52 protein-coding genes, 1 tRNA gene and 2 riboswitches (2 of these 55 only partly in view) are annotated in these 56,301 nt (G+C 61.1%); of the genes, 33 read left to right on the top strand and 20 right to left on the bottom strand.

Going from position 1 to position 56,301, the window contains the following annotated elements:
* From AC0JZ4_RS06715 to AC0JZ4_RS06740, 6 genes are all read left to right on the top strand, one after another.
* Positions 1–625 carry the 3' portion of a helix-turn-helix transcriptional regulator gene (locus AC0JZ4_RS06715; protein WP_471885628.1) on the top strand. 116 nt of this gene lie to the left of the window's left edge, so the window shows 625 of its 741 coding nt (coding positions 117–741); the start codon falls outside the window, past its left edge; its stop codon occupies positions 623–625.
* A 112-nt stretch (positions 626–737) separates the two neighbouring features.
* On the top strand, positions 738–4,196 hold the full coding sequence (gene pyc, locus AC0JZ4_RS06720; RefSeq protein WP_471885629.1) for a pyruvate carboxylase: 3,459 nt from the start codon (positions 738–740) through the stop codon (positions 4,194–4,196).
* 143 nt (positions 4,197–4,339) lie between these two features.
* Positions 4,340–5,152 carry a DeoR/GlpR family DNA-binding transcription regulator gene (locus AC0JZ4_RS06725; RefSeq protein WP_471887819.1) on the top strand — a complete coding sequence of 271 codons (813 nt, stop codon included), beginning with the start codon at positions 4,340–4,342 and terminating at the stop codon, positions 5,150–5,152.
* Positions 5,149–6,342 (top strand): MFS transporter, encoded by a 1,194-nt coding sequence (locus AC0JZ4_RS06730; protein WP_471885630.1) that lies wholly within the window; start codon positions 5,149–5,151, stop codon positions 6,340–6,342. Before AC0JZ4_RS06725 ends, AC0JZ4_RS06730 begins: the two co-directional genes overlap by 4 nt.
* A gap of 99 nt (positions 6,343–6,441) precedes the next feature.
* Complete coding sequence (gene ispG / locus AC0JZ4_RS06735) at positions 6,442–7,695, top strand: flavodoxin-dependent (E)-4-hydroxy-3-methylbut-2-enyl-diphosphate synthase (protein WP_471885631.1); 1,254 nt, start codon at positions 6,442–6,444, stop codon at positions 7,693–7,695.
* 75 nt (positions 7,696–7,770) lie between these two features.
* Positions 7,771–8,430 (top strand): YiaD family glycine zipper/OmpA-like lipoprotein, encoded by a 660-nt coding sequence (locus AC0JZ4_RS06740; protein ID WP_471885632.1) that lies wholly within the window; start codon positions 7,771–7,773, stop codon positions 8,428–8,430.
* A 74-nt stretch (positions 8,431–8,504) separates the two neighbouring features.
* On the opposite strand, the gene AC0JZ4_RS06745 is transcribed toward AC0JZ4_RS06740, so the two are convergent.
* Positions 8,505–9,146: a LysE family translocator gene (locus AC0JZ4_RS06745; RefSeq protein WP_471885633.1), complete on the bottom strand. Its 642-nt coding sequence runs from the start codon at positions 9,144–9,146 to the stop codon at positions 8,505–8,507.
* An 83-nt stretch (positions 9,147–9,229) separates the two neighbouring features.
* Positions 9,230–10,147, bottom strand: coding sequence for a polyprenyl synthetase family protein (locus AC0JZ4_RS06750; RefSeq protein WP_471885634.1), 918 nt, complete (start codon positions 10,145–10,147; stop codon positions 9,230–9,232).
* A 157-nt stretch (positions 10,148–10,304) separates the two neighbouring features.
* Between AC0JZ4_RS06750 and mtgA the strand changes: the two genes are divergently transcribed.
* From mtgA to rpmF, 3 genes are all read left to right on the top strand, one after another.
* Positions 10,305–11,051, top strand: coding sequence for a monofunctional biosynthetic peptidoglycan transglycosylase (gene mtgA / locus AC0JZ4_RS06755; RefSeq protein WP_471885635.1), 747 nt, complete (start codon positions 10,305–10,307; stop codon positions 11,049–11,051).
* A gap of 67 nt (positions 11,052–11,118) precedes the next feature.
* Positions 11,119–11,778, top strand: a complete 660-nt coding sequence (locus tag AC0JZ4_RS06760) for a glutathione S-transferase family protein (protein ID WP_471885636.1) — start codon at positions 11,119–11,121, stop codon at positions 11,776–11,778.
* Between the two features lie 189 nt (positions 11,779–11,967).
* Positions 11,968–12,153: a 50S ribosomal protein L32 gene (gene rpmF / locus AC0JZ4_RS06765; protein WP_092999643.1), complete on the top strand. Its 186-nt coding sequence runs from the start codon at positions 11,968–11,970 to the stop codon at positions 12,151–12,153.
* Between the two features lie 84 nt (positions 12,154–12,237).
* Here rpmF and phaR read toward each other — a convergent pair whose 3' ends face one another.
* Positions 12,238–12,822 (bottom strand): polyhydroxyalkanoate synthesis repressor PhaR, encoded by a 585-nt coding sequence (phaR, locus tag AC0JZ4_RS06770; protein WP_471885637.1) that lies wholly within the window; start codon positions 12,820–12,822, stop codon positions 12,238–12,240.
* Positions 12,823–13,036: 214 nt separating this feature from the next.
* Between phaR and AC0JZ4_RS06775 the strand changes: the two genes are divergently transcribed.
* Complete coding sequence (locus AC0JZ4_RS06775; protein WP_471885638.1) at positions 13,037–14,230, top strand: acetyl-CoA C-acetyltransferase; 1,194 nt, start codon at positions 13,037–13,039, stop codon at positions 14,228–14,230.
* A 34-nt stretch (positions 14,231–14,264) separates the two neighbouring features.
* On the top strand, positions 14,265–14,990 hold the full coding sequence (gene phbB / locus AC0JZ4_RS06780; protein ID WP_471885639.1) for an acetoacetyl-CoA reductase: 726 nt from the start codon (positions 14,265–14,267) through the stop codon (positions 14,988–14,990).
* 88 nt (positions 14,991–15,078) lie between these two features.
* Here the strand turns inward: phbB and AC0JZ4_RS06785 are convergent, their stop codons facing one another.
* Positions 15,079–15,333 (bottom strand): YMGG-like glycine zipper-containing protein, encoded by a 255-nt coding sequence (locus AC0JZ4_RS06785; RefSeq protein WP_471885640.1) that lies wholly within the window; start codon positions 15,331–15,333, stop codon positions 15,079–15,081.
* Between the two features lie 30 nt (positions 15,334–15,363).
* A complete protein-coding gene (locus AC0JZ4_RS06790) occupies positions 15,364–15,519 on the bottom strand; it encodes a DUF3309 family protein (protein WP_471887820.1) in 156 nt (51 codons plus the stop codon).
* A 477-nt stretch (positions 15,520–15,996) separates the two neighbouring features.
* Here AC0JZ4_RS06790 and AC0JZ4_RS06795 point away from each other — a divergent pair, with 477 nt between their 5' ends.
* The 5 genes from AC0JZ4_RS06795 to AC0JZ4_RS06815 all read left to right on the top strand — a co-directional run bounded on the left by AC0JZ4_RS06795 (position 15,997) and on the right by AC0JZ4_RS06815 (position 22,179).
* Positions 15,997–19,086 carry a helicase-related protein gene (locus AC0JZ4_RS06795; protein ID WP_471887821.1) on the top strand — a complete coding sequence of 1,030 codons (3,090 nt, stop codon included), beginning with the start codon at positions 15,997–15,999 and terminating at the stop codon, positions 19,084–19,086.
* A 4-nt stretch (positions 19,087–19,090) separates the two neighbouring features.
* The gene (locus AC0JZ4_RS06800) at positions 19,091–19,516 is read left to right on the top strand and encodes an RNA-binding S4 domain-containing protein (RefSeq protein WP_471885641.1); all 426 of its coding nucleotides are present in this window, start codon (positions 19,091–19,093) and stop codon (positions 19,514–19,516) included.
* Positions 19,517–19,705: 189 nt separating this feature from the next.
* Complete coding sequence (fdxA, locus tag AC0JZ4_RS06805) at positions 19,706–20,044, top strand: ferredoxin FdxA (protein ID WP_471885642.1); 339 nt, start codon at positions 19,706–19,708, stop codon at positions 20,042–20,044.
* Between the two features lie 398 nt (positions 20,045–20,442).
* A complete protein-coding gene (locus AC0JZ4_RS06810) occupies positions 20,443–21,021 on the top strand; it encodes a CarD family transcriptional regulator (RefSeq protein ID WP_471885643.1) in 579 nt (192 codons plus the stop codon).
* Between the two features lie 291 nt (positions 21,022–21,312).
* Entirely contained in the window at positions 21,313–22,179 is an 867-nt protein-coding gene (locus tag AC0JZ4_RS06815; protein WP_471885644.1) for an RNA polymerase factor sigma-32, read from the top strand.
* Between the two features lie 36 nt (positions 22,180–22,215).
* On the opposite strand, the gene AC0JZ4_RS06820 is transcribed toward AC0JZ4_RS06815, so the two are convergent.
* Positions 22,216–23,637, bottom strand: coding sequence for a M48 family metalloprotease (locus AC0JZ4_RS06820; protein WP_471887822.1), 1,422 nt, complete (start codon positions 23,635–23,637; stop codon positions 22,216–22,218).
* A gap of 438 nt (positions 23,638–24,075) precedes the next feature.
* Between AC0JZ4_RS06820 and AC0JZ4_RS06825 the strand changes: the two genes are divergently transcribed.
* Positions 24,076–24,759 (top strand): YrbL family protein, encoded by a 684-nt coding sequence (locus AC0JZ4_RS06825; RefSeq protein ID WP_471885645.1) that lies wholly within the window; start codon positions 24,076–24,078, stop codon positions 24,757–24,759.
* Here the strand turns inward: AC0JZ4_RS06825 and AC0JZ4_RS06830 are convergent.
* From AC0JZ4_RS06830 to AC0JZ4_RS06860, 7 genes are all read right to left on the bottom strand, one after another.
* Positions 24,752–25,396 (bottom strand): thiamine ABC transporter ATP-binding protein, encoded by a 645-nt coding sequence (locus AC0JZ4_RS06830; RefSeq protein WP_471885646.1) that lies wholly within the window; start codon positions 25,394–25,396, stop codon positions 24,752–24,754. The two genes, AC0JZ4_RS06825 and AC0JZ4_RS06830, sit on opposite strands and share 8 nt — an antisense overlap.
* Positions 25,389–27,020, bottom strand: a complete 1,632-nt coding sequence (thiP, locus tag AC0JZ4_RS06835) for a thiamine/thiamine pyrophosphate ABC transporter permease (protein ID WP_471885647.1) — start codon at positions 27,018–27,020, stop codon at positions 25,389–25,391. Before thiP ends, AC0JZ4_RS06830 begins: the two co-directional genes overlap by 8 nt.
* A 41-nt stretch (positions 27,021–27,061) precedes the next feature.
* Entirely contained in the window at positions 27,062–28,072 is a 1,011-nt protein-coding gene (gene thiB, locus AC0JZ4_RS06840) for a thiamine ABC transporter substrate binding subunit (protein ID WP_471885648.1), read from the bottom strand.
* Between the two features lie 40 nt (positions 28,073–28,112).
* A riboswitch (TPP riboswitch) is annotated at positions 28,113–28,217 on the bottom strand.
* Between the two features lie 89 nt (positions 28,218–28,306).
* Positions 28,307–28,702 (bottom strand): VOC family protein, encoded by a 396-nt coding sequence (locus AC0JZ4_RS06845; protein ID WP_471887823.1) that lies wholly within the window; start codon positions 28,700–28,702, stop codon positions 28,307–28,309.
* Positions 28,703–28,810: 108 nt separating this feature from the next.
* Positions 28,811–29,263 carry a response regulator gene (locus tag AC0JZ4_RS06850; protein ID WP_471885649.1) on the bottom strand — a complete coding sequence of 151 codons (453 nt, stop codon included), beginning with the start codon at positions 29,261–29,263 and terminating at the stop codon, positions 28,811–28,813.
* Between the two features lie 167 nt (positions 29,264–29,430).
* Positions 29,431–31,248, bottom strand: coding sequence for an ABC-F family ATP-binding cassette domain-containing protein (locus AC0JZ4_RS06855; RefSeq protein ID WP_471885650.1), 1,818 nt, complete (start codon positions 31,246–31,248; stop codon positions 29,431–29,433).
* Positions 31,249–31,251: 3 nt separating this feature from the next.
* On the bottom strand, positions 31,252–31,902 hold the full coding sequence (locus AC0JZ4_RS06860) for a thiamine diphosphokinase (RefSeq protein ID WP_471885651.1): 651 nt from the start codon (positions 31,900–31,902) through the stop codon (positions 31,252–31,254).
* A gap of 129 nt (positions 31,903–32,031) precedes the next feature.
* Positions 32,032–32,109: riboswitch (SAM riboswitch) on the top strand.
* 63 nt (positions 32,110–32,172) lie between these two features.
* Here AC0JZ4_RS06860 and metA point away from each other — a divergent pair.
* Together metA and AC0JZ4_RS06870 are read left to right on the top strand one after the other, a co-directional pair.
* Positions 32,173–33,093 (top strand): homoserine O-acetyltransferase MetA, encoded by a 921-nt coding sequence (metA, locus tag AC0JZ4_RS06865; protein WP_471885652.1) that lies wholly within the window; start codon positions 32,173–32,175, stop codon positions 33,091–33,093.
* An 80-nt stretch (positions 33,094–33,173) separates the two neighbouring features.
* Positions 33,174–34,196, top strand: coding sequence for an aldose epimerase family protein (locus tag AC0JZ4_RS06870; protein ID WP_471885653.1), 1,023 nt, complete (start codon positions 33,174–33,176; stop codon positions 34,194–34,196).
* A 148-nt stretch (positions 34,197–34,344) separates the two neighbouring features.
* Here the strand turns inward: AC0JZ4_RS06870 and AC0JZ4_RS06875 are convergent, their stop codons facing one another.
* Positions 34,345–34,650 (bottom strand): hypothetical protein, encoded by a 306-nt coding sequence (locus tag AC0JZ4_RS06875; protein WP_471885654.1) that lies wholly within the window; start codon positions 34,648–34,650, stop codon positions 34,345–34,347.
* 384 nt (positions 34,651–35,034) lie between these two features.
* Here AC0JZ4_RS06875 and AC0JZ4_RS06880 point away from each other — a divergent pair, with 384 nt between their 5' ends.
* Complete coding sequence (locus AC0JZ4_RS06880) at positions 35,035–36,225, top strand: IS481 family transposase (RefSeq protein ID WP_471885655.1); 1,191 nt, start codon at positions 35,035–35,037, stop codon at positions 36,223–36,225.
* Between the two features lie 43 nt (positions 36,226–36,268).
* Here AC0JZ4_RS06880 and AC0JZ4_RS06885 read toward each other — a convergent pair.
* A tRNA-Gly gene (locus AC0JZ4_RS06885) sits at positions 36,269–36,343 on the bottom strand.
* 254 nt (positions 36,344–36,597) lie between these two features.
* Between AC0JZ4_RS06885 and AC0JZ4_RS06890 the strand changes: the two genes are divergently transcribed.
* From AC0JZ4_RS06890 to AC0JZ4_RS06905, 4 genes are all read left to right on the top strand, one after another.
* The gene (locus AC0JZ4_RS06890) at positions 36,598–37,107 is read left to right on the top strand and encodes a prolyl-tRNA synthetase associated domain-containing protein (RefSeq protein WP_471885656.1); all 510 of its coding nucleotides are present in this window, start codon (positions 36,598–36,600) and stop codon (positions 37,105–37,107) included.
* A gap of 49 nt (positions 37,108–37,156) precedes the next feature.
* Entirely contained in the window at positions 37,157–38,167 is a 1,011-nt protein-coding gene (trxA, locus tag AC0JZ4_RS06895; RefSeq protein WP_471885657.1) for a thioredoxin, read from the top strand.
* A gap of 106 nt (positions 38,168–38,273) precedes the next feature.
* Positions 38,274–38,951, top strand: coding sequence for an LON peptidase substrate-binding domain-containing protein (locus AC0JZ4_RS06900; protein WP_471885658.1), 678 nt, complete (start codon positions 38,274–38,276; stop codon positions 38,949–38,951).
* An 8-nt stretch (positions 38,952–38,959) separates the two neighbouring features.
* Positions 38,960–39,148 carry a Trm112 family protein gene (locus tag AC0JZ4_RS06905; RefSeq protein WP_471885659.1) on the top strand — a complete coding sequence of 63 codons (189 nt, stop codon included), beginning with the start codon at positions 38,960–38,962 and terminating at the stop codon, positions 39,146–39,148.
* Positions 39,149–39,213: 65 nt separating this feature from the next.
* On the opposite strand, the gene AC0JZ4_RS06910 is transcribed toward AC0JZ4_RS06905, so the two are convergent.
* From AC0JZ4_RS06910 to AC0JZ4_RS06925, 4 genes are all read right to left on the bottom strand, one after another.
* Positions 39,214–40,587 (bottom strand): glutamate--cysteine ligase, encoded by a 1,374-nt coding sequence (locus AC0JZ4_RS06910; RefSeq protein ID WP_471885660.1) that lies wholly within the window; start codon positions 40,585–40,587, stop codon positions 39,214–39,216.
* A 168-nt stretch (positions 40,588–40,755) separates the two neighbouring features.
* Complete coding sequence (locus tag AC0JZ4_RS06915; protein WP_471885661.1) at positions 40,756–41,493, bottom strand: 16S rRNA (uracil(1498)-N(3))-methyltransferase; 738 nt, start codon at positions 41,491–41,493, stop codon at positions 40,756–40,758.
* A 12-nt stretch (positions 41,494–41,505) separates the two neighbouring features.
* Positions 41,506–43,011 (bottom strand): inorganic phosphate transporter, encoded by a 1,506-nt coding sequence (locus AC0JZ4_RS06920; protein ID WP_471885662.1) that lies wholly within the window; start codon positions 43,009–43,011, stop codon positions 41,506–41,508.
* A gap of 106 nt (positions 43,012–43,117) precedes the next feature.
* Positions 43,118–43,597 carry an NUDIX hydrolase gene (locus tag AC0JZ4_RS06925; RefSeq protein ID WP_471887824.1) on the bottom strand — a complete coding sequence of 160 codons (480 nt, stop codon included), beginning with the start codon at positions 43,595–43,597 and terminating at the stop codon, positions 43,118–43,120.
* Positions 43,598–43,930: 333 nt separating this feature from the next.
* Here AC0JZ4_RS06925 and AC0JZ4_RS06930 point away from each other — a divergent pair, with 333 nt between their 5' ends.
* From AC0JZ4_RS06930 to glcF, 3 genes are all read left to right on the top strand, one after another.
* The gene (locus tag AC0JZ4_RS06930; protein WP_471885663.1) at positions 43,931–45,364 is read left to right on the top strand and encodes an FAD-linked oxidase C-terminal domain-containing protein; all 1,434 of its coding nucleotides are present in this window, start codon (positions 43,931–43,933) and stop codon (positions 45,362–45,364) included.
* A gap of 73 nt (positions 45,365–45,437) precedes the next feature.
* Positions 45,438–46,652, top strand: a complete 1,215-nt coding sequence (locus AC0JZ4_RS06935) for an FAD-binding protein (RefSeq protein WP_471885664.1) — start codon at positions 45,438–45,440, stop codon at positions 46,650–46,652.
* On the top strand, positions 46,652–47,953 hold the full coding sequence (glcF, locus tag AC0JZ4_RS06940; protein WP_471885665.1) for a glycolate oxidase subunit GlcF: 1,302 nt from the start codon (positions 46,652–46,654) through the stop codon (positions 47,951–47,953). The genes AC0JZ4_RS06935 and glcF overlap by 1 nt, the downstream gene beginning before the upstream one ends.
* Positions 47,954–47,975: 22 nt before the next feature.
* Here the strand turns inward: glcF and AC0JZ4_RS06945 are convergent, their stop codons facing one another.
* The gene (locus tag AC0JZ4_RS06945) at positions 47,976–49,190 is read right to left on the bottom strand and encodes a ubiquinone biosynthesis hydroxylase (protein ID WP_471885666.1); all 1,215 of its coding nucleotides are present in this window, start codon (positions 49,188–49,190) and stop codon (positions 47,976–47,978) included.
* Between the two features lie 87 nt (positions 49,191–49,277).
* On the opposite strand from AC0JZ4_RS06945, the gene tesB reads away from it, so the two are divergent.
* The 6 genes from tesB to AC0JZ4_RS06975 form a co-directional block, all read left to right on the top strand.
* On the top strand, positions 49,278–50,180 hold the full coding sequence (gene tesB / locus AC0JZ4_RS06950) for an acyl-CoA thioesterase II (protein WP_471885667.1): 903 nt from the start codon (positions 49,278–49,280) through the stop codon (positions 50,178–50,180).
* Positions 50,181–50,386: 206 nt separating this feature from the next.
* Positions 50,387–50,737 (top strand): P-II family nitrogen regulator, encoded by a 351-nt coding sequence (locus tag AC0JZ4_RS06955; RefSeq protein WP_471887825.1) that lies wholly within the window; start codon positions 50,387–50,389, stop codon positions 50,735–50,737.
* Positions 50,738–50,764: 27 nt separating this feature from the next.
* Positions 50,765–52,123 carry an ammonium transporter gene (locus AC0JZ4_RS06960; RefSeq protein ID WP_471885668.1) on the top strand — a complete coding sequence of 453 codons (1,359 nt, stop codon included), beginning with the start codon at positions 50,765–50,767 and terminating at the stop codon, positions 52,121–52,123.
* A gap of 204 nt (positions 52,124–52,327) precedes the next feature.
* Positions 52,328–55,021, top strand: coding sequence for a DNA translocase FtsK (locus AC0JZ4_RS06965; RefSeq protein ID WP_471885669.1), 2,694 nt, complete (start codon positions 52,328–52,330; stop codon positions 55,019–55,021).
* Between the two features lie 103 nt (positions 55,022–55,124).
* Positions 55,125–55,772 (top strand): outer membrane lipoprotein carrier protein LolA, encoded by a 648-nt coding sequence (locus AC0JZ4_RS06970; RefSeq protein ID WP_471885670.1) that lies wholly within the window; start codon positions 55,125–55,127, stop codon positions 55,770–55,772.
* 118 nt (positions 55,773–55,890) lie between these two features.
* A protein-coding gene (locus AC0JZ4_RS06975) for an exodeoxyribonuclease III (RefSeq protein ID WP_471885671.1) crosses the window boundary here: on the top strand, positions 55,891–56,301 show its 5' portion. The gene runs 390 nt beyond the window's last position; only the first 411 of its 801 coding nucleotides appear in the window; the start codon lies at positions 55,891–55,893; its stop codon lies beyond the right edge, outside the window.

Raw genomic sequence — 56,301 nt, forward strand, 5'->3', positions numbered from 1 at the left:
TGTCCTGATACAACCCTTGCCGCAGCTGAAGCTTCCACGATCCGTGCTTGCCGCCCGCTGGCCCAAAGGATGGCCGGAACTTTACGTCAAACGAAAATATTCGTTGATAGATCCAACCGTGCGCTGGTTGCGCTCCGCGCAGCGACCGTTTCGTTGGCGGGAAGCGCTTCTGACCCTGAAGGCCGACCCGCACCGGCAAAGAATGAAGCGGCTGACGCAAGAAGCGGCGCGGCATGGGCTGCATGACGGGTATATCTTTCCGATTCACGGGCGAAACGGGCTCGTTGGCAGTCTCGGGCTTGCCGGTGTGCCGATCGACCTTTCGCCAGCTGAGCTCAGCCTGTTTGACGCTGCTGCCAAGGCTGCGTTCTGGAGGCTGCTTGAGCTTCGTCACAAGACCGGCGTCTTCGAGAATGAGGTGGTGGCCGAAGTGCAGCTCACCCGCCGTGAAATGGAGGTCATCTTGCAGCTCGCCAACGGGCTGACATCCAACGAGATCGCCAAGGAGCTCGACATTTCCAGCCATACGGTCGACTGGTACATCAATGGTCTGCACGAAAAGCTCGGCGCAAATAATCGCCAGCACCTCATTGCGCTTGCCTTTCGCATGGCGCTGATCGCCTGAAACCATCCCTACTGCGACGTCGTAACGCTTTTTAAGCAGATTGCACTTGCCTAACGCACGTGATGTTGATCTCTTTGCGGTGCAACATTCGAGGCACCTGGGGAGGTCTGTCTTGCCGATATCGAAAATTCTCGTTGCCAACCGTTCCGAAATTGCGATCCGCGTGTTTCGCGCTGCCAACGAGCTTGGCATCAAGACGGTGGCGATCTGGGCAGAAGAAGACAAGCTTTCGCTGCACAGGTTCAAAGCGGACGAGAGCTATCAGGTCGGGCGCGGCCCGCATCTCGCCAAGGATCTCGGGCCTATCGAGAGCTATCTGTCGATTTCGGAAGTTATCCGTGTCGCCAGGCTTTCCGGTGCCGATGCCATCCATCCCGGCTACGGGCTTCTTTCCGAAAGCCCGGAATTCGTTGACGCCTGCGACGAGGCCGGCATCATATTCATCGGTCCTCGGCCCGATACGATGCGACAGCTTGGCAACAAGGTCGCGGCGCGCAATCTGGCGATTTCAGTCGGCGTTCCCGTGGTGCCGGCCACCGATCCGTTGCCTGACGACATGGCCGAGGTCGCGAAGATGGCGGCCGAGATCGGCTATCCGGTCATGCTGAAAGCGTCCTGGGGCGGCGGCGGTCGCGGCATGCGCGCCATCCGCGCGGAATCGGACCTCGCCAAGGAAGTGGTCGAAGCCAAGCGTGAGGCGAAGGCCGCTTTCGGCAAGGACGAGGTCTATCTCGAAAAGCTCGTCGAGCGCGCTCGCCATGTGGAGAGCCAGGTGCTCGGCGATACGCATGGCAATGTCGTGCATCTGTTCGAACGCGATTGTTCGATCCAGCGGCGTAACCAGAAGGTTGTAGAACGCGCACCGGCGCCATACCTTTCGGAAGCACAGCGGGCCGAGCTTGCGGGCTATTCGCTGAAGATCGCCAAGGCGACGAATTATGTCGGCGCCGGTACGGTCGAGTATCTGATGGATGCCGATACAGGCAAATTCTACTTCATCGAGGTCAACCCGCGCATCCAGGTCGAGCATACGGTGACGGAAGTCGTTACCGGTATCGATATCGTCAAGGCGCAGATCCATATCCTGGAAGGTGCCGCCATCGGCACGCCGGAATCGGGTGTGCCGGCGCAAGGCGATATCCGTCTCAACGGTCATGCGCTGCAGTGCCGTATCACGACGGAAGACCCGGAACAGAATTTCATCCCGGACTACGGCCGTATCACCGCCTACCGCTCTGCCGCCGGCTTCGGCATCCGTCTCGACGGCGGCACCGCCTATACGGGCGCGATCATCACCCGCTACTACGATCCGCTGCTGGTCAAGGTAACGGCCTCGGGCTCCACGCCGCGGGAAGCGATCAGCCGTATGGACCGCGCATTGCGCGAATTCCGTATCCGCGGTGTCGCCACCAATCTGACCTTTCTCGAAGCGATCATCGGCCATCCGAAGTTCCTCAACAACTCCTATACGACGCGGTTCATCGACACGACGCCGGAGCTGTTCGAGCAGGTAAAGCGTGCCGACCGCGCAACAAAGCTCTTGACCTATCTCGCCGATGTGACCGTCAACGGCCATCCGGAAACGAAGGGGCGGCCGGTGCCGTCCGGCAAGGTGGCCAAGCCGGTCCTGCCGTTCATCGAGGGCAAGATTCCGGACGGCACCAAGCAGAAGCTGGACCAGCTGGGGCCGAAGAAGTTCGGTGAGTGGATGCGGGGCGAAAAGCGTGCCCTCATCACCGACACGACGATGCGCGACGGTCATCAGTCGCTGCTCGCCACACGCATGCGTACGCACGATATTGCCCGCATTGCCGGCGTCTATTCGCGGGCGCTGCCGGATCTCTTCTCGCTGGAATGCTGGGGTGGCGCGACTTTCGACGTGTCGATGCGTTTCCTGACCGAAGATCCGTGGGAGCGTCTGGCGCTGATCCGCGAGGCGGCGCCGAACATCCTGCTGCAGATGCTGCTGCGCGGGGCCAACGGCGTCGGCTACAAGAATTACCCCGACAATGTGGTGAAATACTTCGTCCGGCAGGCAGCCAAGGGCGGGATCGATGTGTTCCGCGTGTTCGACTGCCTCAACTGGGTCGACAACATGCGCGTTTCCATGGACGCGGTGAACGAGGAGAACCGGCTCTGCGAGGCGGCGATCTGCTATACGGGTGATCTCGGCAATTCGGCGCGGCCGAAATACGATCTCAAATATTATGTCGGGCTGGCGCAGGAGCTGGAAAAGGCCGGGGCGCATATCATCGCGGTCAAGGATATGGCGGGCCTCCTGAAGCCTGCAGCAGCACGCACGCTGTTCAAGGCGTTGCGCGAGGCGACCGATCTGCCGATCCATTTCCATACGCATGATACGTCGGGCATTTCCGCCGCGACCGTGCTTGCCGCGATAGATGCCGGCGTCGATGTCGTCGATGCGGCGATGGATGCGCTTTCGGGCAATACCTCGCAGCCCTGCCTCGGCTCGATCGTCGAGGCGTTGTCCGGGTCGGAGCGAGACAGTGGCCTCGATCCGGAATGGATCCGGAAGATTTCCTTCTACTGGGAAGCCGTGCGCAACCAGTACGCCGCCTTCGAAAGCGATCTCAAGGGGCCGGCATCGGAAGTCTATCTGCACGAAATGCCGGGCGGCCAGTTCACCAATCTCAAGGAACAGGCCCGTTCGCTCGGGCTCGATACGAAGTGGCACAAGGTCGCCCAGACCTATGCCGACGTGAACCGGATGTTCGGTGATATCGTCAAGGTAACGCCGTCCTCCAAGGTGGTCGGCGACATGGCGCTGATGATGGTCAGTCAGGATCTGACGGTTGCCGATGTCGAGAACCCGGACAAGGATATTGCGTTTCCCGAATCGGTCGTCTCAATGTTGAAGGGTGACCTCGGCCAGCCGCCGGGCGGATGGCCGGAAGCAATCCAGAAGAAGGCGCTGAAGGGCGAAAAACCCTATACCGATGTGCCGGGTTCGCTGCTGCCACCAGCCGATCTCGATGCCGAGCGCAAGGCGATCGAGGAGAAGTTGGAGCGCAAGGTCGACGATTTCGAGTTCGCCTCCTACCTGATGTATCCGAAGGTGTTCACCGATTTCGCCTTGGCTTCGGAAACGTATGGTCCTGTTTCCGTGTTGCCGACGCCTGCCTATTTCTACGGCCTGGCAGATGGCGAGGAGCTGTTTGCCGATATCGAACGGGGCAAGACGCTGGTCATCGTCAACCAGGCGACGAGCGCGCCGGATGCGCAGGGCATGGTGACGGCCTTCTTCGAGCTGAACGGCCAGCCGCGCCGCATCAAGGTGCCGGATCGCAACCGGGCTGCCTCAAGTGCCGTCCGGCAGAAGGCGGAAGCCGGTAATGCCGCGCAGCTCGGCGCGCCGATGCCGGGCGTCATCTCGACTGTGGCCGTTGCTGCCGGACAGAAGGTTCAGGCCGGCGACGTGCTGCTTTCCATCGAGGCGATGAAGATGGAGACGGCGCTGCATGCGGAAAAGGACGGTACGATTGCCGAAGTGCTGGTCAAGGCCGGCGACCAGATCGACGCCAAGGACCTGCTCATCGTCTATGGCGGGTAGCGCAGGCCGACATCCGGGAATGACTGGCCGTTCGAACCGGCGACATCGATTTTGAGGAAAAACGAAAAGGCGGTCCATGTGGCCGCTAGTTTCTTTTATGCTGGTTCTTGCGTGTTTGTGCCGAGTTGTGCTTATTGCTGCCTATGGATCATTTCGTCATTGAACGGCAGGCGCAGATTTTGGCGCAACTTCATGCCAAGGGGCGCGTTTCGGCGCAGGAACTGGCGCTGGTCTTCGACGTATCCGAAGACACGGTGCGGCGCGACCTGCGGGAAATGGCGTCGCGCGGCGAGTGCGAGCGTGTCTATGGCGGGGCGCTCCTGCCGACGGGCCAGACCGTGCCGCTCAGGACACGTATTGCCGACCAACCTGATCGCAAGGCGCTGTTGGGCGGCAAGGTTGCCGAGCTGATTTCAGAGGGTAGCGTTGTGTTCTTCGACGCGGGTTCCACAAATCTTGCCGTCGCGCGCGGTCTGCCAGCCGGCTTGCGGCTGACTGCCATTACCAACACACCGGTGATCGCAGCCGAACTTGCAGGAAAGCCGGGGATCGAGCTGGTGGTCATCGGCGGGCGGATCGACCCGGCGGTCGGGGCTGCGATCGACGCTACGGCAATTCGGCAACTGGAAACAATCCGGCCCGATCTCTGCATTCTCGGTGCCTGCGGGTTGACGCTGGATGACGGTCTGGCCGCCGATATCTTCGAGGATGCGGCATTCAAGCGGCTGGCGGCAAGGGCCGCGAGGCGTAGCCTTGCGGCTGTCGCCACCGACAAGCTTGGCCATCGCGCATCTTTTCACGTCCACGATCTTGTCGCACCGTTATCGCTGGTGCTGGAAGCCGACGCGGATCTGGCCCTGATCGAGCAGTTGGCCCGGCAGGGCGTCGACTTACACCAGTGCAGCGCCGTCAATGACATCAACGACAAGAAATCGAAACAAGGAAACACCCCATGAGCCATTCGGATGTCGAGAAGATGGGGCGCCCGACTGGCTCCTATCTGACGAGGGAGCGTGCAGGCGTGGCCCTGCTGTTTCTGATGAACGGCTTCATGATCGGATCCTGGGCGCCAAAAATCCCGGAATTCGCCTCGCGGCTGGAGCTCAGCGAAAGATCGCTCGGCCTGATGATCCTCGCCTTTGGCCTGGGCTCGATCATCATGATGCCGATTGCCGGTAGCCAGATCGCGCGTTTCGGCTCCAGTTCGGTTTCGAAAGTCGCTGCCGTTCTGCTTACCCCCATGCTGTTCCTGCTTTCGCTGACCGGTGATATCTGGACCGCGGTGGTGGCGATCTCGCTGTTCGGCGGACTTATCGGGGCTATGGACGTGGCCATGAATGCCAATGCGGTGGCGACGGAAAAGCATATGCGCCGCGCCATCATGTCGTCCTGCCATGCCTTCTGGAGCCTTGGCGGCCTTTTGGGCGCTTCGACCGGTGGTTTCCTGATCAGTCTGCTCGGCGTACTTGCCCACTCGATCATCGTCACGCTGGTGGCCGCCTTGATGATCGCCGCCTGCTGGAAGATCGTTCTTCATGATGCGCCGCATCCGGATGAGCAGAAGGATGAAAGCCACAGCCGCCTGCCGCGCTCACCGCTGCCCTGGCTGATCGGTGTCATCGCCCTGTTCTGCATGGTTCCCGAAGGCGCGATCCTCGACTGGGGTGCGCTCTACATGCGCAACGAGCTGGGGGCGTCGGTTGCGCTGTCCGGTTTCGCCTTTGCCGGTTTTTCCTTCACCATGGCGGTGATGCGCTTTGCCGGCGATCTCATCCGCGACAGGCTGGGGGCGGTGATGACGCTACGTATTTGCGGTGTCATTGCCATCTGCGGGCTGGCCATCATCGGACTGGCTCCGAATTCGGCAGTCGCCATCGCAGGCTTTGCGCTTGCCGGTATCGGAATTTCCAACATGGTGCCGATCGTCTTTTCGGCGGCCGGAAACCTGCCGGGCATGGCGGCCGGCGTCGGACTGTCGGTCGTGACCACCATGGGCTATTCCGGCATCCTGCTTGCGCCCTCGCTGATCGGCTTCGTCGCGGAACATACGGGCCTTGCCTCGATCTTCCTTGCGCTCTCCGGCTTCCTCGTCGTCGTGCTGGCCGTCTCGCGACTGGCGCGACATGCGGATGGCGCCCATCACTGAATGAAGCATGTCGCAAAAGTGCCTTAGCTGAGTGGTTGACAAGCGGCGATGCATACGCCACCTGAAATGCAACTCTGCCAAGGCACCGAGACGCGAACCATGACCTCACCCATCGATTTTGATCCGAAACCGCGCCGTCAGACCGTAGCGGTCGATGTGGGCGGCGTGATCGTCGGTGGTGGCGCGCCCGTCGTCGTGCAGTCGATGACCAATACCGACACGGCCGATATCGATTCGACCGTGGCGCAGGTGGCGGCGCTCTACAAGGCCGGTTCGGAAATCGTCCGCATCACGGTCGACCGCGACGAGAGCGCTGCAGCCGTGCCAAAAATCCGTGAGCGTCTTCTGCGCCTCGGCATGGATGTGCCGCTTGTCGGCGACTTTCACTATATCGGCCACAAGCTGCTGTCCGATCATCCTGCATGTGCCGAGGCGCTGGCCAAATACCGCATCAATCCGGGCAATGTCGGCTTCAAGGACAAGAAGGACAAGCAGTTCGGCGACATCATCGAAATGGCGATCCGCTACGACAAGCCCGTGCGTATCGGCGTCAACTGGGGTTCGCTCGACCAGGACCTGCTGACCACTCTGATGGACCGCAATGCGGAAGCCGGTTCGCCGCTTTCCGCCCGTCAGGTCATGCATGAGGCGATCGTGCAGTCGGCGTTGATTTCTGCCGAGCTTGCCGAATCGATCGGGCTGCCGCGAAACCGCATCATCTTGTCCGCCAAGGTCAGCCAGGTGCAGGACCTGATCGCCTGCTATTCGATGCTGGCCGAACGCTCCAACCACGCGCTGCATCTGGGCTTGACCGAAGCCGGCATGGGCTCGAAGGGCATTGTCGCGTCGTCGGCCGCCATGGGCTATGTGCTGCAGCACGGGATCGGTGACACGATCCGCGTGTCGCTGACGCCGGAGCCGAATGGCGACCGGACGAAGGAAGTGCAGGTGGCCCAGGAAATCCTGCAGGTCATGGGCTTCCGCCAGTTCATTCCGGTGGTTGCCGCATGTCCCGGCTGCGGTCGTACCACCTCGACGGTGTTCCAGGAACTGGCGCAGAATATTCAGGAAGACATCCGCAAGAACATGCCCATCTGGCGTGAGAAATATCCGGGTGTCGAAGCGCTTAACGTCGCGGTCATGGGCTGCATCGTCAACGGTCCGGGTGAAAGCAAGCATGCCGATATCGGCATCTCGCTGCCGGGTACGGGCGAAACACCGTCGGCCCCCGTCTTCATCGACGGCAAGAAGGCAATGACGCTGAAAGGCCCCAATATCGCGGGCGATTTCGAGAAGCTGGTTTCCGACTATATCGAAAACCGCTTCGGCCAGAATCGGACAGCAGCCGAGTAAATCTCCCCCATTTCCTTGTTTCGCCGCATTTCGTGGTAAGGAAGTCTCACCACCTAGGACGGGGAAACGATTCGAATGCTCAAGAAATTTGCCATCGTCGCGCTGGCCGCGACCTTCCTTTCCGCTTGCACCACGACCGATCCGTATACGGGTGAGCAGAAGATGTCGAACACTGCGGGTGGCGCCGCAATCGGTGCCGGTATCGGCGCACTCGGCGGTCTGGTCATCGGCGGCGGCAACAAAGGCCGTAACGCGCTGATCGGTGCCGCGATCGGCGGTCTCGCCGGCGGTGCGATCGGCAATTACATGGACCGTCAGGAGTCCGAACTGCGCCAGCAGCTGCAGGGCACCGGCGTTTCGGTCACCCGCCAGGGCGACCGCATCATCCTCAACATGCCGTCCAACATCACGTTCGCGACGGACCAGGATCAGGTCATTCCGCCGTTCTACGATACGCTGAATTCCGTCGCGATCGTTCTCAACAAGTTCGGCAAGACCTATATCGACGTCAACGGTCACACGGATTCTACCGGCAGCCTGCAGCATAACCAGGGTCTGTCGGAACGTCGCGCTGCCTCCGTTGCCAACTATCTCGGCGGTCGTGGCGTCGACCAGCGCCGCATGTCGACCATGGGTTTCGGCCCGTCTCAGCCGGTCGCTTCCAACGCAACGCCGGATGGCCGTGCGCTCAACCGCCGCGTGGAAGTGGCGATCGCGCCGATCGAGCAGCAGTAAAGTTCAAAGTTACGCTTAAGCGGCCCCGCATGCCTGACAGGCGTGCGGGGCTGTTTTCGTTCTGCCTGCTTGCTTCAGATCCGGCTGGTCAAAAGCTTGATGCCGGCAAGACCGTAGAACACGACCATGATGCCCTCGATCCAGCGGCGTGCCGAGCGATAGACCCTTAGGGCGTGGCGGGTGGAGAAGAGGAAGGCGTAGCCGGTGAAGATGATGAAGCTCGATGCGCTGAAGATCGAGACGATCAGGGCCACGGCGGAAGGCGGCGCGCCGGGCGGCAGGCCAAGTGAAATAACCGCAAGCCAGCCGAAGATCGCCTTCGGGTTGGTGATGTGGATGGCATAGCCGCGCAACCACAATTGTCCGGCACTGTGGCGTGGCTGGCCTTCGGCGAGCGTGATGTCTTCGTCCGGCCGCCGTGCCGACCTATAGGCTTTCCAGGCGAGATAGATGAGGTATAGGCCGCCGAGGATCTTGATGATCTCCAGCGCCAAGGCATAGCTGCGCAGCAGCGCTGCCAGGCCGAGAGCGGCGGCACAGGCCCATGTGAGCGAACCGCAGAAAACGCCGAGCGCAATGAACAGGCCAGAGCGGCGTCCCTGCGAGATAGCGGTTGTCATGATGGCGAAATTGGCAGGGCCGGGGCTGAGAATTGTAATCAGATAGGCCATATAGGCCGGCCAGATATAGGGCAGGTAAGTCGCGATATCCGGCATGATGCCCTCCCGTGGCAATCTGTGTGGCGATCCCTGCGGTGATCCTTGTCTGAATGATCCGGATCGCCAGTCGGCCGGATATGTCAGCTTTTGCGGTCGGCGATGAAACGCGCGGCCTGTTGCAATATGGCAGCGTTTCCACCGTAAGGCGAGAGCAGCGATACGGCTTCTTCGGTCAGCGTGTCCAGCTGCTTCTCGGCCCATTCGATGCCGTGAAGGCCGACCAGTGTTCCCTTGCCGCGACCTGCATCCTTGCCGGTCGCCTTGCCGAGCGTCGTGGCATCGGACGTGATGTCGAGAAGGTCGTCGGCAAGCTGGAAGGCGAGACCGATCTTCTCGCCGAACCGGCGCATGCGGGTGCGGTCGTCCGTCGGGCTTCCAGCGATGATCGGGCCGGCTTCGCAGGCAAAACGCAGCAATGCGCCCGTCTTCATCGCCTGCAGCGTACGGATGCCTGTCTCGTCCGGTGCATTCGTCTCGGCGGCGAGGTCGAGTGCCTGGCCGCCGGCCATGCCGCCGGCGCCGGCGGCGCGCGCGAGCGCCAGCGTCAGCTCGATCTTGCGCTCTGCCGGCAGATCCGTTTCCGGCGCGGCGATGATGTCGAAGGCGTAGGTCAGCAGGCTGTCGCCGGCGAGAATCGCGGTCGCCTCGTCGAAGGCCTTGTGCACGGTGGGTTGGCCGCGGCGAAGGTCGTCGTCATCCATGGCCGGCAGGTCGTCATGGATCAGCGAGTAGCAATGCAGGCATTCCAATGCCGCGCCGACACGCAGGGCGGCAGTGTTTCGCGCGCCGAAAAGGGCGGCACTCTCGGCCACCAGGAAGGGACGAAGACGTTTGCCGCCGTTCAGCGTGCCGTGGCGCATGGCCGCCATCAGGTTTTCCGGCCTAGCGATCTCGTCTTCTTGAGTGTCGGACGACAGAAGGTCGAGCAGCAGCGCCTGCGTCTCGGCGGCGCTTTCTTTCAGGCGGGTCTCGAAGGATGTCTGCTGGGTCGTGGTCATGTCGGTCCTCATGGGCCGCTGTGTTGCATGCCGCTTTCGCGCTGGCAACGGTATTCACCACCCCACAGGAAGTTTAGCGGCCAAGACTCGTCACGCGCGGTCATTCTGGCTATGGAATACGGGGTCACACGGTCACAGGCTCACTGGGAAACGCGTTTTGGACATCACGCCGGATCGACAGGCTGAGGAAGAGGAACACGCCATGCCACGACGGCAAAAGGCGGGGTCCCTTAAACGCATGATGCGGCGCATCCTGCTGGTTCTCGCCGTCGCTCTCATCCTTCCCTACCTGCTCATCCCCGTCTATGCGCTGCCTTTTACCCGGCCGGTCTCTACACTGATGCTGTCGGAACTGTTTCTGCTGCGCGGCTATGACAGGCAATGGGTGGATATCGACGAGATTTCGCCCAATCTGGTGCGGGCCGTCATGATGTCGGAGGATGGGCAGTTCTGCTCCCATGGCGGTATCGACTGGAAGCAGATGCAGGGCGTCGTCGAGAGCGCCTTGGAGGGGGAAGCCACTCGCGGAGCCAGCACCATTCCGATGCAAGCGTCGAAGAACCTGTTTCTCTGGAACGGCCGCTTCTTCGTGCGCAAGCTGCTGGAGCTTCCCCTGGCAGTCGTCTCCGATACGCTGTGGACGAAGCGGCGGATGATGGAGATCTATCTCAACGTCGCCGAATGGGGCCCAGGCATCTACGGTGCCGAAGCTGCTGCGCAATATCATTTCAACACGAGTGCGTCGAAGCTCAGTCCCGGCCAGGCGTCGCTGCTCGCCGTGGCCCTGCCCAATCCCCATACGCGTGTGGTCAGCAAGCCCGGCCGCGGCATGCGGCGGCTGGCGAACCTGATAGACCGGCGGGCGCGCAATTCCGGCGCCTACATCAAATGCATCTATGGCTAGGATCTAAAGCTTTCATTGGTCGCGTCTCGCCGATGGCTGTAGCCTGCGCAAAAATCTGGAGGCTCTGATGACCCAACTCACGCTTTATATCGGTAACAAGAACTACTCGTCCTGGTCTTTCCGCCCATGGATCGCGCTGACCGCGGCCGGTATTTCCTTCGACGAAGTGCTGATCCCCTTCGATGATGCCGGTGGCAATCCGAAGTTCAGGGATATCTCGCCGACCGGCCGTGTGCCGGCGCTGCATCACGGCGATTTCCGCGTGTGGGAATCGCTTGCGATCATCGAGTATACCGCGGAGCTTTTTCCCGAGGCCCCGATCTGGCCGAAGGCTGCCGAGGATCGTGCGATCGCGCGCGCGGTCTCCATGGAAATGCTGTCGGGCTTCCGGGGCGTGCGCAACGCCTGCCCGATGAACATCCGCCGGCCGGTGCGCAGGCTCGAACTTGCCGCCGACGTGAAGGCCGGTGTGGAGGCTGATGTGGCGCGGATCTGCGAGATCTGGACCGGGCTTGTCGCACGGTCCGGCGGGCCATACCTGTTCGGCGAATTTTCGGCCGCGGACGCGATGTTCGCACCTGTCGTCAATCGCTTCGAGGCCTATGATCTGGTCAGCGATCCGGCGGTTCTCGGCTACATGGCTGCGATGAAGGTACATCCGGCCTGGAAGGCATGGGAGGCGGCGGCGCTTGCCGAGACCTGGATCGTGCCTGCCGACGAGGCATGAGCGAGCTGATTTCGCGCCGCGATAGTCGTGGCCGAACTGAATCTGCGTGGTTGCGAAAAAATGCGGACGGGGACTGGTCAAAGCCTTATACGGCATGTATAAGCCAGCCCAATTTCCGAGATTGAGACGTGATGGGTTTGGCCTCACATAGGCCGGATATTACGTTTTGCACGAAGTGGAGTAACACAAATGGCAGTACCGAAGAGAAAAGTTAGCCCGTCGAAGCGCGGTATGCGCCGTTCCGCCGACGCGCTGAAGACCCCGACCTACGTCGAAGACAAGAACTCGGGCGAGCTTCGCCGTCCGCACCACATCGACCTGAAGACCGGCATGTACCGCGGTCGCCAGGTTCTGACGCCGAAGGAAAGCGCATAAGCGCTTTGTCTGCGTCAAGCACTTTAAAGCCCGGTTTTCACCGGGCTTTTTTGTTGCGTGATTTTTGGTTTGGCGTGGTGCCGATCAGGCACCGAGACTGTCGAGCCGGCTCTGCAGGTTGCGCAGCTGCTCCTTGAGTTCGTCGATGTCCCGCGCTTCCGCCTTCTTCGTCGGTGCGCTTGCGGGCGGCGCTGCAGAAAAGGGCGCGAATACCTGCATGGCCTGGCGGAACATTTCCGTGTTGCGGCGCACCTGCTCCTCCATCATCTGCATCGGCGCCTGCAGGTTCTTGCTCAGCGGCGTCTCGCCGAAGGCGCGGGCCATCTGTTCGCGCATCTGGACCTGCTGCTCCGTGAAGGCGTGCATCGACTGTTCGAGAAAGGTCGGCACGACCATCTGCATCTGGTCGCCGTAGAAGGAAATCAGCTGGCGTAGAAAGGATACCGGAAGCAGCGTGTTGCCGGTCTTGGATTCCTGCTCGAAGATGATCTGGGTTAGAACGGAGTGGGTAATGTCCTCGCCGGTCTTGGCGTCCTGGACAGAAAATTGCTCGCCCTTCTTCACCATCTTGGCGAGATCCTCGAGCGTCACGTATGTGCTGGTGCCGGTGTTATACAGCCTCCGGTTGGCGTATTTCTTGATGATTGTCTCGCCTTCGGCTTTTGCCATGGCTCTGCCTCCCTAAAGCATTGCTCTTACGTTTTCTGGGCGAATGCCCACCTCTTCCCGTCATGAGAGTACGCTTAAAAGGTGTTGCGAGACAATGTTTTTGTGCGCCGCGATGGGAAACGTATTGCGCAGCAAATGATGCTGCAGATGCGTTCATTTGACACCATGTCGAAGCTTTGACAGTGTCCGGCCAAACAATAACCGGAGGAGCCCCATGCCCACATCCGCTACCAATCCCGCGATCGTCATCGTCTCTGCCGGCCGCACTGCCGTTGGCTCTTTCAACGGTGCCTTTGCCGGTGTTGCAGCGCATGAACTCGGTGCGGTTGCAATCCGTGGCGCGCTTGAGCGTGCCGGCGTGGACGGAGCGGAAGTCGATGAGGTGATCCTCGGCCAGGTGCTGCCGGCCGGTGAGGGACAGAACCCGGCGCGGCAGGCGGCGATGAAGGCCGGTGTGCCGAAGGAGGCGACGGGCTGGGGCGTCAACCAGCTCTGCGGCTCGGGCCTGCGTGCGGTTGCGCTCGGCATGCAGCAGATCGCGCTCGGCGACGCGCAGATCATCGTCGCCGGCGGGCAGGAATCGATGTCGATGGCGCCGCATTGCGCCCACCTGCGCGGCGGCGTGAAGATGGGCGACTTCAAGATGATCGACACGATGATCAAGGATGGCCTGACCGACGCCTTCTATGGCTACCATATGGGCGTCACGGCCGAAAACATCGCCCGCCAGTGGCAGCTTTCGCGTGACGAGCAGGACCGCTATGCGGTCGCCTCGCAGAACAAGGCGGAAGCGGCGCAGGCCGCCGGCCGTTTCCGCGACGAAATCCTGCCTTTCGTCATCCAGACCCGCAAGGGCGATGTGACCGTCGATCAAGACGAGTATATCCGCGCGGGCGCAACGATCGAGGCGATGGCGAAACTGAGGCCCGCCTTCGACAAGGACGGCACGGTGACCGCCGCCAATGCGTCCGGCCTCAATGACGGTGCGGCGGCCGTCGTGCTGATGACCGAGGCAGAGGCTGCGCGCCGAGGGCTGGAGCCACTGGCGCGCATCGTCTCCTGGGCAACGGCCGGCGTCGATCCGCAGGTCATGGGTACGGGCCCTATACCGGCATCGCGCAAGGCATTGGCAAAGGCCGGCTGGACCGTCGGCGATCTCGATCTCGTCGAGGCCAACGAGGCGTTTGCGGCGCAATCCTGTGCCGTCGTGCGTGACCTTGAGCTTGATCCCTCGATCGTCAACGTCAATGGCGGGGCGATCGCCATCGGCCATCCGATCGGCGCATCCGGCGCCCGCATTCTCAACACACTTCTGTTCGAGATGAAACGGCGCGGATCGGGCAAGGGTCTGGCGACCTTGTGTATCGGTGGCGGTATGGGTGTTGCCATGTGCCTTGAACGCCCGTAAGGCGCGTCTGCATTTATTAGATATAGGAGAAGTGATGGGGCGGGTTGCACTCGTTTCTGGCGGCACGCGCGGTATCGGCGCTGCCATTGCTGTAGCTCTGAAGGCAGCTGGGTATCGGGTTGCGGTCAGCTATCACGGCGATGATGCCTGTGCCGCCGAATTTCATCAGGCGAGCGGTATTGCGGTCTTCAAGTGGGATGTGTCCGATTACGAGGCTTGTGTCGCAGGCGTTGCCGAGGTTACGAACGCGCTCGGGCCGATCGAGGTGCTGGTCAATAATGCCGGCATTACGCGCGACAACATGTTTCACAAGATGACGCTGCAACAGTGGAACGATGTGATCGCCACCAATCTGAACGGGCTGTTCAACATGACCCATCAGGTCTGGCCCGGCATGCGCGAGCGCAATTTCGGGCGGATCGTCAACATTTCGTCGATCAATGCGCAGAAGGGCCAGCTCGGCCAGGTCAATTACGCGGCCTCGAAGGCGGGTGATCTCGGCTTCACCAAGGCGCTGGCGCTGGAGGGCGCTGCCCGCAACATTACCGTCAACGCGATCTGCCCCGGTTATACGGCCACCGACATGGTTCGGGCGATCCCACAGAACGTTCTGGACGAGAAGATCCTGCCGCAGATCCCGGTCGGCCGGCTGGGTACTCCGGACGAGATTGCCCGCTGTGTTCTTTTTCTTGCTTCCGACGACGCCGGCTTCATCACCGGCTCGACGCTTTCCGCCAATGGCGGCCAGTTCGTCGGCTGACAATTTCTCGATTTGGCGCTTTGGATCAAGAAAAAGGCCGGTATCGGGTGTCCGATACCGGCCTTTTTCGTTGAGGCTTTGCCGTGCGTTAGCGGCAACGTGCTTCGTAAGTGCGGCCGTAGCGATCGCGATAGACGCAGTAGCCGTTACGCTTCTGGGATTCGCCGATGGCTGCACCGATGAGACCGCCGCCGACTGCGCCGATGGCAGCGCCGCCCCAGCTGTTGGTCACGGCACCGCCGATGATCGCGCCGGAGCCGGCGCCGATTGCGGTGCCTTTCTCCGTCGAGGTGCAGGATGCGAGCGTGCCGACAAGCGCGGCGATCAACATGATCTTCTTCATGGGTGGTTCCTTCCCTTGTGAGTTGATTGATCAGATCCGGCCCATCAGGAGCAGGATGATGATGATGAGAACGACGAGCCCGAGACCTCCCGATGGGCCATATCCCCAATTCCGGCTATGCCCCCAGCTCGGCAGGGCGCCGATCAAGAGGAGGATGAGCACGATCAACAAAATCGTTCCGAGCATGGGTCTATCTCCGTGTTCCTGAAGCCAGGATGAATTTGCGGTGAGAACGTCAGCGTGAAACTTTTGTTCCATCGGCACGAAGGCACCTGCCGTCACTGCTTGTTGCACCTGGTAACGGGGCGTTTTTTCCAGAGCGGAAATTTCGCAAGGCTGCCGTTGACTCCCGTTCGAGAACGAGTCCTTGGGGCTAATCCATTCGCGATCGCAGCCGATTGCCGCTTCGATCAAGATGCGGTGGATTTTCTATCTTTCAGGTCTAGATATTGTGAGAACGTAAAGTGAATCGCGAGAATCATCGATTCGTTTCAGATTCGTTCGCGTTTGTTCCAGGACTGGCCCTGGCGATGGATTTTCAGCGGGTCCGGCGGCTTTTCCGCTTGCGTTTGCGCGCTCGCGTCGCCATGTGTTGCGGGACTTCGGCGGCCAGATGCCGGCGAGGTTTACTAGACGCGGAACTTCGCTTTGAATTCTCAGCCCATGATTTTCAGCGGGCGTGGCGTGACTGCCGTGCTCGGGCCAACCAATACCGGTAAGACCCATTATGCGATCGAGCGCATGGTGGCGCACGGCTCCGGCGTGATCGGCTTGCCGCTTCGGCTGCTCGCACGCGAAGTCTATACTCGGCTGGTCGAAAAGGTCGGTCACCACAATGTCGCGCTGATCACCGGTGAGGAGAAGATCACGCCGCATATGGCCCGTTACTCCGTCTGCACCGTGGAAGCGATGCCGCGTGAGACGAAGGCCTCGTTCGTGGCGATCGACGAAGTGCAGCTCGCCGGCGATCTGGAGCGCGGCCATATCTTTACCGACCGCATCCTGAACCTCCGCGGCCGTGAGGAGACGTTGCTGCTCGGCGCCGGTACGATGCGGCCGATCCTGGAAAGCCTTTTGCCGGGTATTACCGTCATCGAGCGCCCAAGGCTTTCGCAGCTTTTTTACGCGGGACAGAAGAAGATCACCCGACTGCCGCGTCGCAGCGCCATCGTCGCCTTTTCGGCCGAGGAGGTCTATGCGATCGCGGAACTGATCCGCCGCCAGCGCGGCGGTGCGGCCGTGGTGCTCGGCGCACTCAGCCCGCGCACCCGCAATGCGCAGGTCGGGCTCTATCAGGAAGGTGATGTCGAATATCTGGTCGCCACCGATGCGATCGGCATGGGGCTCAATCTCGATGTCGATCACGTCGCGTTCGCGCAGGATCGCAAATTCGACGGGTTCCAGTTCCGCAATCTCAATCCGGCCGAAATGGCGCAGATTGCCGGCCGCGCCGGTCGACACCTGCGCGACGGTACATTCGGCGTCACGGGCCAGGTGGCGCCGTTCGACGAGGAGCTTGTCGAGCGGATCGAAGGTCACCGGTTCGATAACGTCAAAGTCCTTCAGTGGCGTTCCAAGAGCCTGAATTTTGCTTCGCTGCAGGATCTGCGTCGAAGCCTTGAGGTGGCGCCGACGGTTCATGGGCTGACCCGCGCGCTTCCCGCAACCGACAGCCAGGCGCTCGAATACCTCTCCCGCTACCCCGAGGTGCGCGATCTGGTGACGACGTCGGAGCGGGTCGAAAAGCTGTGGGACGCCTGTGCGCTGCCGGACTACAGAAGAATTGCGCCGGCGCAGCATGCGGACCTTATTTCGACGCTTTTCTTCGATCTTGTACGCCGCGGCACGGTGAACGAAGATTTCATGGCGGAACAGGTTCGCCGGGCCGACCGCACCGATGGCGAAATCGACACCCTGTCTGCGCGAATCTCGCAGATCCGCACCTGGACCTTTGTCTCCAACCGCCCCGGTTGGCTTGCCGATCCGACACACTGGCAAGAAAAGACACGGGAAATCGAGGATAGGTTGTCGGACGCGCTACATGAAAGGTTGACGAAACGCTTTGTTGATCGCAGGACATCTGTGCTCATGAGGCGCCTAAGAGAGAATGCGATGCTGGAAGCAGAAATCAGTGTGAATGGCGATGTGTTTGTCGAAGGACATCACGTCGGACAGTTGGCGGGGTTCCGCTTTACCCCGGTTGCCGGGACCGAAGGACCGGATGCCAAGGCTGTCCAGGCCGCATCACAAAAGGCACTTGCGCTGGAGTTCGAAGCGCGCGCCGCGCGTCTTTATGCGTCCGGCAATAACGACCTCGCCGTCGGCTCCGACGGTTTCGTCCGTTGGCTCGGCGATCCGGTTGCGCGCCTTACCGCAAGCGAACATGTCATGCGTCCGCGTGTCCTTCTGCTTTCGGACGAGCAGCTGACGGGAAATGCCCGCGAGCACGTCGTTGCCCGCATCGAGCGTTTCGTGAATCATCATATTGCAACGGTCTTGAAGCCGCTTGACGATCTGTCGCGTGCAGAGGATCTGCAGGGTCTGGCCAAGGGCCTGGCGTTTCAGCTCGTCGAAAATCTCGGCGTCATGTTCCGCCGTGACGTTGCCGACGACGTCAAGTCGCTCGATCAGGATGCTCGCGCCTCGATGCGTCGCTACGGTATCCGTTTCGGCGCCTATCACGTCTTCATGCCGGCGCTTCTGAAGCCGGCCCCGGCCGAGCTGATCACGCTCCTCTGGGCGCTCAAGAATGATGGCCTCGACAAGCCGGGCTATGGCGATCTCATCCCGGCGCTGGCTGCTGGCCGTACCTCGGTCGTCGCCGATCCGGCATTCGAACGGATGTTCTACAAGCTTGCCGGCTTCCGTTTCCTTGGTAAGCGCGCGGTCCGCGTCGACATTCTCGAACGTCTGGCCGACCTTATTCGTCCGCTGCTGCAGTGGAAGCCGGGTAGCCCGCGGCCGGAAGGCGCCTATGATGGCCGTCGGTTCATCACGACGACTGCGATGCTGTCGATCCTCGGTGCAACACCGGACGACATGGAAGAAATTCTCAAGGGTCTTGGTTACCGTGCCGACAGCGTGAGCGCAGAAGAGGCGCAGGCCTATCTGGGTACGCAGGACGGCACTGCTGCCGCTCCGGCTGCAGAGGTTGGTGCAGGTGAAGCGCCTGTCGAGACCGCTGCCGAAGAGGTGACGGAGGTTGCATCCGCCGATACGCCAACGGAAGCCGCCACCGAGATCGCGCCGACAGAAACGAGCGAAGTAGAAACGCCGGCGGCGGTTGAAGATGCTGTTCCTGCCGAAGCCGTTGCACCTGCCGAAGCGGAAGAGCCGAAGCCGGTTCTTCTGTGGCGTCCGGGCGGCGGTCGCGACAACAACCAGCGTGGCGGACGTCCGCAGGGTGATCGTCGTGGCAATCAGGGCGGCGATCGAGGCCAGCGCAATGCCGGCGGTGACGATGCAGCCCAAGGTCAGGCTCGCCGTGACGGTGGCCGCCGCGACAACCGCAATGGTGGCGATCGCGACCAGGAACGTCAGGGCCGCGGCAATAACGACCGGCGGGGCGACAAGCGTCCGCAGGGCGACCGCCCGCGTGGCGAGCGCAACGAGGGCGGCCCGCGCCCCGATCGCAACAACAAGGGTTCGCAGCCGGCGCGGTTTGAATCCAAGCCGCCGCGCAAGGAAAAGCCGCTGGATCCGGATTCGCCTTTCGCCAAGCTCGCTGCCCTCAAGGAGCAGATGAAGAAGTAAGCCGATGACGGAGAAGCCATCTGGAGATCTGCGACAGCGCATCGACAAATGGCTTTTCTTTACCCGCATGGCGAAGTCCCGCTCGCTAGCGCAGGGCCTGTTGAATTCAGGCCATGTGAAGGTGAACGGGGCTTCGATCCGTCAGCCGAGCTTCCAGGTGAAGGTTGGCGACAGGGTCGAGCTTTCGCTCGAACGCCGCACCGTCATTCTCGTGGTCAAATCCGCTGGCGAGAGACGCGGCCCCTATGAAGAAGCCAGACAGCTTTACGACGACCTCAGCCCGCCGGTGGAAAAGCGGGAGCGACTGACGCTGTTCGAGCAGGCGCAGCGCGAAAAGGGCAGCGGTCGCCCGACCAAGAAGGAACGTCGCGAAACCGACCGCCTCATGCCTGATGTGGGGACGAGCGACGACGATTGGCGAGGCAATTAGAAAAATGCGTCTCCTACGCTCGCTTTTTCGAAAAGCTTTATTCTTGCTAAGGCCGCGCAAAGGCTTTACGTCACGTTCGAAAATGCCGGATAGCCCGCCTCTGGTTCCAGCGGTTGCGTTGCTTGTGTCCGGCCTTCCGGCCCGACCCTCCCAATCGGTGCCTGATCAACGCGTTATGTGGAGTGCTTCATGACGTATGTCGTGACCGATAATTGTATTCGCTGCAAATATACCGACTGCGTCGAAGTCTGCCCGGTCGATTGCTTCTATGAGGGCGAGAATTTTCTCGTCATTCATCCCGACGAATGCATTGATTGCGGCGTCTGCGAGCCGGAATGTCCTGCCGAGGCGATCAAGCCCGACACCGAGCCGGGTCTCGACAAATGGCTGAAGCTGAATTCCGAGTTCGCCCAGATCTGGCCGAATATCACGGTCAAGAAGGACGCCATGGACGGCGCCAAGGATGTCGACGGCGAAGAGGGCAAGTACGAGAAGTATTTCTCGGCAGAACCCGGTTCGGGCGACTGATCGTCGAGACAAGAAGAGGGCGCCGGTCACGCTGTCGCAGGTGCCCCTCTACCGTTGCTTGTTTGATGGGCAGTTCGTAAGAATGTTGCCCAACGGACTCTCTGAAGCAAATTATTGATTTCCGCACTTTTTTGTGGTAGACATTAAGAACTGTTCCACAAGGCGGCACTCACGTGCCCAAAAAACATCACGAAAGCAGCAGCTCACTCTCAGCTCTCCGAGACATAACTTTGTTTGATGTTATCGGTCGCGGCTTTGCGATGGGGTCTGTTTTTTGTGTGCGTTTGGGCGGACCAGTATGGAGTGACCCGACGGTTTCCCCCGTCTCATCCGGGCCTGACAGACCCGGCTTTCCCCGACCCAGATGATGGGTGAGTAGAAGGGAGTTTTTGAAACGAATGACGACTCAGCAGCAGAAGAAGAATTCCCCGGCACGCCAGGGCTTCAAGACCGGCGAAGCGATCGTGTATCCGGCGCATGGCGTTGGTACGATTACCGCGATCGAAGAGCAAGAAGTTGCCGGCATGAAGCTCGAGCTTTTTGTTATCGACTTTGAAAAGGACAAGATGCGTCTGAAAGTTCCGGTCACCAAGGCCGTTACGATCGGTATGCGCAAGCTGTCCGAAACCGATTTCGTCGATCGCGCGCTCAAGGTCGTTCAGGGCAAGGCTCGCGTCAAGCGTACGATGTGGTCGCGTCGCGCCCAGGAATACGATGCCAAGATCAACTCCGGTGATCTGATCGCCATCGCGGAAGTGGTTCGCGATCTCTATCGCGCCGAGAACCAGCCTGAACAGTCGTATTCCGAACGTCAGCTTTATGAAGCTGCTCTTGATCGCATGGCGCGCGAAATCGCCGCCGTCAACAAGATGTCGGATACGGAAGCCGTTCGTCTGATCGAGGTCAACCTTGCAAAGGGTCCGAAGCGCGGCAAGTCCGTCGAAGAAGATGAAGCGCAAGAAGATGAAGCTGCCTGATTTCACTTGAAATCATCACGTTTAAAAACCCGGCCTCGAGCCGGGTTTTTTATTGGAACCTTTTCCAAGCTGCCGCGTTATCCCGCCGGAACGGCGAACTGATTGCTGCGTAAACGCTGCTCTTTGTTCCCGTCTGAACCGCTGGCGAGCGACCCTGTCGAAGGGCCGTCTTGCCATAGAACTGGGGGCGAAGGCAGCAATCCGAACATCGCTTAAGCGGCCGCCAGGCTGCGTGTTTGACCGGATCATTCGCTGTTTATCGTCGGATCAAAACCGTTGACGGAGAAGACGATGACAGCCATGTCCGCAGACCGAACCATGATCAAGATCGCGATGTCGGCCCCCTATCTTGCCCGCGAGGAGGAGAGAGATCTCGCCATCCGCTGGAAAGATCGACAGGATCAGAATGCCCGCAACCAGATAGCACTCGCCCACATGCGGCTCGTCATTGCCATGGCGTCCAAGTTCCGAGGCTTCGGACTGCCGATGAGCGACCTCGTACAGGAAGGTTATGTAGGGCTGCTGGAAGCCGCGGCAAGGTTCGAGCCAGCGCGCGACGTGCGTTTTTCGACCTATGCGAGTTGGTGGATCCGCGCCTCGATGCAGGACTACATCCTGCGCAACTGGTCGATCGTGCGCGGCGGCACGAGTTCTGCCCAGAAGGCGCTGTTCTTCAACCTGCGCCGCCTGCGAGCCAAGCTTGCCCGCGGTGACAGCAACCTGACGGCCCGTGCCATCCATGAAGAGATCGCGGTTGCGCTTGGCGTCAGCGTGAACGACGTGCAGACGATGGACGCGCGGCTCTCGGCCAATGATGCGTCCTTGCAGGCGCCGACGATTGCCGGCGACAATGACAGCGGCGAGCGCCTCGACATGCTGGAAAGCGCCGAGCCGCTGCCTGACGAGCAGGTTTCGGGAATGATTGACGGAGAGCGCAGGCTGAAATGGCTGCAGGGTGCGCTGACCAAGCTCAACGACCGCGAGAAGAAGATCATTCGCGCCCGCAGGCTGACGGATGACGGCGCCACGCTTGAAGCGCTCGGAACGGAACTTGGAATCTCCAAGGAGCGCGTTCGCCAGATCGAAAGCCGCGCGATTGAAAAGCTCAAGTCCGCGCTTGTTTCCGCCAATCCGCAGATGGCGGCCGCCGCCTGCTGACAGCCCGGAATTGCAGCGGGGCGAGATCTCGCCCTGCTATTCTGAAATGATCTTGACCCTCTGGCCGGGCGACACCGTCGCGCCGGCAGGCATCGCGTTTATCAGCTTGAAAAGATCGACCTTGCGGTCTGTCCCCATCATCCGGCCGGACAGTGATGCCAGCGTATCGCTGGGGCCGACCGTGACGACGCGGATACGCAGCGGTTTCAGGGCCGCAATCTCCTGCGGGGTCATGCGGCGGAAGGTGTTGCGAAGCGTGTCGGCGGTCGATTGCAGCAGGTTGCTGCCCTTCGGCACGGCGGTGAGGAAGCGGAAGATCTGCTCGTTGACGCGCACCACGGTAACGTCGAAATCCCAGCGTTCGGCCGAGGCGCGGGCTGTGGCGGCCGGAAGGCCGTTGACCGTCGTTTCGCGCACCGTTTCCGGCTGCAGGCCTGCTACCCAGCCACTCGTCAGGTAATTGGTCAGGCTGTTGTTGTCGCCGGCGGCAACCCCGTCGAAACGGATTGCCGCTTCGCCCGGACCAGTGGCAAGCACCGCTTCCACCTTGTTGTCGATCCTGAAATCCGTCGGCACATCGAAGCGGATGCCGAGATTGCCGTGCAGGAAAGTCTGGCCGCGAACGTAGCCCTCCTGCGGGCTGTCGCCGTAGAGAAGCCCGTCGATGCCGGCGAGGTAGTAATCGCGGCCGCGATCGCCGACGGTGCCCTCCTGGCCGAAGGCGCGGGCATGGCGCCGGGCGAGGTCGACGCGCTGAGACGAATTCGGGTGGCTCGACAGGAAGTCGAGGCTCTGGTCGTTATCCGGGTCGACGGCGGAGTAGCGGGCATAGGCCGCCATGGAGTCGAGGAAACGTGCTGCCGCATAGGGATCATAGCCGGCTTCACCGAGCATGCGCACGCCGATGACATCGGCCTGCAATTCCTGCTGGCGCGAGAAGGCAGCGAGGCGCAGCTTGCCGCGGGCGAGTGCCTGCTTGCCGGCGAGGTCGCTGGACAGCACTTCGGCAACGACACGGCTGGCGATGACTTCCGCCTCTTCCCGGCGCTGCCGTTCGATGCCGTGGTTGGCGGTGACGTGACCCATTTCATGCGACAGGACGGCTGCCACTTCCGATGCGTCATTGGCAAGCGCCAGAAGGCCACGGGTTACATAGAGATAACCGCCGGGAAGCGCGAAGGCGTTGATGGCCGGGGAATTCAGGATGGTGATGCGGAATGACTGGGTCGGGTTTTCCGAGACCGCCGTCAGAGCACCGGTAATGCGGGCGACAAGCCTTTCGGTTTTTGCATCGCGATACTCGCCGCCGTAGCTTGCGACGATGCGCGGATGCTCGCGCGCGCCCATGGCCGCACGCGGATCGTTCTTCTGTACCTGGTCGACGGTCTGCGGGTTTTCGGATGGCGATACGTTCGGCGTATAGGCCTGATCGAAAATGGACTGGCAGCCATAGAGCATCGATGTCGCGAGACACAGCACGGCCGTGTGGCGGAGTATACGCGCACGCCGCCAGAAACCTGGGCGCCTTGCGCTATCCGTCTTTACACCTACTGCCTGCACCATCATCTCCGGTTTTCCGCGATCGGCATAATGCCCGCGTCATCCTCGTCCCGCCCACCGTCGCTTACCGTCTTTCGCGACCGCTGCACAGATATTCCTAAACCAATATGTATCGTTATCTGTCGTTGAAAAGAAAATACGTCGTAAGGCCGATGACATTCGGCGGCGTCCAAATTGTGGCGACAGGCTTGGCGGGCGTTCGCTGGTATTCACGAGACGAGGGGTAGGGCGGTGGCCGGATGCCGCGGAGCCGGCATGGGACGCCTGCTCTTGGCGACCGGTACGGCCCGTTTGCATCCATTGACATCGTGTCATGGGTCGAATTATGTCAGTTGCATGACGGACGTGATCCCCATCAACGATTGTCAATATGTCGGCCGCGGCACGGTCAAGCTCGTCTTTACGCATCCGGCGTTTCCCGGAGCCGTCATCAAGATCGTCAATCCCGGCCGGGTCGATGGCGAGGGCCAGTTTATCGGTCAATCGTTTCTCAAGAGAAGAAAAGCGTCGGGCATCTACCGTTTCTTCCAGCGTGAGATCGGCCAGTATCTCAGTCTTTGTCGTGCGGCCTACCCGACGCCTGCCAAGCTTTTTCCCATGGCTACGCCAAAGGGGCTGGTGCAGACCTCGATCGGCCTCGGTCTCGTGTCGGAATTCATCGGCAGCGCTGACGGAAAGGTTGCTCCGACATTGACGGATCTCGTCCGTACGCGGCAGTTCACGGAAACTCATTGGCGAGCGCTCGATACCTTCTTTCAGGATTGTATCGACATGCATGTCGTGTTTGGCGAGATCAATTCAGGCGGGCTCCTGTTCACCACCAACCGGTCTTCTAGGGCAGAGTTCGTGATGGTCGACGGTATCGGCGAAAAGAACGCAATTCCTTTGAAAACCTGGAGTTTCGCTCTCAACAAGCGGCATGTCCTGAAGGTACGCGCGAAAATCCTTTCCGAATGCCGGCAGGCAATGAGTGTCTCCTCGCCGGTCATGCAGGACAGAATACGCGGCATCTCTATCTGAGGACCGCACGCCCCTTATCCACGAGGATGACGCTGTCTGCCAGGCGGGAGATCTCCGACTGATCGTGGCTGATCATGACGACCGTGTTGTTCGTTTCCCGATGAAGCTCAAGCAGCAGCGCGGCCATCTGCAGGCGCAGGTCGGTGTCGAGGGAGGCGAATGGTTCGTCGAGCAGGAGAACCGGCTTATTCCTGACGAGCGCGCGGGCGAAGGCGGCGCGTTGTCGCTCCCCGCCAGAAAGGGAGCCCGGCATGCGTTTGCCCAAGCCTGCAAGGCCGACGCGGGCGAGCGCCTGCTCGGCACGGTGGCGATCGCCGTCGGAAAGCTTCATGGCCGGGTTTATGCCGAGAGCCACGTTGGTGAAGAGATCGAGATGGGCGAAAAGATTGTGATCCTGAAAGACGACCGAGACCGGTCGCTCAGACGGGTGGCTTTTCGTGTGGTCCAGGCCGGCAATCGAGATCGTGCCGGATTGCGGCTGCTCGAAGCCGGCGATCAGGTTGAGAAGCGTCGATTTGCCCGCCCCTGATGGTCCGGAAATGGCGGTGACCGCAGCGGCTTCGATGGCGCAGTCGAAGCTGAAATCGGTGCTGCCCAAGGTCAGTTTCACCCCGGCGAGCACGATGCCTTCATGCATTTTGATCCCCCTTTCGGCCGGCGGTGCCGAGGATCGTCAAGCCGAGGCAGACGATCCCGAGGATCAGCGCGAGGCCATCCGCGTCATTGGTTCTGTAGCTGGAGAGCGTGCTGTAGACCAGCCAGGGCAGGGTGACGAGTTCGCCGGAGCCGAACAGTGCCACAGCACCGAGATCGCCGAGCGACAGCGCCATGGCAAAGGACAGTGCGGTGAGGATCGGCCGCTTCAGGATGGGACGGTCGATCAGCCGCCACCTTGCCACGCCCACGATGCCGAGTGCCGCCGCCAGGCGAGCCGTCTGGCGATGATGGTCGTCCAGTGCGGGTTCCAGGACGCGTATGGCGAAGGGCAGGGCCATGAGCGCGTTGACTGTCGCAATCAGATAGGGCGCGACGGTTCCCGTATTGCTGCCGGTAATGCCGAGTTGGCGCAGGGCCAGAAACCAGCCGGTTCCCAGAATGACCGGCGGCACGACGAGGACGAGCGACGACGTGCCGGCAAGCGAGGTGGACAGCAGCCTTGCCGCAGGCGACGGAGAGGGCGTGTCTCGGACTGTCCTGCGGGCGGCGATGATGGCCAGCGATGCGGCCACGGCGAGTGTGCCGGCGGCGAGCGCGATGGCAAGGCTCGTCGTCGCCGCGTGCAGGAACATCGGGCTGCTTACCAGCCGGACGAGATCGGCGCGAAGGCCCGAGTTGAAGACGGACAGCAGCGGGGAGGCGACGAAGACCACGGCCGCGGCAATGACGAGGCTATCCCACAGCCGGCTTGACGCTGCGTGACCGTCGAGCCGCCGGATACGGCGGCCGGCGGTTGTGACCGTATTGGTGGCTGCAGGCAAAAGGGCTATGGTGCCGATGACGGTGGCCGTCACTGCGATCTGAAGCGCTGCAAGCGCAATGGCGCGGGGCGGGTCGAAATCGAAACGTAGCGCCTGGTAGATCGCCACTTCCAGTGTCGTGGCCGCAGGCCCGCCGCCCAGCACGAGCACGAGGGTGAAGCTGGTGGCACACAGCATGAAGATCAGGCCCGCCGCGCCGGGTACGACGCGCGCCAGCGACGGCCACTCGATGAAGCGGAAGATCGACAACGGCCTCATGCCGAGGCTTGCGGATAAAAGCCAGTATTCCGCCGGCAGTCTTTCGAGAACGGCAAGCAGCAGCCGAACGGCGAGCGGTATGTTGAAGAACGTGTGGGCAAGCAGAATGCCGGAAAGTCCGTAGACGCTGACGGGCTGTTCCAGCCCCGCCGAGGTCAGCCAGCCGTTGAGAAGGCCCTGCCTACCCCAGACGCCCAGCAGGCCGAGCGCGCCGACCAGTGCCGGCAGGCCCATAGGCAGTGCCATCAGCCGGATGATCCAGATACGGCCGGGAAAATACGGCCGGCGGGCCAGCGCCAGTGCGACGGGAATGGCGGCCAGGACGGAGAGCAGCGTCGAGAGCGTCGCCTGCCAGAGAGTGAAACGCAGTATGCGCCAGGTATAGGCCGAGAAAAGCTGGGACGAGGATCGATCGCCGTCCCAGGCAAGCAGGGTTGCAACCGCCGTCCCGACGAACAGTGCCACGGCGACAAGTACTGTAAGGCCTGCTCCCACACTCCTTCGTCTCTGGGCTTTCGTCAGCACATGCAAAGGCTTCTGTCCCTGCTCAGTTCATCGCGGACGGTTCAGTTGCGGCTCATGGCGGCAAGCCATTCGTCGATCCACGCCTGGCGGTTTTTCGCCACGTCGTCAGCGCCGATAAGCCATGTTCTGGTCGGCTGGACGAGCTTGCCGAACGCTTCCGGCAGAGGACGGGAGGGAGCTGCCGCGGGCATCATCCAGTTGCTGGTGGGAAGGATGTCCTGTGCCGTTGGCGAAATGAGAAAGGCGAGAAACTGCTTCGCCAGATCCCTGTCCTTTGCCTGTCTCAGCATGCCGGCCACTTCTATCTGGATATAATGGCCATCGGAGAAGGCTGCGGCCTGATAGCGCTCGCTGTTCTCCTCGACCATGTGATAGGCGGGCGAGGTGGTGTAGGAGAGCACCATCGGGACTTCGCCCTTGGTGAACAGGCCGTAGGCTTCCGACCAGCCGGGTGTGACGGTGAGCACCCGCTGCTTCAGTTTTGCCCATGCCTCCGGCGCCTTGTCGCCATAGGCCGCCTTGACCCAGAGCAGCAGGCCGAGGCCCGGCGTCGAGGTGCGCGGGTCCTGTATGGCGATCTTCTGCGACGGATCGCCCTCGACCAACTCTTTCAGGCTTTTCGGCGGGGCCTTGATCGTCTCCGTATCGTAGACGACGGCGAAATGGCCGTAGTCGTAAGGGACGAATGTGTCGTCGGCGTAGTTTCCCGGCACCTTGAGGTCGCTCGTATCGATGCCGGCCGGCTGGAAAAGGCCGGTCGCCTTGGCCTCCGAGATCAGGCTGGTGTCGAGGCCGAGCGCGATGTCTGCCTCGGAGCCTTCACCCTCGAGCTTGAGGCGTGTCAGAAGTGCGACGCCATCGGCCACGCCGACGAAATTGACGGTGCAGGCGCAGGTCTCCTCAAAGGCTGCCTTGATCTTCGGGCCTGGTCCCCAGTCGGAAGTGAAGCTCTCATAGGTGTAGACGGTCAGCGTCCTGTCTTCGGCAATCGCGGCCGGAGCCGATGCGAACGCGGCGATCGCCGCCAGAACCATGCAAGAAATCCCGCGCATCAGCGCCTCCTCATAACTTTGAAATGGGGAATAGGCGCTGGTGATAGAGCCGTCTAATCCCTCCGCCGGTGTTAGCCGGATCAGGTTCCGCGGGTTGGCGTCAAGCCTCTCAGCCCTGCAAAGCAAGGCACCCCGTTAGAGCGTGCAAAGATGTAGCGGTCTCACCCGAAACTGGCAAGAGGGTGCGATGTCGGCATGAGAGGCCCTGAGCGGGCGACCGGGCAGTCGGGGGAATTAGCCGCCGGACATGTCCATGTACATGATCTCCCACACATGGCCGTCGAGATCCTGGAAGCTGCAGCCGTACATGGGCCCCATTTCCATATTCGGCTTCCACTCCGCGCCGCCGGCTGCGAGCGCCTTGCGCTTGAAATCATCGACTTCGTCCCGGCTTGAAGCGGACAGGCAGTTCAGCACTTCCTTCGTCGTCTTCGCGTCCGAGATCGTGCCGTTGATGAAGCCCTTGAACTTTTCATGGGTCAGAAGCATCACGTAGATCTGCTCGCTGACGATCATGCAGCTTGCGGTGTCGTCGGAAAAGTCGGGGTTCTTCCTGAAGCTAAGCGCCGTGTAGAAGGCGGTCGAAGCGGCCAGGTCGGCCACCGGCAAGTTCACGAAAATCATGCGCATACAATATTCCTCCTCGTCCGGCTTGTTCGACGCCCGCATGGCGTCGTCTCCTTCCAACGAGGCAAGATGATGCGCCGATCCGACAAGTCCATGCCGGACCCTCCGATTTTATCGGCTATTGCCCTGGAATACTTTCAGCTCGCGCGGCACGACGGCCATACCGCCCAGCCTGTTGGCGAGGGCGTATTCGACGGTTTTCTCGATGACCTCGGGCATGACGGGCTTGGTGAGCACGCCGAGCGCACCATCGACGCCATCCTCGACCTGTTCAGGATTGGCCGTCATGAAGACGACCGTCAGGCCGTATTCTGCCGCCAGCTCTCGTCCGAGATCCGGGCCGGTGCGGCCATCGGAGAGATTGACGTCGACAAAGGCGATATCGGCATAGGGCGCAAGCTCGATTGCGTGCTTACGGCCTCCGGCAAAACCGGCCACCTTCAAGCCCATCTGTTCTATGGTGTCGGCGAGATCGAGGGCGATGAGAAACTCGTCCTCGATGATTAGAACCCGTTGGTCCATTGCCTCGCTGGCCTGCCGACGACGCGATACATTTGTCAGCATTTGCGCACCTCCACAGCTCATTACGGTTCGTTTCACTGACTGTCGTCAGCAGTATCTAATGCTGACGGTCTGATGAGCGAACGCGGCGAACAGAGGATTGTTCCGGCGCGAGACAGTGTTTTTCAGAAGTAACTAATTGTTAATACTAATAATCCGTTACTTTTTTGCTATCCCTCTATTTCTTCACGCAGCATTTCCAGTTCCAGCCATTCCTCTTCCATGGCGGTTACTTTTTGACGCAGATTTTCCATTTCGCCGGCGAGCTTGTTGAAGGTCGCGGGGTCCTTGGTGAAGAGGTTCGGGTCGGCCATCTTCTTTTCGCGCAGGGCGATCTCGCCTTCTGCCTTTTCCATTTCCTTCGGCAGGTTTTCGAGCGCGAATTTCTGCTTGAAGGAAAGCTTGCCCCTGGTCTTCGGCGCATCCGGGACGGATGTTTCCGGCTTTGGTTTTTCCGCAGCCTTTTCGGCCCTGCGCCGCTCTTCCTGGGCGCCCTTGCGCTGCGCGAGCATGTCCGTGTAGCCGCCGGCATACTCGATCCAGCGACCGTCCGGTGCATCAGGGTTGGCCGGCGCGATCGTCGAGGTGACGGTGCGGTCGAGGAAATCGCGATCGTGGCTGACGAGGATGACTGTGCCGGCATAGCCGGCGACGATTTCCTGCAAAAGGTCCAGTGTCTCGATATCGAGGTCGTTTGTCGGCTCGTCGAGGATCAGGAGGTTCGACGGCTTGGCCATGATACGCGCGAGCATCAGGCGGGCGCGTTCGCCACCTGACAGATTTTTGATCGGTGTACGGATCTGCTCCGGCTGGAACAGGAAATCCTTCATGTAGCCGGCGACATGGCGCTGCTCGCCGTTGACGAGAAGCGTCTCGCCGCGGCCATCGGTCAGATAATGGGACAGCGTATCGGAAGGATCGAGATCCTCGCGTTTCTGGTCGAGCGTGGCGATCTCCAGATTGGTGCCGAGTTTGATCCAGCCCGCATCCGGTTGCAGCTGGCCGGTCAGCATCTTGAGCAGCGTCGTCTTTCCGGCGCCGTTCGGGCCGACGAGGCCGATGCGGTCGCCGCGATGGACGCGGATGGAGAAGGGCGCAACGATCGGCTTGTCGTAGGTCTTGGTGATGTTTTCCGCTTCGATGACGAGCTTGCCGCTTTCCTTGCCTTCGGTCGCCGTCGCCTGGATGCTGCCCTGCGGCCCCTTGTGGCCACGATAGTCGGCGCGCATCGCCTGCAGCTCGCCGACGCGGCGCATATTGCGCTTGCGGCGCGCGGTGACGCCGTAGCGCATCCAGTGTTCTTCGCGCTCGATTGCCTTGCCGAGCTTGTGCTGTTCCAGCTCTTCGGCTTCGAGAACCTCGTCGCGCCATGCTTCGAAATGGGCAAAGCCACGATCGAGGCGGCGCGAGGTGCCGCGGTCGAGCCAGACAGTGGCAGTCGATACCTTTTCGAGAAAACGACGGTCGTGGGAGATCAGCACGAGCGCGCTCCTGGTGCGACGCAGGTCGTCTTCCAGCCATTCGATGGTCGGCAGGTCGAGATGGTTGGTCGGCTCGTCGAGCATCAGGATATCGGGTTCCGGTGCCATGACGCGAGCAAGCGCCGCGCGGCGGGATTCGCCGCCCGAAAGACGGTTCGGGTCCTCTTCGCCGGTCAGCCCGAGATGCTGAAGCAGATAGGTGACGCGATAGGGATCATCGCCCGGTCCGAGCCCCGCTTCGGCATAGGCCTGCACGGTGGAGTAGCCGGAGAAATCCGGCGCCTGTTCAAGGTAGCGGATCGTTGCGTTCGGATGGCGGAAAACCTCGCCCGACTGCGCTTCGACGAAGCCAGCGGCAATCTTCATCAGTGTCGACTTGCCCGAGCCGTTGCGGCCGACCAGGCAGATGCGGTCGCCCGGTTCCACCTGCAGGCCGGCACCGTTCAGAAGCGGCGTGCCGCCGAAGGTCAGGACGATGTCATCGAGTTTCAAAATGGGCGGTGCCAAGGGTCATGCTCCGGAAAAATCGTTGGGGCGGGCAAGGATCATCGCCATCCCGTCTCTTAGATGGAATTCGACAGGTCCTTCCGCAATGTTGGAAACGGTGCGGGACGAGCCGAAGGGCAGCGCGAAATCCTTGACCGGATAGCGTGCGCCGAAAATATCGAGGCCGGCAAGCGCAGTGAAGCCGAGGACGGAAAACAGCGCGCCCCTGGGCAGGTCGACCGTGGTGTCGCCTTCAAGAAGCGGAATGCCTTCTTCATCGCCGGACATCAGCAGCACATGGAAGCCGCGTCTGGCGAGGCCCATCGCATGCAGCAGATGCTGGAGAGCGTGATCTGTCCGTTCGCCGCCAAGCGCGCCGATCAGGATCAGACGCCTTGCGCCGCGTTCGATTGCCTCGGTCGTGGCTATCTCGCCGTCCGTCTCGTTCTTCGCCGGCGGATAGGTCCTTCGCTCGACGTCTGGAAAGCGCGCGATCAGCTGCGCGTCGGAGGAATCGAAATCGCCGACCCAGAGTTCCGGTGTCAGGCCCAGCTCGACCGCATGGCGCATGCCGCTGTCGGCCGCAATCACACGACTTCCCGCGATCGCGTTCCTGACGCGATCGGTGACGGTGAGAGTGCCGCCAAGCAGGATGGTGAAGGTCGAAGTGGCCATGGGCATTGCCCATAGCGCAAAGGTGAGGGGCAGGGGAAGCAGCACGCCCGCTTATTTGCAGCATGCGATGGTGGCGCGGGGTGAAATTTGCCGCCATTGACGGCGGGCGTGGCAAGGATTATTTGAATAACCGAAATTCGTGGTGATTTGGCCGGCCGGCTTGCAGCCACGTTAAAAAAGTCGCTAAAGGGCCGCGAGAAGATTATCCAAATTTTCCCACGGGCCGGTCGCGATTTTTCGTTGCCGGTTTTTCTGTTTGTGGGTTCGATTATGCCGATCAAGATTCCCGATACACTGCCTGCCTTCTCGACGCTGGTTCAGGAAGGTGTGCGCGTGATGACCGAGACCGCAGCCGTGCGGCAGGATATCCGTCCGCTGCAGATCGGTCTTCTCAACCTCATGCCGAACAAGATCAAGACCGAGATCCAGATGGCGCGCCTTGTCGGCGCCTCGCCGCTGCAGGTGGAGTTTTCGCTCGTCAGGCTCGGAACCCACAAGGCGAAGAATACGTCCGAGGAACATCTGCTATCCTTCTACCAGACCTTCGACGAGGTGAGGGAACGCAAGTTCGACGGCTTCATCATTACCGGTGCGCCGGTGGAAACCATGCCCTATGAGGACGTGACATACTGGGACGAGATGCGCCAGATCTTCGACTGGACGTCGACCAACGTGCATTCGACGATGAATGTCTGCTGGGGTGCGATGGCGGCGATCTATCACTTCCATGGCGTGCCGAAACATGCGCTGGACGAGAAGGCATTCGGTGTCTATCGCCACCGCAATCTCGTGCCTTCTTCGGTCTATCTCAACGGTTTTTCCGACGATTTCCAGGTGCCGGTGTCGCGCTGGACTGAGGTACGTCGCGAGGACGTTGCGAAAAAGGACGATCTGGAGATCCTGATGGAGTCCGACGAGATGGGGCTCTGCCTCGTGCATGAGAAGGCGGGCAACCGGCTCTACATGTTCAACCATGTCGAATATGACTCGACCTCGCTCGCGGACGAATATTTTCGCGATGTGAATGCCGGCATCCCGATCAAGATGCCGCATGACTATTTCCCGCATAATGACGACACGCTGACGCCGCAGAACCGCTGGCGCAGCCATGCGCACCTTCTGTTCGGCAACTGGATCAACGAGCTTTACCAGACGACGCCTTATGACGTGGAGAAGATCGGCGCGGCGTAGGCCGGGACCTCGCCGATTTTCGTTGCGGCGCATGTCGGAATCGCGCAGTTTGCCGCCCGGTGACGGGTGGAGGAAGCATCATGGCGGCGCAGGCGTTCGAGGTTTTCGGCAAAACGGAAACGGGCGAGCCCGTGCAGCGGGTGCGCATTTCCGGCGGCGGGCTGACGGCGCAGGTGCTGACCTGGGGTGCCGTCATCCAGGATCTCCGGCTTGAAGGCCACACGCCGCCGCTGGTGCTCGGTTTCGAGCATTTCGACGATTATCTCGCTCACTCTCCCTATTTCGGCGCGACGCCCGGCCGCTGCGCAAACCGTATCGGCAAGGGCAGGTTCTCGATCGACGGCCGGGACTATCAGCTGGAACTCAACGAGCGCGGCGTGACGCATCTGCATGGCGGCTCCGACGGGGTCGGGCGGCGCAACTGGAGCATCGTCGAGCATGCGGGTGACAGGGTGGTGCTGAGCATCGTCGATCCGGACGGGCGCGCCGGCTATCCGGGCAATTGCACGATCACCGCCACCTATCAGCTGAAGCCCGAAGGCGTGCTTTCCGTTACCTACGAGACGGTGAGCGACCAGCCGACGCCGGCCAATGTCTGCCAGCATTCCTATTTCAACCTCGATGGCCGGGAAGACGTTTTCGGGCATGACATCATGATTGCCGCAGACCGGATGACGGCGGTCGACGAGCGGCTGATCCCGACCGGCGAACTGACCTCGCTTGCCGATTCGCCCTTCGATCTGCGCCAGATGGGGCCGATTCAGAGGCCGCTGGAAGACGGTTCACAGGTGCCGTTCGACCACAATTACGTGCTCTCCGGCATGCCGGTCGCCAAGCGCTCCGTGGCGCTGGCGCGCAGCCTCTATTCGGGTGTGACGATGGAAGTGCGCACCACGGAGCCTGGCGTGCAGTTCTATGCGGGCGTGATGCTCAACGTTGCAGCACCGGGCTTCGATGGGCGCCGCTATGGGCCCTATGCCGGATTCTGTCTGGAAACGCAGATCTGGCCGGATGCCGTCAATCACGAAAACTTCCCCAACGCTATCCTGCGTCCCGGTGAGGTGCTGCGGCAGGAAACGGATTATGTGTTTTCGAAAGGGTGATCGCTGCGGCGATTCCGAGAAGGGCATTCGTAGGCGTGTAGGATATGTCCGCATTCATGGCCGGTTGGCCAATCTCCGCGGTTGTTGGCGGAGTGATGGCGGCTCGGCCGGCCGGTAACGCATCACCTGCGGCAAGCAGGCATGGGCCTCACGCAGGAAGCGTCGGTACGTTTAATTCGCGCTGTATGCGTTTCTGCAGTGCGTCCGCTACGGCATGCAGAAATTCCTTGCGGCGTTGGTCCAATGTCATTTCCGCATCGAGGTTGAGCGGTCCGCGAATTTTTTCCATAAATCCCGAGTGATCGTATCGATCCGAAGCGACGTTCACTTCGACCTCATCCATGAAATGCGCAAGAAGCGGCTCGAGAGCGAGGTTCGTATCCTTCTGATACTGGATCGCCATTTGCTGAGCGAGCTTTCGCATCTGTACGTATGGGCCGAACATGGCGCTCATCTTCATCTCCTCTGTAGCCTGACTGAGAGTTAAATAAGTAGCGTCGGCCGGAATGCGATAGGCACGATCGCGAGAATGCTTGCATGCCTGCGCGATATTTTGATGACTGCGAGCGTTTGAATGACGGTATGGCGACGAACAGACGCCCCGTCTCTCCGAGGAGAAATGGTTGCCTTTTCGAGCGCGTTGTCAGGGAGGGTGAGCCGGCCTGTGCGCGAATGCACCAAAGCTATGCCATGGAAAGGCAGGAACAAATCCATCACCATGGATGGATCGTCAAGCTGCATATATATGGGTTTTTTGTCCTGTGCCCGACCTGAGAGATAGGTGACAAATCGTACCGGAGACATGGGTTACACTTTTCGACTTTATCGGGAGGTGTCGATGCCGTGGAGAGAGACTTCGGTCATGGATGAGCGTCTTCGATTTGTCGCCCGCTTGCTGGAAGGCGACAGCATGAGCGATGTGTGCCGTTCGTTCGGCATTTCGCGCAAGACTGGCTACAAGATCTTCAATCGCTACAAGGATGAAGGGCTCGAGGCGCTTACGGATCGGTCTCGACGGCCAGTGCGCTATGCCAATCAGTTGCCTGAGCCGGTGGAGGCGATGATCGTGCGGTTCAAGAAGGAAAAGCCGCACTGGGGCGCACGCAAGATTCGCGAGCTGCTTGTGCGGCGGCTGGCTGGCGACGTGCGTATTCCGGCCAAAAGTACGGTGCATGCCGTGCTGGACCGCTACGGCCTTGTAAGCCAGGCCCGCAAGAGGAACCCTGCGAACAAGGCCGTCGGCACGCCGCTTTCGGCAGTACCTGGTCCCAACGATCTCTGGTGCGCCGACTTCAAGGGGGAGTTCAAGCTGGGCAACGGCCAATACTGTTACCCACTGACGATCACCGACCAGCTCTCGCGCTATCTTCTGTGTTGCGAGGCCTTCGAATCGACGCGCGAACAGGGTGTCTTCGAGGCCTTCCGGCGGGTTTTTGCCGAGCGGGGCCTGCCGGCCGCGATCCGCTCCGACAACGGCCTGCCTTTCGCCAGTCCCAACGGGCTCTACAATCTGTCAAAGCTATCGGTCTGGTGGCTCAGGCTCGGCATCGCTATCGAGCGCATCCGTCCCGGTCACCCGCAGGAGAACGGCCGTCACGAGCGCATGCATCTAACGCTCAAGAAGGAAGCGACGAGGCCGCCGGGCCGCAATATCTTGCAGCAGCAGATGCGTTTCGACGCTTTCGTCAGTGAATTCAATGAAGAACGGCCGCATGAGGCGCTGTCCATGAAGGTCCCGGCCGAGCTCTACACCACATCGCCAAGACCTTATCAGGGCCTACCGGACATCGACTACCCCTTCCACGATCGCGACGCCATCGTCACTAACTGCGGGCGGCTTTGCATCCATCGCAAGAAGATCAATATCTCGACGGTGCTGGCAGGACAGAGGCTCGGGCTCAAGGAAGTCGACGATGGTATTTGGCTCGTCAGCTTCTTGAGCTATGATCTCGGATACATCGACTTGGAACAGAGGACATTGCAAACAATCGACAACCCGTTCGGCACGAGGTTGTTACCTATGTCTTAGGAACAGATTGTTACCTATGTGTCCGGGTTGGACACTGAGGGACTGGAGCGGGCGAAGGGATTCGAACCCTCGACCCCAACCTTGGCAAGGTTGTGCTCTACCACTGAGCTACACCCGCTCATCAATCCGTCGGTCCGTGTGGTAGTTCGAACCGTCTGGCCGGTGGCTCGTTGCCGCCGACGAGGCGCTATATGGCCCAGACGATTTTCAAATGCAACAGGGAAATGACGATCCGGCCAAAGATTTTTTTGTTTCTCTCTAAATCCCTTATTTTGCAGGGCTTTTCGTTTTTAGTGATTATGTGGGCAATGGCTTGGAGCGGTAAGGCAATGTCTCTATAGTCGGCATTTCCCGCCAATCATGATCCCGGATATGACCGAAAATATGCCGAAAACAGCCGCCGATCTGTTCGCTTTTCTCGACAGCCTCGATATTTCCCACACGACGAAGAGCCATGAGCCGGTTTTCACCGTCGCCGAATCGCACAGCCTGCGGGATGCAATGCCCGGAGGGCATACGAAGAACCTGTTCGTGAAGGACAAGAAGGATCGCTATTTCGTCCTGACGGTCGAGGAGCATGCGGTCGTCGATCTGAAGACGGTGCACAAGGTCATCGGCGCATCGAGCCGTGTATCGTTCGGCAAGCCGGAGGCGATGCTGGACTATCTCGGTGTCGTGCCGGGCTCGGTCACCGTCTTCGGTGCCTTCTGCGATACCGGCAACAATGTCACATTCGTGCTGGACGAAGACCTGATGAAGGAGGATATCATCAACGCTCATCCGCTTTCCAACGACGCGACGACCGCGATCGGCAGGGAAGATCTCATCCGCTTTCTCGAAGCGACGGGTCATGCGCCGCTTGTCTTGAAAGTAACGGACTGACATACGATGTTCTGCGCAGATAAACACAAGGTTTCCCGGGAGAAGATCCATGAGCGGCAACGATAATCCCTATGCCGGGTCCTATGGCGGCGGTTATGGCGGCCAGATGAGCGGTTCGGCCGGTTTCGGCGCGCAGCCGGCGGCGCCTGCCGCGGCCCCGAGCGCTGCCGCTTCCGCCGGCGCGAGCCATGTCAGCGACACGACCACCGCAGGCTTTGCCAAGGACGTGCTGGAAGCCTCGCGGGCGCAGCCAGTGCTGGTCGATTTCTGGGCGCCCTGGTGCGGCCCGTGCAAGCAGCTGACCCCCGTGCTCGAAAAGGTCGTCAACGAGGCGCAGGGCCGTGTGAAACTGGTCAAGATGAATATCGACGACCATCCCTCGGTTGCCGGCCAGCTCGGTATCCAGTCTATTCCTGCCGTGATCGCCTTCGTTGATGGCCGGCCCGTCGACGGGTTCATGGGAGCCGTGCCGGAAAGCCAGGTGATCGAGTTCATCGACAAGGTTGCCGGTCCGGCCGGTGCGGATCAGGCGGCTGAAATCGAGGCTATTCTTGGCGAAGCGGACGTGCTTCTTGCCGATGGCACTATCGAGGGTGCTGCGCAGCTCTACAGCGCCGTGCTGCAGGCCGATCCTGAAAATGCAAAGGCTGCCGCCGGCATGATGCAGTGCCTGCTCGCCATGGGCGAAGTGGAGCGCGTCGGCCAGATGCTCGCTTCGCTGCCGGAGGAGATGACGGCAGATCCGGCAATCCAGGCGGTGGCGAAGAAGATCGACCAGATCGAGGAAGCGCGCAAGCTCGGCGATCCGGTGGCGCTGGAGCGTGATCTTGCAGCCAACCCGGACGATCACGCAGCCCGCGTGAAGCTTGCCAAGATCCTCAATGTGCAGGGCGAGCGCGAACAGGCTGCCGAGCATCTGCTGACGATCATGCGCAAGGACCGTGCCTTCGACGACGACGGTGCGCGGCGCGAGCTTTTGCAGTTCTTCGATGTCTGGGGACCGAAGGACCCGGCAACGATTGCGGCGCGTCGCCGGCTGTCGTCCATCCTCTTTTCCTAAACAGCGCGTTATACGATGCCGCCGGTCTTGCGATCGGCGGCGGATGCCCCAGATATTCGGGTAGCTAGAACGCCATCAGAAGCAATCTGCGGGAGGTGTCGAGCCGATGCATGTGGGAAACGCGCGGTACTTGAAACGTGAAGATTTACCGGAAATCCTGCCGGTATTTCCGCTTGCCGGGGCGTTGCTGCTGCCGGGCGGCCAGCTTCCGCTGAACATATTCGAACCGCGCTATCTTTCCATGTTCGATGCAGCGCTTGCCGGCGACCGGCTGATAGGCGTCGTGCAGCCCTCGCTTGTCGCACCGTCTGATGCTGTCGATCCCCTGCGCCCGGCGCTTGCGTCGGTCGGATGCCTCGGGCGCATCACTTCCTTTGCCGAGACCGGCGACGGTCGCTACATCACCTCGCTCAGCGGCGTCTGCCGCTTCCGCGTGCTGGGTGAGGTTTCAAGCGATCGTCCGTATCGCTCCGTGCGCCATGCGCCGTTCATGACCGATCTGTCTGAAGAGGACGGTGAGGCATCGGTCGACCGGCGTGAACTGTTGCGGGTATTCCGCGCCTATCTCGATGCCAACAAGCTCGAGGTCGACTGGGAAAGTGTCGAGCGGGCGGGAAACCGGACGCTGGTCAATTCGCTCTCGATGATGTCGCCCTTCGGGCCGGCGGAAAAGCAGGCGCTGCTCGAGGCGCCGGACCTGAAGACACGGGCCGAAACGCTGATCGCGATCACGGAAATTCTGATCGCCCGCGGGCTTTCCGATACCGATACGATTTTGCAGTGAGGCCGGTCTTGGACGAAAAACTCAGCAGCGTCGATCCGAAGCTTCTCGATCTTCTCGTCTGCCCGTTGACAAAGGGCACGCTGACGCTCGATCGCGCCCGCAACGAGCTGGTGTCGGAGGGCGCGCGGCTCGCCTATCCGATCCGCGACGGCATTCCGATCATGCTCGTATCAGAGGCACGTAAGATCGAGGATTAGGCCCTGCGCCGACGGCGCGGCGCCGCCTATTTCCGGCTGCGCCGCGAGCAGCGGTAAGCATGTGGTCAGTAACGGTAGTCGGTGAAAACCGGCTCAACCGAGCCGCCCCAGCGACCTTCATAAAGCGCCAGCAATTCATCTGCGACTGTCGTCTTCTTCGCCAGCACGTTTTCGAGCGGCGAAAGGAAGATGCTTTCGTCCTGCCCTTCGCCGTTCTGTTTGCCACGCGATTTCAGGCCTCTTGCGGAAATCGCGACCGCCTCTCTGGCGATGTCGAGAACCGAGTGTCCCTTGATAGACGCCTTCAGTCCGTTCGCCGGTACGCTGTCGCGCATGGCGATAACGTCATCGAAGGTCCAGTCGGCCGTCAGTGTTTCGGCATCGGCAAGTGCTGTGTCGTCATAGAGAAGGCCGACCCAGAAAGCGGGCAGGGCGGAGATGTGGGAGATCGGACCGCAATCGGCGCCACGCATCTCAAGGAAGCGCTTCAGCCGCACGTCGGGGAAGAGCGTCGACAGATGGTTGGTCCAGTCGCCCATGGTCGGCTGCCAGTCGGAGATCTCGTCCTTCAGGGCGCCGTCCATGAATTGGCGGAACGTGATATGGGTGCAGTCGTGGTACTTGCCGCCGCGGACGATGAAATACATCGGTACGTCGAGTGCCCATTCGACATAATCGGCGAAGCCGAAATCCGTGTTGAAGACGAAGGGCAGGGTGCCGGAGCGCTGGTTGTCGGTATCGCGCCAGATCTCGCCGCGCCAGGAGACGAGGCCGTTAGGCTTGCCTTCAGTAAATGGTGAGGCGGCGAACAGCGCGGTCGCGACCGACTGCAGCTTCATCGACACGCGCATCTTGGCGACCATGTCGGCTTCCGAGGAGAAGTCGAGGTTTACCTGGATCGTCGAGGTGCGGTACATCATGTCGAGGCCACGGCTGCCGACCTTCGGCATATAGCGGGACATGATCCCGTAACGCGACTTCGGCATGCGCGGCGTGTCTGCCAGCGACCATTTGGGGCTGCCGCCCAGGCCGAGGAAGCCGATACCCATCGGCGCGGCAATTTCCTTCACCAGCGCCAGATGCTCATTGGTCTCGCGACACGTCTCGTGGATCGTCTCCAGCGGCGCGCCGGAAAGCTCAAACTGGCCACCCGGTTCGAGCGAGATCGCACCCATCCCGTGCTGTTCACCCAGCCCGATAATGTTGTCGCCATCCATAATCGGCTCCCAGCCGAGCTTGTCCTGCATGGCCTTGAGGATGGCGGAAATGCTGGCGTCGCCGAAATAGGGGACCGGCGTGTTGTCTTTGGCGAAGAACACGAATTTCTCGTGCTCTGTGCCGATGCGGAATTTGTCCTTCGGGCGCGGGCCCTCTGCAAGATAGGCGGTAAGCTCGGACACCGAGGAAAGCGGTGTCTGGTCTGTCGTATCGCGCGCCATGAAAATACCTTGGTCGGAATGCCTGATTGGTAAGCCAGACTGATAATCGTCCGGCTGCTTGAACCGAAATCATCTGCGGTGCAAGCGAATTTGTTTCAAGATCGGTTCAGAAAAACACGGCCAACTGTTGCCGTTTGGCCGCTGTAGCGGACGACCTATTCCGATCCACTACCTCCAGTCGCCCACCGCCGCCTGAATGACGGCGAGCGCTGCAACTGCCGCGGTGTCGGCTCGCAGAATCCGCGGCCCAAGCGGTATGGCCGTGACGTAAGGCAGCGCGCGGAGGCGTGCCCGCTCCTCGTCAGAAAACCCGCCTTCGGGGCCGACCAGCAATGCCAGCTTCGTTTCCGTCACCTTTGCGAGGATAGGCAGTGGATTCTGCCCTTCGTCGCCCTCGTCGCAGAAGATGATCCGCCTATCCTCGGGCCAGCGTTCCAGAATATCGGCAAGCCTGCGCGGTTCTGCCACTTCGGGTATCGACAGTATTCCGCACTGCTCGGCCGCCTCGATGACATTGGCCTTGAGCTTGTCGAGATTGGTGATCTTGCCCTGGACATGCTGGGTCATCACCGGCTGCAGCGTGCCTGCACCCATCTCGACCGCCTTCTGCACCAGGTAATCCAGGCGCCCGACCTTCAGTGGCGCGAAGAGATAATGCAGGTCGGTGGCTTCCGGTTGAGTCCGCGTCTGCTCGACCGGAAGCAGCACTATCTTCTTGCGGCTCGGAAACGTGATTTCGACCAGCCATTCGCCATCGCGGCCGTTGAAGGCCAGCAGTTTCGCCCCGGCCTCCAGCCGCAGCACGTTGGCGAGGTAATTGAACTGCTCGGCCGAGGCCTCATGTCGGGCGTCGGCACCGAGCGGGGCATCTATAAACAGCCTTTGCAGGCGAAAATTGGCACGCACCTGGACAAATCCTTACAAGAACAGCGCGAACATAACCGTCGCGATCAGCGCTGCAAGACCCGCTGCGGCCGGAAGCGTCACCATCCACGCCGCAAGAATGCTGAGCATATGCGATCGGCGCACCAGATAGCGGCGTTTCAGTTCATCGACATTGCGCTCGAAGGGCTCGTTCTCATCCTGCTCGCGGCCGGCGCGTACCCGCATATATTCGAAACGGCGCTTCGAATGCTGCGTGTACCATTCGCGAAACAGCCCGACGCCGAAGACCGCGCCGACGGCGATATGGGTGGATGAAACCGGCAACCCCACCCAGGAAGCGACAAGCACCGTCAGTGCTGTCGACAGAGACACGCAATAGGCGCGCATCGGGTTGAGCTTGGTGATTTCCGCACCGACAAGTCGCACAAGCTTCGGCCCGTAAAGGAGAAGCCCGAGCGAAATGCCGAGCCCGCCGATGACGAGTTCCCAAAGCGGTACATGCACGGAGCCGGTGACGCCGTTCTGTGCCGCCGAGACGATTGCCGCAAGCGGTCCGATTGCGTTCGACACGTCGTTGGCGCCGTGCGCGAATGACATCAAAGCCGCCGAAAGGATGAGCGGAATGCGAAACAGCTTGCGCAGCGACTGGTTGCGGTTCTCAAGGCCCTGCGCTTGGCGAGCGATGACGGGGATCAGCGCCCGCCAAGAGACAAGTCCGGTTGCAAGCGCAATACCCGTGGCGATGAGTGGTGAGCCAGGGAGAAACTGATCGAAACCGATCAGGGCGACATAGCCGGCAAATGTGCCGACCATTGTTCCGATCAGCACGGGCACCCAGGTTTTTGCCGCGGAGATCTTGTCCTGCCGGTAGATGATCGTTTCCTTGACGATCAGCAGGAAGCCGGCGGCGATCAGGCCGCCGAGCAGGGGGGAGATCACCCAGCTTGCGGTAATACCGGCAATCATGCCCCAGTTGATCGCACCAAAGCCCGCAGCCGCGATGCTCGCGCCCATCACGCCACCGACGATCGAATGGGTGGTCGAGATCGGCGCGCCGGCCCAGGTGGCCAGGTTGACCAGCATGGCGGCGGCAAGCATCGCCGCCATCATCGCCCAGATCAGCATGCTCGGATCGGCGATGCCGCCCTCCGACATCAGGCCGCTGGCGATGGTATGGACGACGCCGCCACCGGCCAGCACAGCACCGGCAACCTCGAATACGGCGGCCAGTGCCAGTCCGAAGCCCATCGTCATGGCGCGGGCACCGACGGCTGCACCGATATTGTTGGTCACGTCATTGGCGCCGATATTCATCGCCATGTAGCCGGCCAGCGCGGCTGCCGCGATGATGATCATCGCACCCGGTGTGCCCGTTACATAGGATGAGGCGAAGATTGCCGTCAGAATGATGAACAGAAGCGCCGTGCCGGGGGCCGCAAGCCCGCGCGCAGTCTGCCTTGCGGCATCCTCGACCGAGGAGATTTTCTCGAGATCCTTGTCGAGCGTGGGTTTGCTGAGGCGCTGAGGTCGTTGGGCCATGTTTCGTATGTCGGTAATAGGGTGGCGTCTGATCTGCTCCGGCTGGTCTGCCGGATGTTCTAGCGCCTGCCTTTGAAGAGATTATGATGCGAGAGGCGAGCCGTGTTCAGCCGGCAATCGGCAATGCCATGCCGTTGACCGCTACATCCTTGGCCGGCTTGTTCGCTTCAGCGGCGAACTGCAGGAACAGGATTTTCAGCTCCGGTTCGTTGACCCGGTCGGCGGCTTCCTCGCAGGAGACCCACTCGATATTGCGGGCGCCCTTTTCCTTGAAGTTCTTGACGCAGTCCTCGACCTTCAGGAGATGCACCTGTACGCGGACGAAAACCTTCAGTCCGTTATCGAGGCCCTTGTTGTAGTGATAAAAGCCGAAGGCGCGCTTGCCCGCCTTGCCCTTGACGCCGACTTCCTCGAAGGCTTCCTGCTCGGCCACCTGATGGGCCTTCTTGCCGTCCATCGGCCATCCCTTGGGAATGACCCAACGGCCGGTGTCCCGACTGGTTGCCACCAGAACCTCAATGCCGCCGCCCTTCTTGGCGCGGTAGCAGATCGCAGCATATTGCTGGCGCGGCGGACGCTGCACCATAAGGCGAAAATTGCTGGCGATGCGGTTCACTAGGCCCAATTTCGAAAACACCTCCAAGAGATTTTCATTTTACTAATATAATGCTTGCGCCAGGATTAACGAGTGCCGGTGATCGAATTGGATCGTGAATCACCTGTTAAAAGCCCTTGTCCGGCTAAGTATAACTGGCCAACCGGATAGCGCGTCAACAGCTTATTGCACAGCTGTTCAAATTTCCCCCGGATGTGGCGAAAATGCGTATCCCACATGGCTTTCGCGCTCTTTTTCTCTTCCGGACATTGCAGGCCCAGCCATTGTTGCTAGGTTTGCTGATGGGGATGCGAGGAGGAGTGCATGCCGGAGGCCATTCAGTTCCTGCCGCTCAGGCGCGAGGTCATCGCACGCCGTGCGGCCATCATCGGCGACCTGTGCGGGCTTTTGCCCGCGGATTGCGTCATCCATGAGGCGCGAGAACTGGTGCCGTTCGAAACGGATGCCTTCATCTCCTATCGACGCGTGCCGCTCGCCGTCGTCTTGCCGCGCACGACCCTGCAGGTGGCGGCGGTGATGAAATACTGCCATGCGAATGGCGTCCCGGTGGTCCCGCGTGGAGCCGGCACATCGCTTTCAGGAGGGGCGATCCCGCAGGAGGATGCGGTCGTGCTCGGCCTGTCGCGCATGGCGCGCATTCTCGAGGTGGATTACGCCAACCGCACGGCCACCGTTCAGGCCGGCGTGACCAATCTGAGCATATCCGAAGCGGTCGGCATCGATGGGTTTTTCTATGCACCGGACCCCAGTTCGCAGCTCGCCTGCACGATCGGCGGCAATATCGGCATGAATTCCGGCGGCGCCCACTGCCTTAAATACGGGGTGACGACCAATAATCTTCTCGGCGTGAAGCTGGTGCTGGTCGATGGCCAGGTGATCGAACTCGGCGGCAAGCATCTGGACAGCGCGGGCTATGATCTGCTCGGCCTCGTCTGCGGCTCGGAAGGGCAGCTGGGCATCGTCACGGAGGCGACGGTGCGGTTGATCGCCAGGCCTGAAGGCGCGCGTCCGGTCCTGTTCGGCTTTGCGACGTCCGAAGCGGCCGGTGCCTGCGTTGCCGATATCATCGCCTCGGGCATCATTCCGGTCGCTATCGAATTCATGGACAAGCCGGCGATCGAGATCTGTGAGGCCTTTGCCAAGGCAGGTTATCCGCTCGATGTCGGCGCACTCCTGATCGTCGAGGTCGAGGGCTCGGAGGCCGAGATGGACGCTACGCTGGAAGATATTGTGGGCATTGCTCGTCGTCATGAGGTGATGACGGTGCGCGAATGCCAGTCGGCAACCGAGGCGGCGCTGATCTGGAAAGGCCGGAAATCGGCTTTCGGCGCGACCGGCCGGATTGCCGACTACATCTGCATGGACGGTACGGTACCGCTCGGAAAGCTCTCCTATGTGTTGAAGAAGACTTCCGAAATCACTGACAGTTTCGGCCTGCGGGTGGCGAATGTCTTTCATGCGGGCGATGGCAACATGCATCCGCTGATCCTGTTCGACGCCAACGATCCGGAAGAGGCGATGAAGGCGGAGGAGGCGGGCAACGAGATTTTGAAGCTCTGCGTCGATGCCGGCGGCTGTCTTACCGGCGAGCATGGGGTGGGCATCGAGAAACGTGACCTGATGCGGCATCAGTATACGTCGGCCGAGCTTGCCCAGCAGATGGCGGTGCGTGCTGCGTTCGACGAGCGGTGGATACTGAACCCGTCCAAGGTGTTTCCACTGGAGGGACGAGGATGAGGCTTAAGCGGCCGCTCGCGCCATGCCGGGTTACATACTTCTTCCGGCGCCGGTATCCGGGAGCCGCGCCCGCATGTTGATCCCCAATACCGAAGCCGATGCCGCCTATATCATCCGCAATGCCGCTTCCGACGCAAAGCCGCTGTCGATCTGCGGCGGCAATACCCGTGGTCTTATGAACATATCCAGGCCGGCGGAGCCGATCAGCGCCCGTGGTCTCGTAGGCATCGTCGATTATGATCCGGCGGAAATGGTGATGACGGTCAGATCCGGTACGCCGGTGATGGAGGTGGAGGCGGTTCTCGCTGCAAACCGGCAGATGATGTCCTTCGAGCCTATGGACCATCGCGGCCTTCTCGGCAGCCATGGGGCTGCATCGCGCGAACCGACGATCGGCGGCGTCTTTTCTGCGAACATATCCGGTCCTCGCCGCTTCGTCTCGGGCGCTGCCCGTGACAGCCTGCTCGGACTGCGTTTCGTCAATGGCCGGGGCGAGATCCTGCGTGCCGGCGGGCGGGTGATGAAAAATGTCACCGGGCTTGATCTGGTCAAGCTTCTCGCCGGCTCCCATGGCACGCTCGGCTTTATCACCGAGGTCACATTCCGTGTGCTCCCGGTGCCGCCGATGGTGGCGACGATCGTCATATCCGGCTTGGACGACGAGACGGCGGCAAAGGCGATGGCCGCGGCCATGGCGCTGCCTGTGGAAGTCTCCGGTGCGGCACATCTGCCCGCATCGATCGGTGCCCTGCTGGTCGACGGTGCACTTGCCGCTGGAGGAGGGGCTACCGTCCTGCGGCTTGAAGGGCTTGCACCTTCGGTCGAGGTTCGGGCGGGAAAGCTGGCCGCCGTCATGGAGGCCTTCGGTCCGGTATCGACGTTCGACATGGAGGATAGTCTCGCGCTCTGGCGCCAGATCCGTGATGTGCGTCCCTATGCGGATGCCACAGAAAGGCCGGTCTGGCGGGTCTCTGTCGCGCCATCGGCAGGTTTCCGGCTTGTTTCAGTGCTCAGGTCAGAGGCAGACATCGACGCCTTCTACGACTGGCAGGGCGGGCTCGTCTGGATACGCATGGAGGCTGAAGCTGAGGCCGATCTCGTCCGTCGCACCATCCGTTCGCTCGGCGGCGGCCATGCGACGCTTGTCAGGGCATCGAACGCCGTGCGGGCCGGGACGCCGGTTTTCGAACCGCTGCCGGATGCGGTGGCGGCGCTTTCGGCAAGGGTGCGGGCGAAGTTAGACCCGGCCGGAATTTTCAGCGCTGCCGCGGTGGAGGGGACAACCTGATGCAGACCTCGTTCACGCCTGAACAGCTTGCCGATCCGCACGTCGCCCATTCGGAGAAGATCCTGCGGCGCTGCGTGCATTGCGGCTTCTGCACCGCCACCTGTCCCACCTATGTGACCCTCGGCAACGAACTCGACAGCCCGCGCGGTCGCATCTACCTGATCAAGGACATGCTGGAAAACGGCCGGGCGGCGGATGAGGAAGTGGTCACCCATATCGACCGCTGTCTTTCCTGCCTCTCCTGCGTTTCCACCTGTCCCTCCGGCGTCGATTACATGCATCTCATCGATCACGCCCGTATCCATATCGAAAATACCTATCGTCGCCCGCTTGCCGATCGGCTGATCCGCGGCATGCTGGCTGCTGTCTTGCCCTATCCGTCACGTTTGCGCGCGGCGTTGATGCTGGCGAGGTTCGGTAGGCCTTTTGCGCCGCTGTTGAAACGGGTGAGGGCGCTTGCGCCGCTCGGCGCCATGCTGGACCTTGCGCCGAAGACGGTCGCGTCTGCATCTGCCATGCCGGCCGGCAGGCAGCCGGTGCGCGGTATCCGCCGCGGCCGGGTCGCCATTCTTTCAGGCTGCGCCCAGCCGGTTCTCGATCCAGGCATCAACCAGGCGACGATGCGCCTGCTCGCCCGGCTCGGCGTCGAGGTCGTGGTGCCCTCCGGCGAAGGCTGTTGTGGTGCGCTTGTGCATCACATGGGTCGCGAGGACGAGGCGCTCGATTTTGCCCGCCGCAATGTCGACGCCTGGATCCGCGAGATCGACACCGGCGGCCTGGATGCAATCATCATCACCGCATCCGGTTGCGGCACGACGATCAAGGACTACGGCCACATGCTGCGGCTTGATCCGGACTATGCGGAAAAGGCTGCGAGAATCTCGGCTCTGGCAAAGGACATAACCGAATATCTGGTGCTGCTGGATCTGCCGAAACAGGAACCGAAACGGCTCAACGTCGCCTATCACTCGGCGTGTTCGATGCAGCACGGCCAGAAGATCACGGCGGCTCCCAAGCTGCTCTTGAAAAATGCCGGTTTCACCGTGCGCGATCCGGCCGAAGGCCACCTCTGTTGCGGCTCGGCCGGCACTTACAATATTCTTCAGTCCGAGATTTCGGCGCAGCTGAAGGCGCGTAAAGTCAGGAATATCGAGGCGACGAAGCCGGATGTCGTCGCCACCGGCAATATAGGTTGCATGACGCAGATCGGGTCGGCCACGACGATCCCGATCGTCCATACGGTGGAATTGCTGGACTGGGCCTATGGCGGGGAGCGTCCGCGGGCACTGGGTGGCCGATAGGCTACCCGCCCGTCTCGTTTCCTCAGATCGGCTGGCCTGCCAGCAGTTTCGGATTGCCCTCGTTCGTGGTGCCGGCGGCTTCGCTGATGAAGAAGTCCTTCAGTTTCGGCATCCGCTCGACAAGTCCCAGGCCGAAATCGCGGGCGATGCGGATCGGGGTGATGTCGTTGGAAAACAGCCGGTTCAGCACGTCGGTGGTGACGCCCATGCGGAAGGTGTCGAAGCGACGCCAGGACTGGTAGCGTTCGAGCACGTTGAGCGAGCCGATATCGAGACCGAGACGATCCGCCTCGACAACGGTCTGCGCAAGGGCTGCGACATCCTTGAAGCCGAGATTGAGGCCCTGTCCGGAAATCGGGTGGATGCCATGCGCCGCGTCGCCGGCAAGCGCAAAGCGCGGCGCCACGAAGGCGCGCGACAGGGTGAGGCCGAGCGGGAATGCCTTGCGGCCGCCGACCACCGTCAGTTCGCCAAGCTTATGACCGAAGCGACGCTGCAGTTCGTCCTCGAAGACAAGGTCGTCGGAGGCGACCAGGCGGTCGGCATCCTCGGTGCGTTCGGTCCAGACGAGCGAGGAACGGTTGCCCGGTAGCGGCAGAATGGCGAAGGGACCGGCCGGCAGGAAATGTTCCTCGGCGACGCCATTATGGGGGCGTTCATGCTCGACGGTAGTGACGATGCCGGACTGGCCGTATTTCCAGGAAACGGTGCGGATGCCGGCCATGTCGCGCAGTTTCGAGCGCACGCCGTCGCAGGCCACGAGAAGGCGGGTCTCGACGGTCGAGCCGTCGGAGAGGGTGACGACCGTCGCGCTGGTGCCGGTCGTAAAGGCGGTAGCGGAGAGGCCGTGGCGGATGGTGATGCCGAGCTTTTCGGCGGCGTTGCGCAGCGCGCGCACCATCGCGACATTCGGTACCATATGGGCGAAAGGCTTGCCTGTCTCGATTGCGCCGTCGAAGGTAAGAAAGACCGGGCGCACCGGATCGGCGGTGCGGCTGTCGGTGACGATCATGCTGTTGATCGGCTGGGCGTGCGGCAGGATCTCGTCCCAGGTGCCGAGCACTGCCAGCATGTCGCTGGCGGCGGCGATGATGGCCGAGGCGCGTTCGTCCTTTTCCCAGACGCCGGCAGGTGCCGCCTCGACGACCTCGACGTTGAGATGCGGCGCCGCCTGCTTCACGGCAACTGCCGCCGCAAGGCCGACATAGCCTCCGCCTACCACCATCATGTCCAGCATTTGCCTGGCTCCCGTCAGTCTTGTGATTGCCGATAGGGCGGATATAGATCATCCAACCGCCGCTTCCTATTGCCGGAGTTCGATAAAATGTCACGCCCGACCGAAACCGCCGCACCCGGTTCCGCTGCTACACCAATGCAGCATCTGCTCGAAGTGCTCGATCTGGAGCGGTTGGAGCACGATCTCTATCGCGGCCTCAGTCCCGATATCGGCTGGCAGCGCGTCTTCGGCGGACAGGTTATCGCCCAGGCGCTGGTGGCGGCGCAGCGCACTGTCGATGCCGGGCGTTTCGTCCATTCGCTGCACGCCTATTTCATGCGGCCGGGCGATCCCTCCGTGCCGATCATCTACCAGGTGGAGCGCCTGCGCGATGGCGGCAGTTTTGCCACGCGACGGATACTGGCTATCCAGCATGGCAAGGAAATCTTCTCGATGATGACGTCCTTCCAGGTGGATGAGGGTGGCTTCGACCACCAGGTGGCATTGCCAGACGTGCCACAGCCGGAAGAGCTGATGGACGAGGAGGAATTTCGCGCCCGCTTCCTGCAGAAGGCGCCGGAAGCCATTCGCCGCTACTGGGAGCGTCCACGGCCGATCGAGCTTCGGCCGACCTCGCTCAAGCATTATCTGACAGCGGAAAAGCTCGAGCCGCGGCAGGATGTGTGGGTCAGGTCCGTCGGTGCGGTGCCGCCGGACCGGAACATGCAGGCGGCGGTACTTGCCTATCTATCGGACATGACGCTGCTTGATGCCTCGCTTTATCCGCACGGACGGTCACTGTTCGACCCGGCGATCCAGGCGGCCAGCCTCGATCATGCCATGTGGTTTCATCGCCCGGCCACATTCGACGACTGGCTTCTCTACAGTCAGGATAGTCCGAGTGCGTCTGGAGCACGCGGAATGACGCGCGGCAGTATCTATACCCGCTCCGGAACGCTCGTGGCGTCCGTTGCGCAAGAGGGATTGATTCGTAAAAGGGCAAATGACTAGATATTGTGCAGAAAATGAAAAATGCACAGGATTTCGGCTGTTTTGTGACGTGGAAATGCCTCATTTATGACGGTCCATTAAAAGTCGTATATTTTGCAAGTAATTATGCGTAAATCCAAACTGGCACGCGCCTTGAATGTAGAGCGTCAGTCGCCGTCTCGCGTGCCGGTGATGAGGAGAGTCGGCCTTTGGCCGAAGAACAAAGGATGGGAAGCCAGATGAAAATCGTGATGGCCATTATCAAGCCGTTCAAGTTGGATGAGGTGCGTGAAGCCCTTACGGCTGTCGGCATCCAGGGCCTGACCGTTACCGAAGTCAAAGGTTACGGACGCCAGAAGGGACACACCGAAATCTACCGCGGTACCGAATATGCCGTCAGCTTCCTGCCGAAGCTGAAGATCGAGATCGCCGTTCCGGCCGATCTCGTGGACAAAGCCGTCGAGGCAATCGCCTCGTCCGCGAAGACCGGCCAGATTGGGGATGGCAAGATCTTCGTTTATTCGATCGAGCAGGCCGTGCGCATCCGTACCGGCGAAACCAACACCGAAGCGCTGTAAGCCGGCCTACAGGGGAGTTTTCAAACCATGCAATTCACCAAGACCTCTACTCTCGGACGCGTGGGCGCCGCTGCGGCTGCCTTCTTCGCGCCCGTCGTCGCCTTCGCGCAGGAAGCTGCCGCACCCGCGGCTGAAGCGGCTGCTGCCGCTCCGGTTCCGGACAAGGGCGATACTGCCTTCATGTTCATCTGCACGCTTCTCGTGCTGTTCATGCTGATGCCGGGCATTGCGCTGTTCTACGGCGGTCTCGTCCGCGCCAAGAACATGCTGTCGGTTCTGATGCAGTGCACCGTTGCCGGTGCCGCAATCATGCTCATCTGGGTCACCTACGGCTATTCCTTCGCCTTCGGTGGCAGCACGTCTCCCTACTGGGGCGGCACGGCCAAGATGTTCCTTTCGGGCGTCACGATGGACTCGACCGCTGCGACCTTCTCCGATGCCGTCATTCCGGAATTCATCTTCGTGATGTTCCAGATGACGTTTGCAGCCCTCACGCCTGCCCTGATCGTCGGCGCCTTCGCCGAGCGCATCAAGTTCTCGGCGTCGATCCTGTTCTGCATCCTGTGGGTCACCTTCGTCTACTTCCCGATCGCCCACATGGTCTGGGACGCAAACGGCCTGATCTTCGGCTGGGGCGCGCTTGACTTCGCCGGCGGTACCGTCGTTCACATCAATGCCGGTCTTGCAGGCCTCATCGGTGCGATCATGGTCGGCAAGCGTACCGGCTACGGCAAGGACATGATGGCTCCGCATTCGATGACGCTGACGCTCGTCGGCGCCGCCATGCTGTGGGTCGGCTGGTTCGGCTTCAACGCCGGTTCCAACCTCGAAGCTTCCGGCGGCGCGATGCTCGCAACCGTCAACACCTTCGTTGCGACCGCCGCTGCCATCGTTTCGTGGTGCATCGTCGAAACCTTCACCCGCGGCAAGGCTTCGCTGCTCGGTGCGGTTTCGGGCATGATCGCCGGTCTCGTTGCCATCACGCCTGCCGCCGGCATTGCCGGCCCGATGGGCGCGATCGTCATGGGCCTGATCGTTTCGCCGCTTTGCTACTTCTTCGTTGCCGTCATCAAGAACAAGTTCGGCTATGACGACACGGCAGACGTGTTCGGCGTTCACGGTATCGGCGGTCTCTTCGGTGCACTCGCTACCGGCATCTTCGCCTCCGCGTCGCTCGGTGGTATCGGTTATGCCGAAGGCGTCACCATGGGTGGTCAGTTCATGACCCAGCTCTACGGCGTCGTCGTCACCATCCTGTGGTGCGGTATCGGCTCGTTCATCATCTACAAGATCGTCGACCTCATCGTCGGTCTGCGCGTTCCGGTCGAAGCCGAGCGCGAAGGTCTTGACCTCGCTTCGCACGGCGAAGCCGCTTACCACAACTAAGAGGGATTGCCGGTTTCGGCCGGCTTCTCCAGACGATGATGATGGCCCGGAGCTTTTCCGGGCCATTTTCATTTGTAGAACCTGCCGCGCCCGGCTTTGGTTAAAGCTGCGTTAACCATCCGCGAGTTAGCATTTGCTGGAATTGCGTGACGGCTCGGCCCGTCATCGCAGGTTTTGCGATCCACCAGATGACGGGCAGACACTATGAGCAGAAGCAGTTCGGGGGCATTGGCAGATCGGTCCACCCGCGCTGCGCTGAGCTTCTTCGTGGTCAGGCAGCTGATGGCGCTGACAGGCTTTGCCATCTTCATCGGGCTTACGCTTGCGGTTGCGGCACTTTCCACCTGGAATGTTGCCGATCCCAGCTTCTCCTACGCCACCGACAACCCGCCCGCCAACATGCTCGGCTTTGCCGGTGCGGCTTTCGCCGACCTGATGATGCAGTTTCTCGGGCTCGCAAGCATTCTTGCTCTACTGCCTATTCTCGCCTTTGCACTGGCCTTGATTTCAGGCCGACGCTTCGACCGCATTCCGGCACGGCTGGCTGCCTGGGGCGGCGGTACGCTGCTGGCTTCCGCCACGCTCGGCTGCTTTCCTGCGCCGCAAACCTGGCCGATCCCGAATGGTATCGGCGGCGTCATCGGCGACATGATCCTGCGCTTCCCGGCGCTCTTCGTCGGCACCTACCCGACCGGCATGATTGCCATGGTGTTGGGTTGCCTGTTCACCATCCCGTGCGTCTATCTCATGCTGTTTGCATCGGGTATCGTCGGCGATGCGATCGAATTCGAGCAGGAGGAAGACGACGACAAGCCGGTGGCGGCGGTCGTTTCGCGTCCGCGCTACGAGCCTGATGAGGACGAGGATGACAATGGCAGCCTGCTCGAGCGCTTCCTTCCGCTCGGGCTTGCCGCGCATTACTGGTACATCACCCAGGCGCGCCTGCGCCGCATGGTGGGCCTCAAGCCACGCCAGCGCCGCGCCTATGACGAGCCTTACGATTTCAATGACGACGAGTTCGGTACGCTGAACGAGCCGGTGCGCGCAAAGGCCGGCCGTGGTGACATGCCTCGGATGGAACCTTCGCTGGATGGTGCAGGCGAGCGTGTGGCCGCGCCGCGCCGCATCGTCTCCGCGCCGCCGATATCGGCGCATGACCATGACGGCGATGCGCCCTTCGACATGGATGACATGCCGCGCCGCCCGGCCGGAATTCTGGCAGACGACGATGAGGACGACGATGCGCCTTTCGTGGCTTCGCGTGCTCCGCAGAGTGGCAGCGGCCGTTCGGCGCGCGTTCAGCCTGCCGCCGCCGCGCCGAAGCCGAGTGCGCGCGTGCAGCGCGATGCCCAGGGGTCGTTCATTCGCCCGGACGGGTTCCAGCTTCCCTCCGTACATCTTCTGGCCGAGCCGCGTGCAGTTGCCCGCGATGCCTCGCTTTCCGCCGATGCGCTCGAGCAGAATGCCCGCATGCTTGAAGGCGTACTGGAGGATTTCGGCGTCAAGGGCGAGATTATCCATGTGCGTCCTGGCCCGGTCGTCACGCTTTACGAACTGGAGCCTGCTCCGGGCATCAAGTCATCGCGCGTCATCGGCCTTGCCGACGATATTGCCCGCTCGATGAGCTCGATCGCCGCGCGTGTCGCCGTCGTTCCTGGCCGCAATGCGATCGGCATCGAATTGCCGAACCGTACCCGCGAAACCGTCTATCTGCGCGAGATGATCGGTTCGAAGGACTTCGAGACCAGCAAGGCGAAGCTTGCCATGGCGCTCGGCAAGACGATCGGCGGCGAGCCGGTCGTGGCCGACCTTTCCAAGATGCCGCATCTTCTCGTCGCCGGTACTACCGGTTCTGGTAAGTCGGTTGCGATCAACACGATGATCCTGTCGCTTCTCTATCGCTACACGCCGGAGAAGTGCCGCCTGATCATGATCGATCCGAAAATGCTCGAACTTTCCGTCTACGACGGCATCCCGCATCTGCTTTCGCCGGTCGTTACCGACCCGAAGAAGGCCGTCGTTGCGCTCAAATGGACCGTCCGCGAGATGGAAGAGCGCTACAAGAAGATGTCGAAGATCGGCGTTCGTAATATCGACGGCTTCAATTCCCGCGTCGAGCAGGCGAAGGAAAAGGGCGAGATCCTGACCCGCACCGTGCAGACCGGCTTCGATCGCCAGACGGGCGAGGCGATGTACGAGACGGAAGAGTTCGATCTCGAGCCGATGCCCTATATCGTCGTCATCATCGACGAAATGGCCGACCTTATGATGGTCGCCGGCAAGGATATCGAAGGCGCCGTGCAGCGGCTGGCGCAGATGGCACGTGCCGCCGGCATCCACGTCATCATGGCGACGCAGCGCCCATCGGTCGACGTCATCACCGGCACGATCAAGGCGAACTTCCCGACGCGTATTTCCTTCCAGGTCACGTCGAAGATCGACAGCCGGACCATTCTGGGCGAACAGGGTGCCGAACAGCTGCTCGGCCAGGGCGACATGCTGTACATGGCGGGCGGCGGGCGCATCCAGCGCGTCCACGGGCCGTTCGTTGCGGATAACGAGGTCGAGGACATCGTCGCCTACTTGAAAACGCAGGGTTCTCCCCAATATCTCGAAGCGATCACCGCCGACGACGAAGATGAAGACGGCGGTGGCGGCGGCCCGGCGGGCACGTCCAATCTGTCGGATTCGGACGATCCCTACGATCAGGCCGTGGCGATCGTGTTGCGGGATGGCAAGGCCTCGACCTCCTACATCCAGCGGCGTCTCGGTATCGGCTACAACCGCGCCGCATCGCTGATCGAGCGGATGGAGAAGGAAGGGTTGATCGGTCCGGCAAACCATGCCGGCAAGCGCGAGATCCTCGTGCCGACCGAAAGCGACATTATCGACCGGTAACCGGTAAGTCTTGCGTGATCAGGCAGGCGGAGGGATTGCCAAGCCGTTTGCCAGTCATCAAGACGCCGTGTTTGACGCCCAGAGCATGTGGATGGAGACAAGAATGAGCAAAGACAAGACATCCCCTTCCATCCGGATCGACCGCAGGCAGTTTTCCATCGGTCTGCTGGGCCTCGCCGCCGGTGCCGCACTGCCGGCTGTCGCGCAGGCGCAGGGAGCGGGCGGTGCTGCGGCGCAGAAGATTGCCGACCATTTTTCCTCGGTGAAGACGATGATGGGCGAGTTCGTCCAGTTCGGCCCGCGCGGCGAACAGACAGGCGGCAAGTTCTATATCGAGCGCCCCGGCAAGCTGCGTTTCAATTTCGAGGACCCGTCGCCGATCCGCGTCATTGCCGACGGCAAGAATGTCGTTATCGGCAACATGAAGCTGAAGACCTGGGACCTGTACCCTCTGTCCAAGACGCCGTTGACGCTGCTTCTGGCCAATCGGATCGATCTCTCCAACGACGCGGTTCGCGGCGTCAAGGAAGAGAGCGACCTGACGACGATCGTGCTCGGCAACAAGACGATCTTCGGTGATTCGACCATTACCATGATGTTCGACAGCAAGACCTATGACCTGCGTCAGTGGACGATCACCGACAATCAGGGCAAGGACACGTCTGTGATGATCTACAACGTCCAGAACGGCGTGAATTTCGACGAGCGTGTGTTTACGATCGATTACGCCGAGGTTCGCGGGCGGGGCTGAGTGTCGGCTTGATGCAACGGATTTCAGAGGGATGCGGAAACGCGGCCCTTTTTGCTTCTCAGGGCGTGGCAAACCTTCTAAACCTCGCCCAGCTTCAAGGATCGGTTCAAGGCGCATCATGACATTCTCCATCACCACCTGGAATATCAACTCCGTGCGTCTACGCATGCCGATCGTGCAGCAGTTCATCGTGCGTAACCAGCCTGACATCCTGTGCCTGCAGGAAATCAAGTGTCAGGAGCCCGAATTCCCTTACCAGCCGCTGAAGGATCTCGGTTACGAGCACATCATCGTGCATGGGCAGAAAGGCTATCACGGCGTCGCCATCGCCTCGAAGATCCCGCTTCTCGAAGATCACCGCCAGAATTACTGCGGCATGGGCGATGCCCGGCATATTTCGGCGATCTTCGAACGTGGTGCGCGGCGCATCCGGCTGCATAATTTCTACGTGCCTGCGGGCGGCGACGAACCGGACCGCGAGATCAATCCGAAATTCGGCCACAAGCTGGATTTCGTCGAGGAGATGAAG

The sequence above is a fragment of the [Rhizobium] kunmingense genome (assembly GCF_977018605.1).

Excerpts from the sequence above, each read along its gene's own strand:
- AC0JZ4_RS06725 (WP_471887819.1), top strand. The coding sequence starts at position 4,340 with ATGGATCATTTCGTCATTGAACGGCAGGCGCAGATTTTGGCGCAACTT.
- AC0JZ4_RS06730 (WP_471885630.1), top strand. The coding sequence starts at position 5,149 with ATGAGCCATTCGGATGTCGAGAAGATGGGGCGCCCGACTGGCTCCTAT.
- ispG (WP_471885631.1), top strand. The coding sequence starts at position 6,442 with ATGACCTCACCCATCGATTTTGATCCGAAACCGCGCCGTCAGACCGTA.
- AC0JZ4_RS06740 (WP_471885632.1), top strand. The coding sequence starts at position 7,771 with ATGCTCAAGAAATTTGCCATCGTCGCGCTGGCCGCGACCTTCCTTTCC.
- AC0JZ4_RS06745 (WP_471885633.1), bottom strand. The coding sequence starts at position 9,146 with ATGCCGGATATCGCGACTTACCTGCCCTATATCTGGCCGGCCTATATG.
- AC0JZ4_RS06750 (WP_471885634.1), bottom strand. The coding sequence starts at position 10,147 with ATGACCACGACCCAGCAGACATCCTTCGAGACCCGCCTGAAAGAAAGC.
- AC0JZ4_RS06760 (WP_471885636.1), top strand. The coding sequence starts at position 11,119 with ATGACCCAACTCACGCTTTATATCGGTAACAAGAACTACTCGTCCTGG.
- rpmF (WP_092999643.1), top strand. The coding sequence starts at position 11,968 with ATGGCAGTACCGAAGAGAAAAGTTAGCCCGTCGAAGCGCGGTATGCGC.
- phaR (WP_471885637.1), bottom strand. The coding sequence starts at position 12,822 with ATGGCAAAAGCCGAAGGCGAGACAATCATCAAGAAATACGCCAACCGG.
- AC0JZ4_RS06775 (WP_471885638.1), top strand. The coding sequence starts at position 13,037 with ATGCCCACATCCGCTACCAATCCCGCGATCGTCATCGTCTCTGCCGGC.
- phbB (WP_471885639.1), top strand. The coding sequence starts at position 14,265 with ATGGGGCGGGTTGCACTCGTTTCTGGCGGCACGCGCGGTATCGGCGCT.
- AC0JZ4_RS06785 (WP_471885640.1), bottom strand. The coding sequence starts at position 15,333 with ATGAAGAAGATCATGTTGATCGCCGCGCTTGTCGGCACGCTCGCATCC.
- AC0JZ4_RS06790 (WP_471887820.1), bottom strand. The coding sequence starts at position 15,519 with ATGCTCGGAACGATTTTGTTGATCGTGCTCATCCTCCTCTTGATCGGC.
- AC0JZ4_RS06795 (WP_471887821.1), top strand. The coding sequence starts at position 15,997 with ATGATTTTCAGCGGGCGTGGCGTGACTGCCGTGCTCGGGCCAACCAAT.
- AC0JZ4_RS06800 (WP_471885641.1), top strand. The coding sequence starts at position 19,091 with ATGACGGAGAAGCCATCTGGAGATCTGCGACAGCGCATCGACAAATGG.
- fdxA (WP_471885642.1), top strand. The coding sequence starts at position 19,706 with ATGACGTATGTCGTGACCGATAATTGTATTCGCTGCAAATATACCGAC.
- AC0JZ4_RS06810 (WP_471885643.1), top strand. The coding sequence starts at position 20,443 with ATGACGACTCAGCAGCAGAAGAAGAATTCCCCGGCACGCCAGGGCTTC.
- AC0JZ4_RS06815 (WP_471885644.1), top strand. The coding sequence starts at position 21,313 with ATGACAGCCATGTCCGCAGACCGAACCATGATCAAGATCGCGATGTCG.
- AC0JZ4_RS06820 (WP_471887822.1), bottom strand. The coding sequence starts at position 23,637 with ATGCTCTATGGCTGCCAGTCCATTTTCGATCAGGCCTATACGCCGAAC.
- AC0JZ4_RS06825 (WP_471885645.1), top strand. The coding sequence starts at position 24,076 with ATGACGGACGTGATCCCCATCAACGATTGTCAATATGTCGGCCGCGGC.
- AC0JZ4_RS06830 (WP_471885646.1), bottom strand. The coding sequence starts at position 25,396 with ATGCATGAAGGCATCGTGCTCGCCGGGGTGAAACTGACCTTGGGCAGC.
- thiB (WP_471885648.1), bottom strand. The coding sequence starts at position 28,072 with ATGCGCGGGATTTCTTGCATGGTTCTGGCGGCGATCGCCGCGTTCGCA.
- AC0JZ4_RS06845 (WP_471887823.1), bottom strand. The coding sequence starts at position 28,702 with ATGCGCATGATTTTCGTGAACTTGCCGGTGGCCGACCTGGCCGCTTCG.
- AC0JZ4_RS06850 (WP_471885649.1), bottom strand. The coding sequence starts at position 29,263 with ATGCTGACAAATGTATCGCGTCGTCGGCAGGCCAGCGAGGCAATGGAC.
- AC0JZ4_RS06860 (WP_471885651.1), bottom strand. The coding sequence starts at position 31,902 with ATGGCCACTTCGACCTTCACCATCCTGCTTGGCGGCACTCTCACCGTC.
- metA (WP_471885652.1), top strand. The coding sequence starts at position 32,173 with ATGCCGATCAAGATTCCCGATACACTGCCTGCCTTCTCGACGCTGGTT.
- AC0JZ4_RS06870 (WP_471885653.1), top strand. The coding sequence starts at position 33,174 with ATGGCGGCGCAGGCGTTCGAGGTTTTCGGCAAAACGGAAACGGGCGAG.
- AC0JZ4_RS06875 (WP_471885654.1), bottom strand. The coding sequence starts at position 34,650 with ATGAGCGCCATGTTCGGCCCATACGTACAGATGCGAAAGCTCGCTCAG.
- AC0JZ4_RS06880 (WP_471885655.1), top strand. The coding sequence starts at position 35,035 with ATGCCGTGGAGAGAGACTTCGGTCATGGATGAGCGTCTTCGATTTGTC.
- AC0JZ4_RS06890 (WP_471885656.1), top strand. The coding sequence starts at position 36,598 with ATGACCGAAAATATGCCGAAAACAGCCGCCGATCTGTTCGCTTTTCTC.
- trxA (WP_471885657.1), top strand. The coding sequence starts at position 37,157 with ATGAGCGGCAACGATAATCCCTATGCCGGGTCCTATGGCGGCGGTTAT.
- AC0JZ4_RS06900 (WP_471885658.1), top strand. The coding sequence starts at position 38,274 with ATGCATGTGGGAAACGCGCGGTACTTGAAACGTGAAGATTTACCGGAA.
- AC0JZ4_RS06910 (WP_471885660.1), bottom strand. The coding sequence starts at position 40,587 with ATGGCGCGCGATACGACAGACCAGACACCGCTTTCCTCGGTGTCCGAG.
- AC0JZ4_RS06920 (WP_471885662.1), bottom strand. The coding sequence starts at position 43,011 with ATGGCCCAACGACCTCAGCGCCTCAGCAAACCCACGCTCGACAAGGAT.
- AC0JZ4_RS06925 (WP_471887824.1), bottom strand. The coding sequence starts at position 43,597 with ATGGTGCAGCGTCCGCCGCGCCAGCAATATGCTGCGATCTGCTACCGC.
- AC0JZ4_RS06930 (WP_471885663.1), top strand. The coding sequence starts at position 43,931 with ATGCCGGAGGCCATTCAGTTCCTGCCGCTCAGGCGCGAGGTCATCGCA.
- AC0JZ4_RS06935 (WP_471885664.1), top strand. The coding sequence starts at position 45,438 with ATGTTGATCCCCAATACCGAAGCCGATGCCGCCTATATCATCCGCAAT.
- glcF (WP_471885665.1), top strand. The coding sequence starts at position 46,652 with ATGCAGACCTCGTTCACGCCTGAACAGCTTGCCGATCCGCACGTCGCC.
- AC0JZ4_RS06945 (WP_471885666.1), bottom strand. The coding sequence starts at position 49,190 with ATGCTGGACATGATGGTGGTAGGCGGAGGCTATGTCGGCCTTGCGGCG.
- tesB (WP_471885667.1), top strand. The coding sequence starts at position 49,278 with ATGTCACGCCCGACCGAAACCGCCGCACCCGGTTCCGCTGCTACACCA.
- AC0JZ4_RS06955 (WP_471887825.1), top strand. The coding sequence starts at position 50,387 with ATGGGAAGCCAGATGAAAATCGTGATGGCCATTATCAAGCCGTTCAAG.
- AC0JZ4_RS06960 (WP_471885668.1), top strand. The coding sequence starts at position 50,765 with ATGCAATTCACCAAGACCTCTACTCTCGGACGCGTGGGCGCCGCTGCG.
- AC0JZ4_RS06965 (WP_471885669.1), top strand. The coding sequence starts at position 52,328 with ATGAGCAGAAGCAGTTCGGGGGCATTGGCAGATCGGTCCACCCGCGCT.
- AC0JZ4_RS06970 (WP_471885670.1), top strand. The coding sequence starts at position 55,125 with ATGAGCAAAGACAAGACATCCCCTTCCATCCGGATCGACCGCAGGCAG.